Raw genomic sequence first — 57,671 nt, 5'->3', positions numbered from 1 at the left:
GTTAACTCAAGCGCAAACCTATCCGCATAATTTAGGCGAAGGCAAACTGTTCGGCACGCAGGAAAATGACATCTTTTATTGGTTGGGCCGGGCTTACGAAAACCTGCAGCAAATCGAAGAAGCAAAGGCATATTTTGAGCAGGCAGCCATCGGTTTGGAAGACCCGACAGCGGCCGTTTTTTATAACGATCAGCAGCCGGATAAGATCTTTTATCAGGGTTTAGCAAAAAAATGTCTGGGTGACAGTACATCGGCAGAGCGGATCTTCAAAAAACTGCTTAATTATGGTATCGGGCACATGGATGATAACGTAAAAATTGATTACTTTGCCGTCTCGCTGCCAAATTTGCTCATTTTTGAAGATGACTTGCAGGTAAGGAACCGCGTGCACTGCTACTTTTTACAGGGACTGGGATATCTCGGTTTACATGATTTTGAGCAGGCACAAAAAGCCTTTACCGAAGTTCTGAAACTTGATGCCGGGCACTTTGGGGCGAGGATCCATCAAAACATGATAAACCAAATTACCGAAGTAGCCGGTTAAACCAAAAATCACACGTGAGAACTACTCAAAGAAAAACTTTACCACTGGGCCTGCTTTTTGCAGGCTCAATGCTGTTGGCCGGAAGGGCGGCAGCGCAGGATGTAACTATCCCTGTTGAAACCCAGCACAACGCCATCGTGTTGCAAACTGATGCCGAAAAACACCTGAACATGGTGTACCTGGGTGCTAAGCTTGCCAACACAGCCGAGTATGCCCGCATCCAGAAAATGTACAAACAGGCTGATGATTCGGGCGTACAGAATGATGTTTATACGCCATCAGGATCGGCCAGCCTTGGCGAGCCTGCCATTACCGTTACGCACGCCGATGGCAATAAATCATTAAACCTGGCCTATGTAAGTCATACCGTAAGTAAGGTTGATGATGATATTTCGTTATTAGTGGTTACCCTGAAAGATCCCGTTTATGATTTTGAGGTAAAACTTTATTACAAAACCTATTTTAAAGAGGATGTGACCGAACAATGGTCGGTAATCAAACACAACGAAAAAGGGATAGTAACGCTTAATAAATATGCTTCGGCCAATTTAAACCTGAAGGGTAACACCACAGGTGGTTTCTGGTTAAAGCAATACCACGGCAATTGGGCTATGGAAGTACAGCCTGAAGAAGCCCGTTTAACCCATGGCATCAAAACTATCGACAGTAAACTGGGTACCCGCGCTAATTTGTACGAGCATTCGATGTTTGCCATATCGCTGGATAAACCTGCTACCGAGGATGAAGGCAAGGTGCTTTACGGCGCCATGGAATGGTCGGGCAATTTCAGGGTCGATTTTGAACTGGATGTAGCCAATAACCTGAAAATTATTGCAGGTATAAACAATGCTGCCTCCGAGTATCACTTAAAGCCGGGGGCTGAATTTACTACGCCTGCTTTTTTGTACACGTACTCTGATCATGGTAAAGGCGATGCCAGCCGCAAACTGCAAAGCTGGGCGCGTAAATACAAAATTGTTGATGGCGAAGGTTCAAGGTTAACACTGTTGAACAACTGGGAATCGACCTATTTCGATTTTAATGAGAGCAAGCTGGCCGGCTTGTTAAAAGATACCAAAAAATTGGGTGTCGACCTGTTTTTATTGGATGACGGCTGGTTTGGTAACAGTCACCCACGCAACGGCGACAATGCCGGTTTGGGCGATTGGCAGGAGAATAAACAAAAGCTGCCTAACGGTATCAGCTCATTAGTGAAAGAGGCGCAGGCCAACGGTGTAAAATTCGGCATCTGGATTGAGCCGGAAATGGTTAACCCGGCCAGCGATTTATACAAAGCGCATCCTGATTGGGTGATCAAACAACCAAACCGCCCTGAAAAATACTTCAGGAACCAGCTGGTACTTGATTTGGCTAATCCTAAAGTGCAGGATTTTGTATTTGGCGTGGTTGATAACCTGTTCACCAAAAACCCTGACCTGGCTTATATCAAATGGGATTGCAATGCGGTTATTTATAACGCTTACTCGGCTTATTTGAAAAAAGACCAGTCGCACATTTATGTTGATTATGTGAACGGCTTGTACAACGTATTGAAACGTGTACGTGCCAAATATCCTAAAGTGCCATTGATGCTTTGCTCAGGCGGCGGCGGCAGGGTTGATTACGGTGCGTTACAATACTTTACCGAGTACTGGCCAAGCGATAACACCGATCCGCTGGAGCGCGTGTTTATACAATGGGAATATTCATTCTTCTACCCGGCTATCACCAGTTCAAACCACGTTACTGATTGGGGCAAGCAACCCATCAAATACCGTGTGGATGTAGCGATGATGGGTAAAATGGGCTTTGATATCGTTATCGGTAAGCTAAGCGAAAACGATCTGAGTTTCTGCCAGTCGGCGCTGAAAAACTATGATGCTTTGAAAGATGTGATCTGGCATGGCGATCAGTACCGTTTGGCATCACCATGGGATAATGATGCGGCATCGATCATGTATGTAAGCGGCGATAAATCAAAAGCGGTAATGTTCAACTACCTGGTGAATAACCGTTACGGCTCGGGCACCAAAGTACCTGTACGCCTGAAAGGCCTCGACCCTAATAAGAAATATCGTGTAAAAGAGATCAATCTTTACCCGGGAACAGGTTCGGTATTGGGTAACGAAGATTTAACCTTTACCGGCGATTTCCTGATGAATGTAGGTATTAATCCAGCAAACAGCGCTTACCATACCAGTGTGGTATTGCAGCTGGAAGCGATCTGATAGCGGCGAACAATAAGAGTAAAAAAAGAAACGTCATTGCGAGGTACGAAGCAATCCCAAACTATACAGGGCGGACCTGCTTATAGGGGATTGCTTCGTACCTCGCAATGACGTTTTTATTGATGTTATTTCTGTTGGATTGTAATGTAGCTTACCATCGCTGCAGCAAGGCTTTGCCTGGTGCCCCTTTTTTGCTTGTCATGTTGAACTTGTTTCAACACCCCACTCGCTAAGCAATCACGCTGGACAAATCGGCGACATGTCCTGTGAGGTGCCGAAACGAGTTCGGCATGACGCAGGGGGCTTATATCCTTACCTTAACTTGTCTATCATATCAAAATGCTCAACCCTTGCTGAGGTCAACGGCAGCTTGCTGCAGGCAGAGTAAAAAATATAATCCTTATCTTCGGCAATACCGGGAAGTAGCTTGTTTATAACCCTACTGATCTGCATGTTCTCGCTTTTTACCGCATTGGTATCAGCAATATTTACTTTGGTTGTATAATAAATTACCGGAAACCAGCCGTGGCTGTTCTTTTGATTGCCGATCCTGAATACCCGCGGTTCCCCTGCAACACCATCAATTACTACCGGGAAACGGTATTGCTTTACTGTTGCCTCGGCGGCATCCTGGAATAATTTGCCTGCATCGGTATCGTGTTCGTATTGCCAGTAGTCGTTAGGGGCGGTACATTGTAAAGCAAGCTCAAGGGTTAAACGGGCATCGGCAAAATGTTGTTTATCGTATTTCTCTTTTCCCAGCTCGTAAAGCTCAGGAGCTGTTTTGCCGTTGATTTTATAAGTATTTACATTTAACGAGGTTAGCTTCCAGCCGTAGTCGTATTTGGCATACAGTGCGGTGATCATTTCCTGGTTGGGCAGGTTTTTATCCTTCGGCAAAAAAAGCGCCATGTACATTTCATGGGTTATGCCATTATAGATCATTTTATAGCTGTTAATGCCTGCCGACGGATTGCCTACGGTATCTGTACTACGATGTTTGTTTACGATATAATACTCATCATAAATATCATAATCGGTGGTTTTTGCGGCGTTGCCTACTAACTCTATTTGCCTGAGATTTGACTTGTCGTCCAGCATCTCCCGCGATTCCATGTTGCCGATGTCATCGGCGTTGCCGGTACGGAGGTCATGAAGCAGTTGTTCATTTAATTTGTGAAAATCGTCGCGTTTGCCGCCGGGGATCTGGTCGTTTCGCCATGCTCCCGGCTGTTTAATGCAGCTTTGCAATGATATGGCCAGTAAAGCAAAGGGGATGAGTTTAATTGTGTTTTGGTATAGGGGTTTCATATTACCCGTAATAATATGAAAAAGTAACGATACACAAAATGGCTAACGTACCCTTTTCATCGGGAATGTGATGGTCTTTTGCCTGCCTTTCCGTACACCTGATATTTCGGCCACTAACGAGTCTTTAGTGATTTGCGTATAGGTTATTTTTTGAGGGAAATCATGTTCTGGGTTTTCAAATACGAGGTGTTTATTATCTGATGAAGTAAGTGTAAAAGTTACCGCCTCTCCATCGTTTTGATTTTTTACTGTTGGGATGTAGTAAAGCTTGCGGGCATGCTGCTCCAGCCGGATTTGTTCGGATGATACAGTGTCTGTTCCTGATAACGAATAGCTCCTGCCAAGAAAGGTAGAATCGTTAAGCTTTTTCCAGGTTTCGAGATCCAGTGTTTTTGCCGATTGATTTTTCCAGCTGCCGATAAGCCATTTGGCTTGCGCGATAGGATTGTTTTTTTGCTGCGCATAAGAGGTATGCGCAAGCGTAATGCCGGCTACAATGAGTAACTGTAGTTTGAATTGACGAAACAGGATCATGACGGGTGCTAAGTGATTGAAGTTACGAATAAAAAAGACAAATCAAAGAGAACCGGCATGCAGGGTTCGGCTAAAGCCGGGTCTTAATTTATAACTATCCGTCACTTTTAAGTGACGGCAATGAAGTTGAATATATCAATTCCTGGCCCGATTTTAGTTTCACTGCCGTTGGCTTTAACCAAGGGTTGGTTAGCCTATTTTAAACGGCTTTAGCCTGAATCTATACCGAAACCCGGAAAACATCGGCGCATATGCATTTAGCTCGAATTAACTACCATCAACAAAAAAGGCTGACCATTTCCGATCAGCCTTTCACATAATTACCCCGTTTAATCTATTACCTTTAACATTCGTTTTCATCTGTACTGTGTGCAACAAAAAAACCACATATTGCACTTGCGCTTAGCGCTATTAATAACGTAATCATAGTGTTTAATTTTTAGGTGAATAATTAATTAATACTATAATTAGTACGGATAAAATCCTCAATAGTTTTATTAAATAGCTGTTTTTGGGTATTATAAAAGTACTTTTACAATTATTATTTCCTACTGGTTAAAAAATTAGGAGTTTATTATTATTATCGGCAAACTGGCAACAAAATTAAAATGGCCAATCCGTTAAATCCTGCTTATTACACGTTATTCCTCATCATCTTGTTACAAAACCATTCTTCAAAACACGCTATCTTTGGGGTACAGCTATAAATGCTGCACAAAAACATTATTTGCAAAGCCGGGCTATGACATACGGAAAAAACATTAGACTTATACGTTCATTACTAAGCCTGATGATCATGGTGATTTTCCTGGTGCTTGGCTATTGCCCGCTAAGAAATGTTTTATGTTCACTCGCCGGCAATTCGCCTCAAAATAACAAACAAAAAGCCCCCCGTGATATAAAAGCAGTTGTTGAGGATTGCAGCGCATACAACAGTGGCGATAAAATTATTCCTTACCAGGAAGTTACGGCAAAAACAGCAGTTCCTTTGCTTTTGGCTGTTGTTGTTGCGGTAGTATTTTTTACGGGTGCTGGAGTATCTGGAAAAGTTACTGTTTTATACCGCACCAGTGCCGGCCATAATTTAAGCCCTATCCCGCTTTACCTTGCAAACAGGGCATTGCTTATTTGAATATCCTTCCCTATAGAATGCTTATTTCACCCAAAGGCGTTTGTCGCCCGGTTTATTAAGCATCTCTCATCAGTCATTGAAAGTATTTGTATTTACATTTTTGGATAATTATTTGGTTGGTGCATGTTGGTGTCCCTGGTATTTGCTGCGGCATATATGTGCTGCTAACCTGAATGATTACCGGGTATCAATTTTTTTTAATCATGATCAACAACATTTTTTCTATAGCCGGCAAAAACTATCAGCAACCGGCCCCTTTGTTTTTGCGCCTGGCCATTGGCTTTGGCTTTATGGCCCACGGCTGGGCAAAATTGAGCAAAGGCCCCGAAGCTTTCGGAAACCTGCTGGCCCAAATCCATGTGCCATTTCCGCATATGATGGCGTGGGTCTCAACATTTACAGAACTGCTTGGCGGCCTGGCCGTCTTTGCAGGGATATTTGTTAGCATAAGCACTATCCCGCTTATTTGCATTATGCTTGTAGCCATGTTTGGCATTCAAATTCATTATGGCTTTAGTTCGGTAAAAACGATTGGCTTAACAGCCGGCCGTCCAGTTTTCGGTCCGCCAGGCTATGAGATCAATTTACTGTACATCGCCGGGCTTATAGCACTGCTCAATTCGGGCGGAGGCTTATTTTCAGTCGACTCGATACTGGCGACAAAACGCGGCACAACAAAATTGTAATATTTAATAAATGATAACAACTATTGATCATTACAGCGCTCTGGCGCAAATGATCAATAGTTTTAATAACACAAAGTGGATGTTGTTTTTCTTTATATTTTTATCATAAGCTTTATCGCTACTTTGGTACGGTCAACTTTTGGCTTCGGCGAATCGCTGGTAGCTGTACCATTATTAAGCATATTTATTCCTATCGGAGTGGCGGTCCCGCTTTCGGTACTTATCTCTGTTTTAGTTGCCCTTGTTGTCGTAATACAGGACCACAGCAAGATCCAGCTAAACAGTGCAAAATGGCTTATCCTTTTTGCTATACCGGGTATCCCCATCGGCTTACTGATATTGATATACGGTAACGAGTGGTGGGTGAAAATGGGGCTGGGCACTTTGATAATCCTGTATTCGTTATACGCTATGTTTGGTAAAAATACTTTCCGGCTGCACAACGATAACAAACTCTGGTTGTTTATCTGCGGCTTTCTCTCAGGCGTTTTAGGCGGTGCCTACGGTCTTAACGGTCCGCCATTAGTTATTTACGGCAATATGAGAAAATGGTCCCCCAAAGATTTCAGGGCGACGCTCCAGGGATATTTTTTGCCGGCAAGCTTAATTGGAGTAACAGGCTATATATTTAAGGGACTAATAACTGCCGAAGTATTGAAATATTTTATGGTGTCGCTCCCTGCAGTTTTTCCGGCGATTTTTTTAGGCAGGTACCTGAACCATAAACTCAACAACGCATCATTTTTCAGATATGTTTACGGGGGCTTACTGCTCATCGGGGCCTTTTTAATTGTGTTTTGCCTGCTTAACATAAAAACCTGATGTACAAGCGTCAACAAAAATCATATCTTTAAAACAATTAAATATACCTGAAACTTGTCTGCCTGTTATGGAACCTATTGCCCAAGCTCAAAATATCGATCAAATTATTGAACAGTTAGAAGCCATTATTGCCGATGCTATAAAAACCGACAGCCGGGCCGGGTATTTTGCGGCCCTGTACCATAAGGTTACCTGCAAGGTAAGGGAAGGCATCCAAAATGGTGAGTTTGAAAACCCTGCCCGCATGGAACAACTGGACGTGATCTTCGCCAACAGGTACATTATGGCTTATCATTGCTGGCAGCGAAAACAGCCCTGCTCAAACTGCTGGGAGTTGGCTTTCAGTATTTTTAATAAATCGTCGAGACTGGTACTGCAGCACCTGCTCATTGGCATGAACGCGCATATCAACCTTGATTTGGGTGTTGCCGTTGTTGAAGTAGCACGCAACCTTAACCAGCCGCTAACCGAAGTTCATAAAGATTTTAATTCCATCAACACTATACTTTCGGCGCTTACCTACGAGGTGATCAGCGAGCTGAACCAGATTTCGCCGCTGCTGTCGCTGGCAGGTTTGCACGCGCAAAACAACTCTATCCTGATCCAGTTTGCCCTTGGCAATGCCCGCGATGGTGCCTGGTGCTTTGCCGAAGACCTGTTTACCCGTACCGGGGATGCTTATCCTAAACAGATAGCCAGCAGGGATAATGACATCAATAAGCTGGGTTTAGGGATTGTTAACCCGGTTGGCATGCTACGCTTTACCGTATGGATCATCCACCTGTTTGAAAAACGAGACCCATCCAAAATAACGGAGATCCTGAGCACCTATAAAAAGACTTATTTAAAGGTGAATTAGCAACAGGATCAAAACGTTCGTTTGATATTGTAAGCTACCAGGTATTGCTGTGTATCTTTAATAACCACAGATTTGCCGGCCGGCAGTTCCATACCATTAAATTTAATAAGCTTGCCCTGCACAAGGGAAAGGATCGTGGGAATAGCTTCTGCAGCCATTGGCACCGACATAAGCGGATAATAGGTTTTTGCAAGCTTTGCTTTATCTTTTTCGGTAACAAGGTGTACCTGCCAAAAGTCTTCCTTGCCAAACCCGTATTCGCTGGCACAATTGTCAAGGTCATATACAAACTCACGGGCCTGCATTTCTGATGATTTAGCGGCCATCTATTTGTTATTTAAATTGGGGTGAATGATCGGAGAGGTGGTGGGAATGGGTTTCCTGGTAATGGGGGTATCCCCTGGCTTTTTTAGGCTCATATGCTTTTAATTAAAGAACGTGTTTAGTCAAAGCTAATCATTTATAAATGGGTAAACGATTATATTTATTGGACCGTTAATTGCCGATTCTCCATCTGACCATTTTCTTAGAAGCTGTTTAAAAATATATAAAAGCCGTCATTGCGAGGCACGAAGCAATCCCCAAGAGGCAGATCCGCTAAGCAAATCCGCCCTGTATAGTAGGGGATTGCTTCGTGCCTCGCAATGACGTGGGGATATAGTAGTTTCATTTAATCGTATTTAAACAGTTTCTTAGAATAAGCAATAAATACTTGACAGTTTATTTTATATTTATTCCTATTGAAACATTATCACACTTAATTATGAATAAAATTTACAGTTTATTATTCCTGTTCCTGTTAACTATTTTTGCTGCGTGTAAAAAAGGTGCCGACGATAGCAAGCCCGAAAACAAATATGCAGGTACCTGGCGTGCCGATATGGGCATTTACAACTCTTACAGCAACGGCGTATTTTTAGGGGCGGACACTACACGGCAAACTACTTACCTGTTGATCTTAAAAAACGATGGCACCGGGAGTACAACAGTTTCCGGGCATTTGCTTACTACCTTTAACTACGTTATAGTTAGCGATCAAATAAACTATACTCATTTTGTTTACTATGGAGGAAGCAATCCCGGCGGTGTTCCTGATAACGACTATTCAGAAAAAATCCTCTCGTTTACGGGTAACAAATTGGTTACCAGTTTGATGCAGGGAGAAGATATTAACAATATCTATTTTACTAAAGTTAATTAATATTTCACCTGTTAAAACTGCACCATTCTGCGGAGCACACGTCACACGCATGTGCTCTGCATGCTTAGTAAGCATATCAAGTTATACTATATCTAATCAAATTATAGTTTTCAGCAAGACAGTTACTGGCCATGTACAAGTATTAACCCGTGTCAACAATAACCAAAAGCCAGCCTCATCAAAAATCACTATCTTTGCCCCTTGATAGGATGAAACCATCGTCAATCTTGAAATCAAGGACAGCAAAGTGGAACAGCAAACAATAACAACCTGGGAAAAAGGCTACAACAATTACGGGCCCTGGCTTAAAGAGAAATATAAAGGCCACCGCGTGTTTAAAGTAATTGTCGACGGTGGTTTTACCTGTCCCAACCGGGATGGGTCGAAGGGTTACGGCGGTTGTACTTATTGTAATGTTGATTCCTTTACCCCGTCGGTTAGCCGCAACGCCCCTACCGTAAGGCAACAGGTTGAGGAAGGTATGGAACGCGCCCGCAAAGGTAATAAGGCCGATAAATTTATTATTTATTTTCAGCCCAATACCAATACTTACGCACCGGCTCATTACCTCAAAATGATGTATGACGAGGCCCTGAGCTATGGTACTGAAGATATTGTAGGCCTCTCGGTAGGTACCCGCCCCGATTGTATCGATGCCGAAAAGATTGCCCTGTTGGAAAGCTACACCGACCGTTTTGATGTTGACCTTGAAATGGGTATGGAAAGTATCTATAACGATACCCTGAACCAGATTAACCGCGGCTGCAGCCATGAAGAGCTCGTAAAAGCCCTTAGTTTGGTGGAAAATTCAAAGCTGGATATTTGTGTGCATACCATTTTCGGCTTCCCCTGGGAAACTAAAGAGATGATGCTGAAATATGCCGACGAGATCAACCGTTTTAAACAGATCAAGTTCGTAAAATTCCACCACCTGCATATTGTTGAAGGCTCGGTAATGGGCGTAAAATATAAACGCGAACCGTTCCACCTGTTTGGCATTGAAGAATATGCCGATTTTCTGTGTGAGTTACTGCCCCTTGTTCGCCCGGACATTGTGATCCAGCGTCTCTTCGGCCTCAGCGACCGTGAACTGCTCATCGCCCCCAACTGGGGTTTGAAAAAATCTGAGATCCAGTATTATATTGATCAACGGATTTTGAACAGGGGTGTGGTGCAGGGAAGTGGTCTGAACCTTGATTTGTAAAGTCTGAACCTTGATTTATAGGATTTAAGGATGGGCAGGATTTTTATGCCTGTCGATAGCCTTATCTTCAGGACCGATAAAATCCATTAATCCTGCAAATCCCGGTTCAGGTTTAACGAATAAGTAAATCGCTTCCTTCCTCACTGTACCTAAAAACTGCCTCTGCTACTTAATCAACTGTTCCTATTCAATACTTGGTATCCCTTTTGCAAACATTTACGTATAATAAATTGATCTGAAAGTTAAAATACGTTCGTTTTGTCACAAAGAGCACAATCCAATTATATTCCGGCGTTAACCGGTGTAAGGGCCATGGCGGCTTACCTGGTTTTCATATCGCATTTTGCCTATGTGTTTGATGAGAAATTTCCCCACTCTGTGCAACGTTTCTTAAATGAGTTCCATATCGGGGTTACCATTTTCTTTGTGCTTTCGGGCTTTTTGATAGCATTTCGCTATTTTGATAGTTTTAAATTAACAAAAGCCTGGTTTCTGCAATACCTTAAAAACCGGGTAGCGCGCATCTACCCCATGTACGCGCTACTTACCATCGGGGCGTTCATAGCTTATCATTTTACCCAAAACCAAACAGTAACGGCAGGACAAAACCCGGTAGTTATGTTTTTCATGAACATCGTTTTTGTTCGGGGTTTTTTTGATCAGTTTAAGTTTACCGGTATTGCCCAGGGCTGGTCGCTCACGGTTGAAGAATGCTTTTATTTTTCGGCGCCATTTATTTTCCTTATAGCCACCAAATACAAAAAGTTTTACATCCAGCCTATAGCAGTTACTGGCCTGGGGATTTTGCTGGTGCTCATATTTCGTCATGTAAACTGGTTCGGTTTCTTTGGCAACTTTACGTTCATGATGTTGTACACCTTTTTGGGCCGTTGCTTTGAGTTTTTTGCGGGTATCCAGCTGGCACTCATCGTACGCAAACAAAAACTGGATGGCACAAGCAAAAAGAAATTTACTTACCTGGGCTTTTCCATGATCTTTTTTTGCGTGTGGATCATGTCTGCCTTAACTATCCCGAAAGGATATGAGGCAGGTTTGCATAATCCCTGGGGCATTGTAACCAATAACTACTTGCTGGCCATATCCATAACCATTTTCTTTTATGGCCTGCTCACCGAAACTACCCTCCTTAAAAAGTTTTTAGCACATCCATTTATTGAGCTATTGGGCAAAAGCTCCTATATATTTTACCTTATCCACCTGGGCTATATGTACAACTTTATACACCAGGGGATGAACAGCCTTAACGACTTTGTTTTTGAGCTTTATGATAAGTGGGGGGTAGACTGGCATTCGCCGTTTGAGTATGATAGTTTAAACCTTTTGTACGCCTTTATCGTTTTAAATGTCGTTTCCATAACGTTGTTTAAATTGATAGAGGAGCCGCTTAATCATTATATCCGCAAGTCTGATTTCCTGATCAAAAACAAAGTACGCAATCCCGAAAATGAATCAGCTAAGATTAAAGTTTAATTATAACATGGTGAAAAACGCTAACAAACTACTGATCATAGCTTTTGCTTTATTGACCATGTGTGCCGCAAAACCGGTCATGGCCCAGGAAACTGAGAAAGAACCGGCCGAAGCTACCGACAAAAGCGGTGGTGACGATGAAGTATCAACAGCACTAACCATCAACAATAAGGATGGCATATTTGGTTCTGCCGCCTCATTCAGTTTTGAAATTAAAAACACGTACAATACCAACCAGGAGGGTACTATATCGTACAATATCACTACCGAAAATGGACAAATTGTTAAAACCCTGTCAAAGCCGGTAAACCTTGGCAAAAAAAGCACTTCCAGATATGATTTTGATGTGCCTAACCTAAAAACAGGCTTTTACAAGGTTAACATGATGATTAACGTAAGCGACTATGACGATACTACCCGTCGCGCTTTCGGGATCAGGCCGGAGGAAATCCGGTCGCAATATGCCAGGCCGGCCGATTTTGATCAATTTTGGCAAACCGCCAAAGATGAACTGGCCAGGGTAAAACCCAATTACAAAATCACCGAAGTACCATCTATGAACACCGAAAACCGCAAGGTTTACGAAATAGAAATGAAATCGCTTGATAACCTTACCATCCGTGGTTACATGACGGTACCCATCAGCAAAAATAAAAACAAGAAATTTTCGGTATTGCTTGGCTTGCCCGGTTACCAGGTAAAGTTATACCCGATAGTGGGCCTCGACCCCGACCTGGTGATCATTACCCTTAACACCCGCGGACAAGGCACCAGCCGCGATGTAATCCATACCGAGCGCGATGCCTTTATCTCCTATCATATTGAGGATAAAAACAAGTACGTAATGCGCGGTGTGATTATGGATTGTGTGCGCGCCGTTGATTTTATTTATGCGCAGCCCAATTTAAGGCATGATCAGATCCTGGCTACCGGCGGCAGCATGGGCGGTTATTTATCCCTGGCACTTGCAGGCCTCGATCATCGCGTAACCCTTTGCTCGGCACAAAACCCTATCATGAGCGATATCCGTAACCTGGTTGGTGCCGTTGAGTGGCCCATTAACGACATTAAAAAATATGTTTTAAGCAAGCCCGGCGTAACTTTTAACCAGGTGCTCAGCAATCTTGACTATTACGACACCAAAAACTTTGTAACAACCATAAAATGTCCAACTATTTTAGGCTTAGGTCTTTTGGATCCCTACGTGCCGCCAAACAATGGTTACGCGGTGTTTAACTCAATGCATGGTGATAAACATCTCATGGTATTTAAAAACCTTGGGCACGAGGTGAGCCAGGTATACAAGGATTATGAGGGCCGTTGGATGCGCGACAGCTTTGGTTTATTTTAAAACGATTAAAATCTACACACATGACCTTGAAAAATACTTTATCAAAATATTTACTTGCGGGGATAGTAATATTTGCCTTAGCCACAGGTAAAAGTTATGCCGGAGGTTTCCCGGTAAGGCCGGGCAGGATCTCGCTGTCGCCATCGGCAACTTACTTTTTTGCCAATAAAGCCTGGGATGCCGACAGCCATAAAGGCGCATTTACCAATAATGGCAAGTTCAGCTCATGGAGCTATTCCTTATATTCAGAAGTTGGCTTGAGCCGCAAGTTTACCCTGTCGGTACTGGCACCTTATGTAATGAATACCTTTAGTACAGATCTGGGCACCAGCAAAAGCTCTGGCTTCCAGGATTTGGAAGTCGGTATCAGGTATTACCTGGCCAATATCAATTATAAATATTACTTCAGTTTACAGGGTACAGCCATTGTACCTATGTATACCAATACAGCATTAGGTTACAATCAAAAAGGGGCCGAACTTAAACTGGCCTTTGCGGGCAGCGGGCATTTATTCGGCAAAAACTCATTCTTTATTTTGGAAAACGGTGTACGCGAATATTTTGGTTACGAAAGCGTTTTCCAGGACAGGTATAACGCCACATATGGCCTAACACTTGATAAAAAATTCCGCGAGCAGATCTCATTAAGTGTTGGCGGTTTTTATGCCACCAGTATCAATAAGGATTTTAACGTAAACCCCAGCGCCAGTAAAAACTTTGCCTTTAACCAGGTATCGTTAAGCTACGGCCACGCATTTGCCAAAAGCCTGTCGCTGTTTTTAACAGGTGGCACCTTTGTTACCGGGCGTAATACGGGTGCGGGCACCAGTTTTTCGGCATCGCTTAATTACCGGATAGATACGAAGTAAGCCCTCAAAACTATTTACAATGAAAGGTATTCATTGCCGTTGACTTTAGTCAACGGTAAAGCAAATACCATTGCGGGCTTCAGCCCAATTATTCAGGCGGCATTTCGGCTAAAGCTCCTGTTTTTCAGTCATTATTCCGTTGACTAAAGTCAACGGCAATGATTCTTACACGATGTATAAATAATTCTCTAAAACAGTTCCTCAGGCTTCCTGCACCTCTTTTTCAAACAAGTTTAATATTTCATCCCAATTGTTAACCCGCACATGCTGGTGTTCATGCTTGTTGTGATGTGCGTTAAACATGATCGCCTTACCGCTGCAATAGTCAAGGTTTTTACAATGGTCATCTATCATGTAATCGGTGTGGATGATGCTTTTATCGCCACACAGCACAACATTACGCCAGCTGATAAACGGGAAATATTCCTGGAGCCATTCCAGCTTTTCAAATAGCGATAATGGAAATTCGGTAGCTGCCGATACAATGTATACCTCATAATCTTCCATCAGCTTTTTAACGGCCTCAATAGCGCCTGGCATAACCGGTAGCGTACGGAAAAACCCGGGTAAGTTCAGGGAAGCTTTCGTTACAGCATCCAACGGAAAAGCCTCCGCGTGGGATAAGCCATCAATAGCTTCGAGGCTTGTAGTAATGCCATACAACTGTTCATAATATTTGATCAGTTGCGATTCAACATCGGCAATAACGCCGTCCATATCAATGGCGATAGTTTTCTTTGCTTGCGTTTTCATGCAACAAAATAAAGCAATATTGCAATATTTCGCAAATAAATTATAATTTTGCATTATATTGCAGACATGGTAAGAGAAGAAAGACTCCAGATCATATTGGATCACGTATCAAAAGACAATAAGGTTATGCTTACCGAACTGAGCGAAAAACTCAATGTTTCGGAAGATACTGTACGCCGCGACATTAAAGTACTGGCCGATCAGAAGCTGCTAACGGCAGTGAGGGGCGGCGCAATTGCCCACTCTCCCATTCCACATCATTACCGGGCAAGAGAAAAGCATGATGTTGCTTCAAAAAAGGTGATAGCCTCAAAAGTGTTGAGCTTTTTAAAAGACGGGCAGGTAGTACTTTTCGACGGCGGTACATCAACCCTGGCCGTAGCCCAAAGCTTGCCCGACGATTTGAGGATCACTGTAGTTACCAATAGCTTTCCGGTTGCCAGCGCGCTTGAAGACCACCCAATGGTTGAAGTGATATTTGCAGGCGGTCGCCTGTACAAATCATCCTTTACCACCATCGGCCACGAAACAATAAATGCGTTCAGGAACATCCGTGCCGATCTTTGCATTTTTGGGATCTGCAGTGTGCACCCCACCATCGGTATCACAACAAGGGATTATGAAGAGGCCGAGATCAAGAAAACGATGATCGAAGTATCGAAAGAAACCATTGCCTTATCCACCTTAGAAAAAATAAATAAAGCTGATTCTTATTACATAGGCCCGGTAACAGAACTGGGCACCATCATCACCGATGTATCTCCCGACAATGAACAACTTTCGGCATACAGAGAAGCAGGCATTAATATCTTTTAATATAACGCTGCCGCTGGCTTTCAGCCTATGGTTCGCATCATTTCAGCTTAATTTCCGTAAGCTGGAAGCTTATATCATACTACCACGGGTTACGCTGCGCTAAACCCGCGGCAGTCATTTATTTGTAAACCCCAAACAAATCTTCAATTGCTTTAACCCGGTAATCAAAAATCTGCTCCAACTTCCCTTTAATAAAAATAGCATTAGCAAACCGGCCTATCACCCCATAAGGAATGGCATAATGCAGTAGATCGGTCATGTGAACGCCTCCCTCTATCTCTTTAAAGTGGTGCTGGTGGTGCCACAAAGCGTATGGCCCGAAACGCTGCTCATCAACGAAATACTTTTTATTATCAACGTGGGTGATCTCCGTCATCCAGTTCATTTTGATACCCGGTAAAGGGGATATTTTATAGGTGATGATCATCCCGGCGTACATTTTGGTGTCCGCGGTATAATCGGAAGTTACCACAAAACGCATATCATCCGGGGTGATTTTTGCCAGGTTTAATGGCGACGAGAAAAAATCCCAGGCCTGTTCAATACTGATGGAAATGGATTGCTCTCTTTTTAAAACGTATGTTTTCACAATGGGGTAACAAGGTTGAATGACAAGTGTTTTAACATTGAATTATACCGTAGCCCGACGATAAAAAAGAAGCCACCGCCCGGCTGGAGCCGAGCGGCGGCGAAATGATCGCAGCGCAGCCAGGGTGAGTAAAAACCTACCGTTCTTCCTTCCCTATCGGTAAATCTCTTCTTGACCATTCGCTCCATGAACCAACGTAAAGTTTGGGGCCGCTGATACCAGCGTAATCCATGCCCAGCAGGGTGTGGCAGGCTGTAACACCCGATCCGCAGTGAACTATCACTTCGCTGTGCGCTACATCGCCAATTGCTGCATCGTAAGCCTTGCGCAACTCATCGGCAGGTAAATACTTACCATCGGTACCGAGGTTGTTGATATAAGGCAGGTTTAAGGCACCGGGGATATGGCCGGCTATCAAATCTAAAGGCTCTGTTTGGCCCAGGTAGCGTGGTGTTTCGCGTACATCAATTACCAGTTTTGAAGGGTCTTGCGCGGCTTCACCTGCTTCATCTATTTTAACCGTACCTGCATACTCATGTGTTACCGGGTACGGGTCAACCGCGGTTGGCGTATAGGCTTCGGTGCTCAACTCTACTCCGGCATCTTTAGCAGCTTGTAAGCCCCCATTCAGTACCTGCACATTTTCATGACCGATTGCCCGCAGCATCCACCATAAACGCGATGCGCTGAACGCGCCCGATTTATCGTCATAAACCACTACGTGACTATCGGGTGTAATGCCCCAGTTACCTAACAGCACGGCAAACTCCTGTATATTGGGCAGCGGGTGCCTGCCGCCAAAGGCGGGGTCATCGGGTTTAGTGGTAAGGTGCTGGTCAAGGTCGGCGTAGATGGCGTGGTTTAAATGGCCTGCCAGGTAACGCTGGTAAGAGTCCTGCCCTCCGCGGGCATCAATAAGAATAGTATCCTGTGCGGCTAAAGCCGGGTCGTTGGTTTCAATAAGTGGCGACATAGGTATATCTGATATATTTTAATATCAAATATAGATACACGCTTTGGGTTTCGGCAAATTTACTGCACTATTTTGTTGGCGCAGTATGAACTTGCAAAAGCCTCGGGCTTGGCCTTAAACACAAAGCCCATGCTCAGGATGTAACCCATAGCCTCATGCAGGGCCGCGTTACTTTTAAACATAGGGTTGGTGTTAATGTCGGCATGTACTTCAAGCTCCACATCATATAGGTCGAGCAAATCGCAAAGCTTGTAAGCAATGTCGATAGATTTCTGCACTTCGCTCAGCATCCTTTCTTTGATGCTCATTTTTTGCGAAGTACGCTCCTGGTGTATGAACATAAAAGCGCCGCGTTTTTCGCGCAGAAACACGATCACCGTTGCAAAATCCGTTACGGATCCTTTAACTTGTGAGTCGGTGCCGATACATACTTTGAGCTTGTTACCGAGGAGGGCTTCGCGTTCAATTGCCTTTTCAACCTCTTCCATAATGGGCGATTGGATTACTTCGCCGCTGAATTTTCTCCAGGTCATAAAAATTATTTTAGGTAAATTTTAGGCGACCTCTTTTATGGGTCTATAAAAATAAGCGATAACGTTTCATATTAACGTAAATAACATGTGATTTATTTGTTAACATTTAACTGATTATTAACAGATTAATTGCATTTCGGATATCGGATTTGGGATTTTGGATTTGGACAGGAAGGATTCTTTCACTGGTCGAAGTTTAGCGGCAGCGTAACTTCGTCCCAAAACAGGACAAGCATTCTGCTTGCGGGACAGAAAAGTAAAAAACTGGCGTAGACATCAGGGTCTCTCGCAGAGGACCCTGATGGGACGGGAACTAATATAATCTTCGAAATGAGAATACAGTTAAGCTGAAAGCTTAACTCATTTTAGGACGAAGTTACGCTGCCGCTAAACTTCGACCAGGAGAGGGCTGTTGGTGACAACACCAACAGCGGCATTCACGAGAGGGAATGAAATGACAAATAAAAAAATCCGAAATCAAAACTCCGAAATCCGAAATTAGGACAGCGCAGCCTTAATCCTGTTCTCGGCTTCCAGTACAAGGTCGCCAATCGGGGTTTTGCCGGGTTCAATGGGTTCAAGCACGGTCCAGCTCATGGATATAAAAGTATCAAGCGGATAAAAGCCATATCGTACAACTTTCCAGGTGTTTTTTATGGCGATAGGCACCAGCAGGGCATCGGGGCATTTTTTTAAAAGCATAGCAACGCCTCCCGGCTGAAAAGATCGTACCACGCCGTCTTTGGAGCGCGTGCCTTCCGGGAAAATCACTGCCGACCAGTTATTGGCTTTCATACGTTCACCCAAACTTATCATTTCGGTCATGGACTGGCGGGAGTCTTTCCTGTCGATATTAGCACCGCCGCCGTGTTTCAGGTTATAACTAATAGAGGGGATGCCTTTGGTAAGCTCTATTTTAGAAACAAACTTGGCATGATACTTACGCAGGTAATAAATAAGCGGGGGGATATCGAGCAGGCTTTGATGATTGGCCACAAATATAATCGGCCTGCCCACAGGCAAATTCTGCTTATTGATGAAAGTCACCGTGTCGCCAAGGATATAAAAAGTGCGGAACAGGCATAAGTTCAGCATATCAACCGAACGTTTGTGTGCGGCATAGCCAAAAAAACGAAAACAGATCCATTGGATGGGCTGAAAAATAACCAGGGCTAAAAAAAATGCAATTATGGCAATAGGCGACAGGATATATCCTAATAACTTTTTCATCAGTAGGCGAAGTTATATTTTTTTCGGCAAAGCGGTAATTTACAAACGGTTTTCTGTTAGTAACAACTGTACTTTAAGCACTGCGGTAACAGTCATGGCATCGGTGATTTCACCATTACAAACCATGCGGTACATTTCGGCAAAAGGCACTTTTTTGACAATCAGCTGTTCGGTTTCTTCAGGCTCGGCTTCAAACTGTTCAAGGCCGCGGGCCAGGTACAATATGCTCAGCTCATCGCTTACCGAATTACTGAGGTGCAGGCGCTGGATCTCTGTCCACCGTGAAGCTTTTAACCCGGTTTCTTCCAGTAGTTCGCGTTTGGCCGATTCAAGCGGGTCTGTTCCCTCGGGGCCGCCGCCTTCCGGCATTTCCCAACTGTACTGATTTAACGGAAAACGGTATTGCCCTACAAGGTAAGTATTCAGCTCATCATCTAAGGGTAAAACACCGATGGCCATGTTTTTAAAGTGGATCTTGCCATAAATCCCCGGGTTACCGGAGGGATTAATGACCTGGTACTCGGTGAGGTTGATCCAGGGGTTATCGTAGATATTTTTTTGGGATGTTATTTTCCAGGGATTATCTTCAGGGTGATGCATGGCCTAAAAATAGATATCTTTTTATAAAAAATGTCATTTCGATTGAGCAGGGCGGTTTGAGTTGGCCGAGCGAAAGAGCAATCATCTGCATCAGGCTCTGCACTATACCTGTAAAAGCATGGCGAAGGTTTTTCCTCACCTCCGGCATGCGAATATCCCTTTAGGTTCGTTCGGAAATGATGTTTTTTCAATTAATGACACAATTAAAAGATATGCACACACGGTAGCTTTTAATGGCGTAATTGTAAGTTATTGATCATTAAATGTATTTTTTGATCGATTTTATAACATGGGCGTTCCCGTTAGCTAACGGGCCGGGCTTTCCGTTACAAGTCCTCGCCTTTCCGGCCCGCAATCCCAACCCGCGCTGTGGGCTTTACACTGCAATCCTGAGGACACACTTTTTTATGCAGGGACTAATTGCATATTAAACTGTAGTGCCAATTTTTCAAGTTGCTTCCTTTTCTGTTCTTTTAAATGGTTTTGATAGGCCTCTATTCCTTTTTCTACAAACTCACTGCCATTAGTCATTACCCTATAATAATAGCACGCTATCTTTCGCGCTATTGCCTTTATGGCGATAGGACTTCCCCGCCTTGCACGTATTCTCCGACCAAATGCCCCAAGAGCGAGGTGTTTGCTGTTCAATAGACCCTGGGCCAGATTTCTGAATATCAGCCCTGCATTATTTTGACGCTTCATCCGTACCCGTTTATGCATCTTTCCCGAACTCGATTTCATCGGTGCCAGTTTCAACCAGCCACTAAAGTGCTTTTCTGTTGGCCAGGGACTCATATCTGTTCCCACCTCGCTTACGATCTGGAGAAAACTGTAATCGGTTATTCCTGCTATGCCTATCGGGTCTTTGCCTCCTGTCAATTTCAGCAAAGGCTTATGCAGGTTATCTATTTCAGGTTTATGGTAACGAATCGGTTTGCGTTTTACAGCTGTTTCAATATCGTCTTTATCTTTTGACATATCTTTTAACTGACGCTCTATCTCTGCATCGCATTCTTTTATTAAACTATTGTAATAGCAACAGGTGCCATAAGCCTGACGCAAGGCGAACAGATGCTCCTCGCTATAATGCCCCTCCAGTGATTTAATCACCAGATCTCTTTTCTTTTCCAGTATCCGCTCATGACATAATTCTGCCAGCGTAATGGCATCTCTTTCGCCTCCAAGTATGGCTGTTATCATGCGTATTCCGCTCGCTCCGCTGATATCGTTAATCACTTCTGTAAAACGGATATTCATTTGGGTTAGAGCTTTCTGCATCAAGTGAACCTGTGTGGCGGCGGCACGGATATGATCTTGCCGCAAACGGAGGTAACTTCTAACTTTACGCATTTCAATTTCCGGTATAAAACTTTTCCGTAAAAGGCCATAGCCATGCAATTGACGAAGCCACTGACAGTCTTTCACATCGCTTTTTCGACCTGGGACATTTTTTACATCACGCCCATTTACAAGGTAAACTTCTACACCCGCTTCCTCCAAAACTGTGTATAGTGTTATCCAGTAAACACCCGTGGATTCCATCGCTACTGTATTGATACCTAAAGAAAGCAAGTAATCACGGATCGCGTTACAGTCTGCCGTAAAAGTGGGGAAGATACGGATCTGATCTTCGCCTGCATCTACAAAGAAATTTCTGCTGCCAATATCTATCCCTGCCGCATTGGGATGGACGATCTCAAGTGTTTTTGACATAAGCCTAATGGTTAAATTAAATAAGCTTTAAGGCCTGCTGCTTATAAAATTCGATAGCATCCTGCACGGGAATACCGCTCTATAGAACGGCATCACCAATAAACCTTTCAATAAGCAACTGGAACAAGATTCCCTATCAGGTAATTAACACTAATTTGTAGCACTGTTACTTCCTGTAAAGCCTTATCCAAATTTAAGGCATGTCCCTTTATAAACCAACCGGAAACCCGGCCAAACTTCCCTAACGCGGCCCTACGCACACAATTGCTGAAATATATTTTATATGTTATCACATTTTTTTCAGGAGCCCTGGTGGTTACCTGCAAAGAAGGGAATCCCACTTTCTTATTCTTTCGGATAGCCATGAAAATTACTCGGCTATATACTCCAGTTTCACCTGCACGTTCAGGTCTTCATGCATTCGGGCAAACTGGCGCGGGTTGCGGGTAAAGTCAGGATCAGTGTCCATATAAATGTTGGTGATCTTAACCATTTCGGGATGTTTATCAGTACCTATATTATAGGTAAGCCCCTCGCCGCTTTCTAAACTTTGTTTTAGCTCAAGGTATTGCTTACCGGTTACAATGATCATTTTTTCGGCAGTCATGGATACTATTTAAAAATGGTAAACTACTCAAAACCGTGCTGGCTTGCCCTGTAACCATACCGGCGATACAAAATTATCGCTTACCGGGTTCTGCGACGGTTTATTATATTTACCTCAAATATAACTCATATATATCCGCATAAATGATCAGTATTAAAAAATTATTGCCTTTTGCTTTATTATTGGGCAGTACCGCAGCATTGGCCCAGCAAAGCTTACCCATAGCTGTAAACCTGCAAAAAACCTATACCAAAGGAACACGCACCACAACCGGGGCACCCGGCAAAAATTACTGGCAAAACACTGCCGACTATAAGATCAAAGTAAATTTCGACCCTAAAACCCGCCTGTTAAGTGGTACAGTTGGTATTGATTATGTTAACAACAGCCCCGATACGTTAAAACGGGTACAGTTTAAACTTTACCCCAACTTATATAAAAAAGGTTCGGTACGCCAAATGCAGGTTTCGGCCAGTGATCTTACCGATGGGGTGCAGATCAAAATCCTTAGCATCGATAATAAAACCCCCGACAGCGCTAAAACCCGCCGCATCAACGGCACAAACATGACACAGCGGGTTCCCCCTATCGCGCCAAAGCAAAAAGTACATTTTGATATCAGCTATGCTTATACCTTAAACAAGGGCTCGCATATCCGCACCGGCCAAATTGATAGCGGTGCATTCTTCATTGCCTATTTCTTCCCGCGCGTGGCAGTTTATGATGATATTGACGGATGGAACGATTATCCATACGTTGGCGCACAGGAGTTTTATAACGATTTCTGTCATTTCAGCGCGGAGATCACCATACCCGGCGACTATAAAGTTTGGGCAACAGGCGATCTGAAAAACGCCGCCGAGGTTTACGACAGCCGCATAGTTAAACGTATTGCCGATGCCGGCGCAAGCGATAAAGTAACAGATATTATTACCGAAGATGATATTAAAGCGGGTAACATCACCAAAAACAACCCAACCAACACCTGGAAGTTTGAGGCCGACAGCGTTACCGATTTTGTTTTTGCTGCCAGCAATCATTATTTATGGAAAGCATCAAGCCTGGTAGTTGATCCTAAAACCGGCAGGCGTACCCGCGTTGATGCGGTGTTTAACGAAAAGCACAAAGATTATTATGCAGTGGTTGATTACGCCCGTAAAACAGTGGAAGTGATGAGCTACAAATTCCCGAAATGGCCATATCCATACCAGCATGAAACTGTTTTTGACGGGTTGGACCAGATGGAGTACCCGATGATGGTGAATGACAATCCGCTGGAAGATAAGGCCGATGCCATTGAGCTTACCGATCACGAGATCTTCCATACCATGTTCCCGTTTTACATGGGCATTAACGAAACCAAATACGGCTGGATGGACGAGGGCTGGGCAACCATAGGCGAATGGCTGGTTAGCCCGGAGATTGATCCTTCTATAGTTGACCCATATGGTGTTGCTGCTGTTGAACAGAGCGCGGGTCATGAGGTTGATGTACCGGTAATGACACTTACACCAATGCTCACAGGCCCGGCCGGTTTTACCGACAGCTATCCCAAACCGGGCCTGGGCTATTTATATGTAAAAGATTTGCTGGGCGATGAGCTGTTTACCAAAGCCCTGCATTACTATATTGCACAATGGCACGGCAAACATCCTATGCCTTACGATTTCTTTAATTGCATGAATACCGGCTCGGGCATGAACCTAAACTGGTTTTGGAAAGCCTGGTTCTTTGATAATGGCGTAACCGACCTGGCCATCAGCAAAGTGACCAATGCCGGGCAAAACTACAGCGCCATTATAAACAGGGTTGGCAGCAAACCAATCCCGGTAAATTTAACTGTTTATTATACCGATGGCACTACCCAACTGGTACATAAAAGCATAGCTGTTTGGGCAACCGGTAACAAAACGGCCACAGTTAATTTCAGCGCCAAAAAAGCAGTTAAAAAATTAGTATTGGGCACCACCTATGATCCCGACAGCAATAAAAAGGATAATGTGTGGGTGAGTAATTAAAAGCGAAAAGCTGAATGCAGAAAGCCCAAAGCTAATATGTGATAACTTTTAAAAAAGCGTTATTGTAAGATACGAAGCAATCCCCAATAAGCAGAGCAGCTATGCAGATTCGCTTTGTAAAGTCGGGGATTGCTTCGTGCCTCCAATGACGATCTTCTCTTGGTTTATTTCTGTTGATATTCCTTTAGCAGTTCAACCACATCAATGCCGTTAATTTTCATACCGCTCAGGTTACAGTTGGTGATACTAACATCGCTTAAGTTACAATCGCTTAGCGTGCTGCCTTGCAGGTCGCAGTTTTCAAATTTAAGGGGGCGTTGTTTGGCGGCAGGGTCGTAGGCGGGGTGGCCTTCGGGCGGCATACCTATGTTGTGGATGTAAGCCCCGCCAAGCTGCGCTCCTTCAATTTCAAGATCGCTCAGGTTAGCATCGGTAATTTTAAGCCCGGTGATGCATACATCCTTAAAACTTGCATTATTCATCATCGTTTGCTCAAAGGTTGAACCATTAAGCATAGACATTTTCACGTCGAGTATTTTTTTAGTTTCGGTTATAGTGATGATATCGGCGTTATTTGCTGAAGGGTTTTCCATGGTTTTACTTTTTGGTTTGATCAAAGATCCTGAAAATGAACAGCAAAGCAAAGGTTATCTACGCGACAAATAACGGGGGCATTTGCGACAATCCATCGTAAACCTTTCTGTATAAGATTTAGGCTAAAACAAAGCTGTGCCTTGTGGAAAAAGTGCTGAGTGTCAAAATTGCTTGCGGTACCGGGGTAATTATGTGAAAAGGCTGACCAGAAAATGGCCGGCCTTTTTTGTTAGGTTGTTAATTTGATAATATTTTTAAACGTTGGTGCACATGTGCCGCGTGTATTTTGAATGTTATTTGCCAGGAAAGGTATGACTGTGACAAGATATGACCTAATAGTCACACAATGTTTTCCAAAGTATTGCTGATAAACTCGCCTTTTTGTTCGGCTATCTGATTGCCCCAGGCCGTGATCGCTTCCAAAGCAGGAACCAGCGTTTTGCCGAAATCAGTGAGGCTGTAAACCACTTTAACCGGTGGTTTTTTACCATATACCTTTCGTACAATAAGGCCGTCTTTTTCCAGTTGCTTGAGCTGTAAGCTCAGGGTCATCTCCGTTACCGTTTGCATTTCCCTCAGGAGCTCGCTGTATCTTTTCGGTTCGGTTTTCAGGTGGTACAGGATCACCGCTTTCCATTTTCCGCCAATCAGGTCCATGGCCAGGCTCACCGTACAAGGATACGTTTTGCCATTAAGTTTCACATGGTCTCCGATACATTCTATTTTCATAACACGATTTTCTTAAGGCTATCAAAAAGGATAGTTATTGCAAATGTATATATCTATAAATAGTTTTGCAACTATAATAATTATAGTTTAAAATTTATAGAAAATGATGGCTGAAAATAATAAACCGCTTATTACCATTACCGGCGTTTTGGGTAAACAAGGCTATAGTGCCGCCCGGACACTGTTAGCAAGCAGACGGTACCGGGTGCGCGGTATTACCCGTCGTACCGGCTCGCCGGGGTTGAGCACTTTGCTTGAGCAGGGATTGGAACTCGTTAACTTACCGCTTGACCTGGGTTTTCAGAAAGATTACGTGGAAGCGTTCCGTGGTTCGGACGGCGTTTTTATGATGACACCGGGCATTGACCCGCACCAAACGCACGAGGAGGAACTGGGTAAACAGTTGGCTAACGCAGCAGTTGAAGCCGGCGTTAAACATATTATTTTTAGTAGTTTGGAAAATGTAGATCAAATTACAGGAGGGAGAAAGTTTGCCCCTCATTTCACCGATAAGGCAAACATTGAAGCTTATATCCGCACGTTGCCTGTCACCAGTTCGTTCATTTACATGGCATTTTTCTACACCAATTTGATGGAGTTCTATACGCCCCGTATGGAGGGCGGCACGCTGGTGTTCCCGATTTATTTACCCAGACACTTCAGGGCTCCGTTTGTGGACCCGCTGACAGCCACAGGTCCGGCGGTTTTAGAAATTTTTTCAGATCCTGGTTATTATGCGGGCAAGTCCCTGCCGGTGATCGGTGACATTATTTCACCCCAGGAAATGGTAGATACATTTGTACGTGTTACGGGTAAGAAAGCAGTTTACGGCGCTGCTTTTGCCCGGGAGGACTTTTTGCATCACCTGCCCGAATTTGGGTCAAACAAACTGCTGGTAGATGAGACCATGGGAATGGCGGAGTATGCTGTTGAGTATGGCTATTTCGGCAAAGACCGGGACCTGCAATGGAGCCGCAGGGTCGATCCGAATGCCCTTAACTGGGAGCAGTTTCTGTTAAATACCGGCTGGCAGGGTCAAAAAGTTGTTTATTGAGTAAGGGAGGATATATGGTTGAGAAAAGGGGGGTGATAAGATGTGACGTAATGCAGAGCATGCGGTTCACACGCGACGCGTGCGCCAGCTATAGGCCAGCGATGGGCTAACAGAAGGTTTTTACATAGGCTGGTGCACGCGTGCCGCGTGTACCAGCCTATGTTGTTTTATAAAAACTCAATATTAATTAAACCTTTACCTAGCGCTGGTGCACGCGTGTCGCGTGTATCCTGAATGGAAAGGTATAGAGCTTAGTGAGGTATGATGTGTTGCTAAGTATGAAGGACATACCGATGAGGAATTGTGTGTCACTTAGCATAGCATGCGGGGCACACGCGACACGCGTGCGCCAGCGATTGCTAAGTATCATCAAATTGTATCGTCCTAAAATAAGTTTACAGTGTATCGTCCTAAAATAAGTTTACAGTTTAATTGATTAATCCTGCTATAGGTTTACATTATTGATTAGTCCTAAAATAGGTTTACAGATTGACATTTTTTGAATTATAATAACTTTTCCAATTTCGCTGTACAGATAGGTTATTTTGATGTACGATCTCAGGTGTAAGCATATTGCAACTCATGTGAGGCCTTAGCTTATTATAAGTGTTTACAGACTTAGCTAAAAGTTCCATAACCTGGTTTTTATCATTAAGTATATGATGTTCCAGGTACTCCTGTTTCATTATTCCATTTATCCGTTCCGCTACTGCGTTCTCTAAAGGGTCTCCGTTTTCGGTCATGCTGATGATTATTTCATTGTCCTGTAATAGCTTTACATAATCATAGCTACAGTACTGAACACCTCTGTCTGAATGATGTATTAAGCCAGTCAAAGGCTGGTCACTTTCTTTAATGGCCATTTGTAAAGCACTAAGTGTGTGAACTGCATCCAGTGTATCAGCGGCATGATAGCCGACGATCTTTTTACTATAGGCATCCGTTATAAAACTGATATAAACGAATCCCTTCTTTGTCCTGTAGTAAGTGATATCTGACACCCATATTTCGTTCACTTTAGTCGGAATAATTTCTCTTATGCAATTAGGATATTTTCTTAGCCAATGAAAAGATTGAGTAGTATGTATGCGCCGCCTTTTCTTTCTAACTAACAAGTAGTGAGCAGCAAGCAGATCAAAAAGCGCATCCCTGCCCATTTTTATCCGGTGCTCAAGCAAAAAAGGCTGCAGCAAAACATAGAGTTTTTTACCGCCAATAATCGGATGTATGGCCCTTATTGCCCGGACCTCATTTAATAATATTTCCTGCTCAAAGCTTATCGCTTCTGTCTCCCAAAAATGCTGGTAATAGGCCTGCCGGGTAACTCCAAGTAAACAACAGCACTTCACCAGGCTCATCCCAGGGTAGCTGTCTTTAATCTCACGGATTACTTGGTATCGGACTTTTTTCGGATATTGATCTTAAGATCTCTTTCGGCCACTTCTATCATTTTACGATAAAGCTCCTTCTCCAGCAATGCATCTTCAAGTTGCTTTTTTAATAACTTAATTGATGCGCTGTTTTCGGCCGGGACATCCTGATCTTTCTTGGTTGGCATATCATTCGAAGATACATAAATTGTTTTCTTCATCTCCAATCCGAATGATTTGAGCCAAAACGCAATACGGCTATTGCCTAATTTGTATTTCCTTTCAATCGTTGTTCGGCTTTCCTGACCTTCTAAATATTCTTGACAAACTTTACGCTTAAACTCCTCGCTGTACTGGCTTTGCCATTTGCTGCCATACACTTTTGAATATCTTTCCATTTTTGTTTACTGTTGTGTAAACCTATTTTAGGACAAGACAGTGTCTCTATCTCCGCTACCGCAAGCGCAATGTCATTAAGTTAAGTTGGTTTTAGATTGCATCTTTTTGATTTTTAGTTACTTTAGGTCTGATCCTGGCTCTGTATTTACCGGCATGTCTTGGGAACGTTCGATTATTTCTCACCGGGATAGTATGTTTAATAAACAAAGCTTCTAATTCCTGAAATACAGATTCTAAAGGGGCTTGTTTACAAAGCAATTCTAATATCCTGTTTTTTAAGAACCCATAAGAGAGGTTTGTATTTACCTTGTAATCGTATTTTTTGGCTTCATTTTGTATAGACAATTCCGGTTCCAGATCATTTACAATAACCGATTGAAGATTGCTGATAAAAATGGCACAATAAAAATCCTGCAATATGCTCGCTTGTGAGTAACCTGTGAAGTGTTCGACCTTAAGTTTGTTCTTTAATTCATCATAAAAGGTCTCAACTCCCCATCGCATGAAATATAGCTTTTTAAACAGTTTAGCAGGGTATTTAGTACTATCCAACAAAGTTGTTATCAGTACCTCTACTTCTCCGCTCGGAAGGTCAACCCTTAATAAACGCACTTTTAACGGAGTATTTTTATCATAATCCTTATCTTTTAGTGAATGACTTTCTGAGGGATATATTTCCGTAACTACAGATTTCTTACCGCCGGCTACAAAGGTAGTAGCGAACGAAAAATTCGCTACTGTTACCCGTATCAAACAATCAGCCCCCAATTTAACATGCTCATGTATAAAATCGTAAGAAGGGTATCCTCTGTCATATATGATCAGGTCTTTCTTTTTCCATTTTTGGTTATGCCTTAGCGCGAGTTCCCTTTCCCCTTTATTCAAACCATCTAAAGCTGCATCTAAGACTAAGCCATTTAAAACATCGTATAAAACAGATGCTCTTGCTTGTACAACTTCCACTGTGGACTGATTTTTCATTACGCCATAGCACTTTTTTAATTCGGCAGTATAAGGTAAAGTAAGTTTGGTGCTATCAACAACCAGTATCCTAATACCATTTAAATAGTTTGCCGTCTCGTTGTCTGTCGTGTAAAAGTTCTCAATAATCACATTTGAAAGGTGACTGAAAACGGCTGGATCGATCTTTTTCCGGTTCTGAATAAAAGCGCTTGAGGTAAAAGAGCGGGCATTGCCAAAAGAAAAATGCTCATTCAAATAACGTACGAAGCCATCTATTTCAATGGCAAGGCTTCTTCTTAATAAATTGAACATAAATAGCAAAGTTGAACTAAAAGGCTGCTTTCTGTTCCTGGTAAAGTCTTGTTCATTCATCTTAAACTTCAGAGCAAGCTCCTTGCTGAAAATTGTCTCCCTCAATTTTTCTATGATTAAAAATGAGGTTTTTTTTGCACTTTAACTAATTGATTATGAATTAAATATAGGAAAAATAATCAATTAAATAAAGATAAATAACTGATTATTAGTAACTTATTCGCTAACTTAATGACATTGCGCTTGCGGTAGCAAACGACGCAAAAAAATCTCTATCCCCCCGCAACCCCCAACACCCTGTTCACTGCCGATAAACTCATTTCCAACCGCCCGGCAATCTGCCTTTGGCTTAAGCCCTGTTTATGAAGCGAAAGCACATCTGCCGCCCGGCGCTGGCGTTCCATCTGGCTGTAGCGGCGCAGGTGTTTAACTTCGTTATCGGTATGGGAAAATACAAATTGTAAAAAGCCGTTTTGCCTTTCCAACTTGCCGAGGCATACGTTATGGCTGCCGTACATTTCGGCGGTGCTGCGTTGTTTTACCTGTTTAAGGTAACGGTAGCCGGGCAGGGTTTGGCTTTCGGCCATGGCGAAGGCGCTGTCGCAAAAGTTGATGAGCATTTTGCTGCCTTGCAGGTCGTTGCGGGTAATGGGCAGGGCAGGGTTGCGCTTGGGTGTATGGGCCAGCACCAGGATACTGAGGCCATGCCGGGTTTTAAGCAGTTTAAGCTGTTTCATGAGCGAGAGCGCCTGGCTGCTGCGCTCGGTGCCGTTGCGCAGGCAGGTAATATTATCAATAATAAGCACTTTCGCATCGGTACGCTTAATAGCGCGACTAAGCCCGTAAGTAATAAACTCATCAAAAGTTTTAAAATCCTGCGGCAGACCGGTCATCTGATCAAATTCGCCGCGGTAAAAATTTTCGTGAAAGGCATGGGTGGCGTTGCCGTCGGTATAGCGCTGTTCAAATTGTTTGCCGCTCAGTTCAAAATCAATGTACAGCACCGGGTTGGGTTCGGCATCCATTTTAAAAGGTGTAATGGCCTGTCCGCGGGCAATGCTGTCGCCCAGTTGTACAGCCAGCAGGCTTTTGCCCATGTTGGTATCGGCAAACAGGATGCATAGCTCCCCCTCAAGCCAAAACTCGCCAAACAGCATCCGGGGTGTTTGGCGCTCACGCTCCATCTCCATCCATGTATTGGCCTGATGAATAATAAACAGGTCGGGAGGGATAGCATCGGGGTCATAAACCCTGGGACGGATCCCTCTTTTAGCGTCCCTGCGCGCCGCGTCGCGCACATCGGTGCGGATTATTTCCACAACCAGCGGCCTTCCATTTTTTTGAATCATAGTGTTATGTTATTGATAAATTAATGCTTAGTCCTTTAGCCCAAAGTCATCAGTTCCAGTATAGCGGCATAATTGTTCGGAAGAGATAAAAAAGCGAGGGATTGTGCGATTCTCTCACTTGGGCTACAGTGTGTACACATCTTTTAAATAAAAGAAAATGTCATTTCGATTGAGCAGGGGCAGGCTAAGAAGTGGGGCGAAAGAGAAATCTTCTACATCAGGCTCTACAATGATACTTATAAAAGCAGGACGTAGAAGATTTCTCCTCACCTCCTCTGCGCGCGAATTCTTCCACCAGGTTCGTCGAAATGACATTTTTTCTATCAATGATAAAAGAAAAAAGATGTGTCCACGCGATGCTCCCAGGGAAGGGAATTAAAAATCTTCCGAACACTTACGGTATAGCAGGAGAAAATCCCGGCTTATGGCCTCCGGCTTAATACTATCGGCTTATGACTTAACCAACCCCACCCGGGGATATTTCATATGCCCTCTCCGAAGGAGAGGGTTGGGTAAGGCTCAAATTTAGCTGTAGGCTTTTGTAATATTGGTGACGCTGTTTTGTCAGTATCCCCGCGGTAAAATTGAGGGCCCAAATAAAAATCGCCAAAAAACAGCAAAAAATATGTGAAAAATATAAGGGAAAAAATGCGGTTAAGCCACAAATTTAATAAGCGGTAAAATTCACCGGAAGAATGTTTAATTGCTGATAATCAAATATTTAATACTGTTTCATCGGAAATGTTAAGCTATTGATTTTTAACGTGTTTCAGAAAATACCTGTTTCGCGTTTCGGCTCTCAAAAAACGGGACACCCGGGTTTTTTTAAAAAAAGGAGGGGTCAGGAAATTTCACTTTTTTTTCGGGAATCAAAAAATTGGGACACCTCATTTGTTACAATTCCGGGGTGCAGGCTAAACACTACTTTAACCTGCAGTACCACACTTATAATAAGGCAAACCATCCATGCTGCAAACCATTTAAGCGATAGCCGGGTATTTATAACGGCCTTAAAAAAGAATATGGTCATTACCAGCAGGGCTAAAACTGTGGCATAGGTAAACTGCTCCCAACTGCTCACAGGTATATACCTGAACACATAAACAGAAAACATGGCGCAGCTGCCCGCGAGGCTGGCAAAGCTCATCCGCCTGATGAAGACCCATTTGTTAGTTTCGAGCAGTATGATGGCTGCTATAACCATCACCACCCATTTAGTACAGGCAACAACATTGGATAGCAATATGGCCCCGGGGGTAACCATATAGCCAAACTTTTGTTCAATGAACCATGCGGTTATCATAACCGATGCGGCAAAGTTAATGATGGCGGTTATGGCATTTCGGGTGTTAGCAGGCATTTAATCAGGCTCGGGGATTTTGGGTTATAAATGTATGTATTTATAATTTAATTAAGAAGGCGGGTGCTAACTAACTCATGCTGTAATAACAGCATCGGCCCGCTCAATCGCCGCGGGTTGGCTTTGTTCTTTTTCTTGACAAAAAGAACCAAAAGTCAAGTCAGCAGAAAGGTTTCTTTGCCGCACAAGGCCTTTGCCCTGCAAACCGGCCAGAACCACGGCTGCAATTATTTTGCCCCGCTTCGCCGCTCTTTCCCTTGCTTCTGCAAAAACTTGCTATGCCCTTTCCGGCGCTCAAGGCCACCATTGTTCTGCCCGTTTTCACCCGAAACTCATCTGCTGACGGAGAAGAATAATTTTCGCCTTAAACAACAATAGCGACAGGTAAGCCCGCCGCTATTGCATATATTATATAGGTGTAGCTAATTACAACCCGAAGGCTGCTTTAACCTGATCAACGTAATCAAGTTTTTCCCAGGTAAACAGCTCAACCTGGCGCTCAAGCCTGCTGCCGTCGTGGCCAACAAAAGTTTTGGTAACCGTTTCGTTAGGCCTGCCGAAGTGTCCGTAAGCTGCGGTTTCACTGTAAATAGGGTTGCGCAGTTTAAAGCGGGTTTCAATGGCGTATGGGGTCATGTTAAAAATGCCTTCTACTTTTTTGGCGATGTCGCCGTCGTGCAGGTCAATCTTGGCGGTGCCGTAAGTATTTACATATATGCCCATTGGCTGTGCAACGCCTATAGCGTATGATACCTGTACAAGCACTTCATCGCACAAGCCGGCAGCAACCAGGTTTTTAGCGATGTGGCGGGTAGCGTAAGCAGCAGAACGGTCAACCTTTGAAGGGTCTTTGCCAGAGAAGGCACCACCGCCGTGCGCGCCTTTACCGCCGTAGGTATCCACAATAATTTTACGGCCGGTTAGGCCTGTATCGCCATGCGGCCCGCCGATAACAAATTTACCGGTTGGGTTAATGTGGTACTTAATATCGTCGTTAAAGAAGTGGGCGTATTTAGGGTATTTAGCCTTAACGCGGGGGATCAGGATGCTGATGATATCGGCGCTGATCTTGGTTAGCATGGCTGGCTCATCGTCAAAATCGTCGTGCTGGGTTGAGATAACGATAGCGTCGATACGCTGCGGTTTGTTATCGTCGCTGTACTCCAAAGTAACCTGCGATTTTGCATCCGGGCGAAGGTATTTAATCTCATTATTTTCGCGGCGGATGGCTGCAAGCTCAATTAATAAAGCGTGGGCTATATCAAGGGCAAGCGGCATGTAGTTGTCAGTTTCGACGGTAGCATAGCCAAACATCATGCCCTGGTCGCCGGCGCCCTGCTCTTCTTTGGCGGTGCGGTCAACCCCCTGGTTAATATCGGGCGATTGTTCGTGGATGGCCGATAGCACGCCGCATGAACTGCCGTCGAACATATATTCGCCTTTGGTATACCCGATCTTGTTGATCACCTCGCGGGCGATCTTCTGTACATCGAGATAGGCTTTTGATTTTACTTCGCCGGCTAAAAAAACCTGGCCTGTGGTCACCAGCGTTTCGCAGGCAACTTTCGATTCGGCATCAAATGCTAAAAAATGATCAATCAGCGCGTCCGAGATCTGATCGGCCACTTTATCCGGGTGACCTTCTGATACTGACTCTGAAGTAAATAAATATGACATAAAATTTAAATAAGTAAAGTAAAAATCGACTGGGAGGGTTTTAAGACGGATCTGGCAGTAAAAAGAAGCATGGTTTTAGCACTTTTTTACGTGGTTGCAATCCGGCCCCATCGTAAAAGGAGCATTAAATCAGTCCACATTCGGGCGGTAAAAATAAAACAAATTTCACAAAGCCGAAAATACATTTACTTTTGACGATTGAAATAATATATATAGTTGAAACGGAAAGCGTTATTTATAATAAACCCAATTTCGGGCGGGAAGAAGAAGGACGGGGTGCCTGAACTGATTAAAGATACCGTTGATGCCGGTGTAATGGAGCCGGTTATAGCTTTTAGCGATGGCATAGCCCATGCGCGGGTAATAGCGGCCGAGGCTGTCGGCAAATTTGATACCGTGGTGGCCGTTGGCGGCGATGGCACGGTTAATGAAGTGGCTTCGGCTATTGTGGATACGGATACATCGCTTGGCATAGTGCCTTTTGGCTCGGGTAACGGGCTTTCGAGGTTTTTGGGGATCCCTATGGATACAAAGAGTGCCATTCAAAATCTTGCTTCCGGCCGTACCGAAATTATTGATTCGGCCAGGGTTAACGGGCAGCCGTTTTTTAATATGGCGGGTATGGGGTTTGACGCCCACATCAGCGAGATTTTTTCGCACGGTAAAAAGCGTGGTTTTATCAGTTATATAAAATCGTCGATAAAAGAGGTGGTTGGCTACCAGCCGCAAAACTATCACCTTGATATCGACGGAAAAAAATATGATTATAAAGCATTTATGCTCAGTATAGCCAACTCTTCACAATATGGCAATAACGTACATATATCGCCCAAGGCAAGCCTGCAGGATGGTTTGCTGGATGTTTGTGTGATAAAGCCTTTTCCGCTGTGGAGGTTTCCGGAGATGAGTATGCGCATGTTAATTAAAGCAACCGAAAGTTCAAAATATGTCGAAATTATCCGTGGTAAGCAAATCCTGATAAAAAGGGAGCATACCGGCCCCATCCATCTGGATGGCGAGCCCCAGGTGGCGGGTACCGGCATAGATATTAATATATTGCCAAATTCATTAAAAGTTATAGTTGGCCCGTCATTTAAAAATTGATCAATATGGCTAAGAAAAATTTTACAGGTGTAGTTTACTCAACCGACCCTGATTTTCAATACCAGGAAAACGGTGGGGGAGGGGCGGAAACCTTGCCGCCACAGCAGCAAAATCTTAAGATATATCTTGATCGTAAAGGAGGCAGCAAACTGGTTACCCGCATTGCCGGGTTTATTGGCGCCGGTGCCGACCTGGAAGCCTTGGGGAAAAAACTAAAATCAAAATGCGGGGTTGGGGGCTCAGTTAAAGATGGCGAAATCCTGATCCAGGGCGATTTCAGGGATAAAATACTGGTATTATTGCAAACCGACGGATATAAAGCTAAAAAAGCCGGCGGATAATCTGAAAATAAACAATTATAAACCGTAGTTTAACAGAATTATTTGAAAGATGCACTTTTAAACAAAATGTACAACTATGTGTTACAAAGCTTGCATCATAGTTAAAAGGTGCAGGCATCTTTTATAAACTTTAAAAAAAACGGGCCATTTTTAGCTTGGTAACACAAATTTTATATGTTATCACTTGCTATTTTTAAAAAAAATGGTTTTCATTGCATATAATTGTGTTGGTAACACACAATAAAATTGTAATGTTGCGTTTATATTCACCAACAATACACAGAATGATATTCTGTATTAAAAAATTGTAAAGAATAACATAAATGGTTTTTTTAATTCAATAAAATTCTATTTTTGTTATTCCCAACAAACAGCGCATTTTAACTAACTTATAAAATAAACAAAAACAAAAACTAAAAATTCAAAAGTAATGGCAAACGCACCAACAAAACCAACTACTCCTGTTAAGAAAGAAAGCTCAAGTGCATCTGGCATGTTTGCTTCTTTAACCATTCCAATCTGTCTTATTGTTACAACTTGTATCTTTATATTCATTTTAGGCGACCCAAGCCACTTTAAAGGTGGTGATGTTAATGCTTACCCAACAGACATATTCGGCACAGTTCACAGTGGTGGTGTTATCGTACCGGTGATCATGGGTTTCTTATTAATGGTTATCGTTTTCTCTATCGAGCGTTTTATCGTTATCAGCAAAGCTTCAGGTACTGGTAGTGTTGACAGTTTCGTAAGGAAAATTCAATCTCTTTTAAATGCCGGTAACATTGCAGGTGCTTCTGCAGAGTGCGACAAACAAAAAGGTTCTGTTGCTAACGTTATCAAATCAGCATTGAAAAAATATGGCGAAATGGAAGCTGAGCCAAACCTTGACGTTGATCAAAAAACTTTAGCTATCCAAAAAGATATCGAAGAAGCGACTGCTTTGGAAATGCCAATGCTTGAGCAAAACTTAACTATCATCGCTACCTTGGTATCTATCGGTACATTGACAGGTCTGTTAGGTACGGTTGTGGGTATGATCAAAGCGTTCTCTTCATTAGCAACTGCCGGTGTACCTAACCAGGTTGAACTATCTGCTCACATTTCTGAAGCCTTGATCAACACTGCATTCGGTATCAGTACTTCAGCTATTTCAATTGTTATGTACAACGTATTTACATCAAAAATTGATAAGTTGACTTACGCTATTGACGAAACCGGATTTAGCATCGTACAAACATTTGCTTCATCTCACAAAAACAAATAAGAATATATTAGTGCTATGCCTCATGCACAATAAGTTAGGGGCAAGATAGTTAATACCGATCACTATATATTTTTAAGAAATTTAACATGGCAAGGATAAAAGTTCCAAGAAAGAGCACCGCAATTGACATGACCGCTATGTGCGACGTGGCGTTTCTGTTGCTTACTTTCTTCATCATGACCGCAAAAGTAAAAACCGAAGATCCGGTACCTATTGATATACCAAAGTCTTCAATCCAGCAGCCAGTGCCTGAGTCTGATTTTGCTACAGTATCTGTAGGTGGTCAAAAAGCTTTCTTCGGTGTTGAAGGTGTTGATATCCGTAAGGAAATGTTGAACCAGATGGGTTCGATATATCATATGACCTTTACTCCTGAAGAGCAAACCCGGTTTTCTTCTATCAATTCATTTGGCGTGCCAATGAACCAGTTGAAACAGTTTATTGCATTATCTGCTGACCAGCAAAAAAAGTACGCCCAACCAGGTATCCCGAGAGATTCTGTATCAGGCGAACTTAAAAACTGGATATATCAGGCCCGTATAGCTACCAAAGCCTTACATAACAAGGAGCTTCGTTTGGCTATTAAAGGTGATAGCAAAGAAGAATATCCGGTTATAAAGGATGTTATCGGTATTTTGCAAAAGCAAAAAGTTAACAAGTTTAGTTTAATTACGGATTTGGGCAGCACCAGTGGTGCTACAGCTAAAAAATAAAAGACCATGGCAGAATTAGATACCTCCGGGGGAGGCAAACACAAAGGCGGTAAGGTTCGCAGTAAAAAGCAATCGACCCGTGTAGATTTAACCGCGATGGTTGACCTGGCTTTCTTGTTGATCACCTTCTTCATCATGACCACTACACTCGCTAAACCAAAAGCGATGGACCTGGTTATGCCTGATAAGGATGAGAAAACAAAAGACCAGATGGATGTTGCCGCTTCACGTTCGATGACCATTTTATTGGGAAGCGATGATAAGTTGGAGTGGTACATCGGCGAGCCGGGAAAATCGGCACCAACAATTGACAACTACGGTCCGAATGGATTGCGTAAAACGTTAATTGAAAAAAGTAAAGAAGTACAGCAGAAAACGGGCAAGTATATGTTTGTTGTGGTAAAACCAAGCGATAAATCAAAATATAAAAATATGGTGAGCACGCTTGATGAAATTAACATTGCTAATATTCAAGCATATGGCATTGTTGATATATCACCGGTTGAAGTCGAACTGTTGAAGAAAGACGGCTTGTACAACGATAATAAATAGTATTAAATAACGTTATTAATTTCCATTAAAGCCTTAACAGATGTTAGGATCAAAATTAGACATACTAAAGCAGGAATGGATCGACGTTGTTTTTAGTAATCGTAATAAAGCCTATGGCGCTTACGAGCTAAGAAAAGAAAATTCAAAAAACACCAGCAAGTCGTTGATTATTGCTATTGTGGTTTTTGTATTTATAGTTTCTTTGCCAACTATCATCAACAAGATCAAAGGTCTTATTCCAGAGAAAGACCAAAAAGTGAAGATAACAGACGTGGTTCTGTTACCTCCGCCACCGGTTGACCAAACCAAGAAACCACCTCCGCCGCCACCTGAACCACCAAAACCAAAGGTTGACCAGGTGCGTTTCCCTCCTCCGGTTGTAAAACCAGATAACGAGGTTAAGGAGAAAGATCCGCCAACAGTAAAAGAGCTTGCTGTTGCCGACCCAGGTCAAAAAGACCAAAAAGGTGATCCTAACGCTGAAATCAGAATTGATGAGCCGGTAGGTAACTCAGACGTGAAACAGGTTGTAGAAGCCGATCCTAACCAGATCTTTACTTCGGTTGAGCAAGTTCCTGAATTTGCCGGCGGTTTAGAGAAATTTGGTCAGTATTTGAGCAAAAACATCAGGTATCCGGCTGTAGCCCGTGAAAACAATACGCAGGGGCGTGTAATTTGTACATTCGTTGTGGAAAAAGATGGTTCTTTAACCGATATTAAGGTTGTAAGAGGCATCGGCAGCGGTTGTGACGAAGAAGCAGTTCGTGTATTGAAAAACTCACCGAAATGGAAACCGGGTATACAAAACGGTCGTCCGGTTCGTGTACAATACAGTGTTCCAATCAGCTTTACTTTAGCATCTGAAGAATAAGTAATGCCATTTAATTACAATAAAGAGCAAAAATCGCCCAAAAGGCGGTTTTTGCTTATTTTAGGAACTGCTGCATTTATATGCTTTGTGGTTTTAGGTCTTATGATCATGTTTTGGGATGCGCTCCCGCTGCAGCTGCAACATTATCAACGTTTACTTTTCGGTGCGTTTATTATCGGTTACGCGGTTTTAAGGTTTTCAAGATTGTTTAAGAAGGATCAGTATGAAGATTAATTTACGGGTTGCACATGTATTGGTTTTAGTTGTTTTAATAGCCGGTTTACAGGCTTGCAAGCAGAAACAAGTAAAATCTGTACCAACCGACAGCTTCAACGCCGGACGAGCAACTTTTGTGGCCGATGAATCTTTTTCGCCTATAGTAGCACAGGAAGAGTATGTTTACAGAAGCCGGTACCCCAACGCCGACCCGGTATTTATTTATAAAACAGAAAACCAGGCTGTAAATATGTTGTTAAATGACAGTGTTAGGCTTGCGGTACTATCGCGCCCGCTTGATACTGCGGAGCGTAATATAATAACCCGTCGTACGTTGAGTGTTGAGGTTGTTCCTTTTGCAGTTGATGCAATTACATTAATTGTTAATAAGGAATCAAATGATACTACTATTACTGTTGCTCAATTAAAAAAGGAGCTTAAGGGCGAGGGGAACGGAAACAAAACTATAGTTTTTGATAACCCGAATTCAAGTTTGGTAAGATATTTGAAGGATTTCTCTGGTAATAAGGAGTTTAAACAGAAAAACATATACGCGCTTAAATCGAATATTGAGGTTATTAAATATGTAAGCGAACATCCCGATGCATTAGGCATTATAGGTTTTAGCTGGATTAATAACCCTGAAAAAGAGTATGCGGGTTATGTTGAAAAGGTGAATGTTGTAGGGGTTAAAGATGAAGGAAACAAGCAGTATCCTAATGAATATTTTAAACCTTCACAAGAATCACTTGTCTTAAAACAGTATCCCTTGAGCAGGAGTTTATATTTGATCAATTGTTCAAGTAAGAATGGTTTAGCAGCTGGGTTTGTTACGTTCTTAGCCAGTGATGTGGGGCAGCGGATAATATTGAAATCGGGTTTATTGCCTGATTCAATTCCCCCGAGAGAGATAATTTTAAAAAAGTAAACTATAACTAAATAAAGATGAAAATGATCAGTAAAATAGCTAAGGCTTCATTAGGACTGGTATTTTTAGGTTCATCATCAGTTTTTGCGCAAAGTCTTGCCGACGCCAAAAAAGCTATTGACGCCGAACAATATCAGAAAGCAGAGTCGATGCTCAAAACGCTTACTACAACTCAGCCAACTAAAGACGAAAACTTTTTTTACCTGGGCTGGGTGTACATTAAACAGGACTATTCTGATTCGGCGAAAGTCGTTTTCAATAAGGGGATTGCTGCAAATCCGAAATCTGCGTTAAATTATGCCGGTTTGGGTGCTGTTGCCCGTTTGGATAAAGATAATGCCGGTGCTACAACTAACTTTAACCAGGCTGTATCTTTGGCTGCGAAGGATACAAAACCTTATACTTATGTAGGTTTGTCATACCTTTTGCCTACCACTTCAGATAAAAAAGTAGCACCTGCCGATGCTGATGCAGCTATTGCTGTGCTTACCAAAGGAAAAGCTATTAACGCGAAAGACGTTGATCTGCTTATCGCTTTAGGTGATGCTTACCGCTCGGTATTAAAAAGCAACGAAGCTTATTCAAACTATTCTGATGCTGCTACGCTTGATCCTAAAAACCCTGCTGCTAAAGTTGCAACCGGTGTTTTATACAAGTTTGCTAATAACTTTGATGGTTCTGAACAACAGTTTAAAGATGCATTGGCTATCAACGCCAATTATGGCCCCGCTTACCGCGAATGGGCTGAAACCGATCTGCGCTGGTCATTAACTGACCCCAAAATGGCTTCAGCTAAAATTAAGGAGGCTGTTGATCATTACAAACAATACCTGAGCTTAACTGATCAGTCGGTAGAATCTCAAATGCGTTATGCTGACTTCCTGATCCTTGCAGGTGATTACAAAACCTTACAGCAGGTAGCAACCGACCTGTCAAAATCAGCAAGTACCAATACAAGGGTTTATCGCTACCTGGCTTATGCCGCTTACGAAAACAAAGACTACCAAAACGGTTTAACTGCAATTAATACCTGGTTCCAGAAAGCTGATCCAAAACGTATTATTCCCCGCGATTATCTATACCAGGGACGCTTGCAGATGGCCGCAGGTCAGGATTCAGTAGGTATTAACACCCTGAAAAAAGCTTTGGAGCTTGACAGCACTCAAACTGATGTTTACGGCGAAATTGCCAAAGCCTTATATCACCAGAAAAAATATGAGCAGGCAGGTGACGCATATCGCCAGGTTACTTTAAAAGCCGGCCGTAACGTAAAGCTTACTGATTATTTTTACGAAGGTATCAGCTATTATTTTGGTTATGACGAAAAGAAACCAAATGCCGATTCATTACTTGTAAGGGCCGATTCAGCATTTAGCTATGTAAATCAGAAAAGCCCAACCACAGCCGATGGTTACCTGTACCGTGCTTATGTTAACGATATGAAAGAAAAAGATCGTAATAACATTGCCGGTTATGCTAAGCCATTCTACGAAAAATACATTGAGTTGGTAGTTGCTAAAGGTGCCCCAGACGAAAAAGCTAAAAAGAGCCTTGCCAACGCTTATGCTTACTTAGGTACTTATTATGAGTACAAAGAAAAAGATGATGCTAAAGCAACTGAAAACTTTACTAAAGCGAGAGAGAATGATCCTACCAACAAACAGGCGGTAGCTTTCTTTCAACGCAAAGGCGGAGCCGGTAAAAGCAAATAATTAAACTTGAAAAGTATAAGAGGCCTCTTGCAAAAGAGGCCTTTTTTGTTAACCTAATTTGAAAAATTGACTTGGAACGATAATTTGTTATCAAGATTAGTACTGAATTGCAGAAATGATTAACAACCTTATAAATCACACTTTTTTATTATTAAGGCATTAGTATATTTGCAGCATGGAAGCACAAAGTTTACCGGTTAATTATTTACCCATCATATTTCAAATGGTGGTTGCTTTAGGGTTTGTGGTAACAACAATGTTTGTAACGCACAAAATAGGGCCTAAAAGAAAAACAAAAGATAAGCTGACCCCTTTTGAGTCGGGTATTGAGGTGGTGGGTAACGCCCGTACACCAATCTCCATTAAATATTTCCTGGTAGCTATCCTGTTTGTGCTGTTTGATGTGGAAGTGATTTTTATGTATCCATGGGCTGTAAATTTTAAGGCTTTGGGCATTACCGGTCTTATTGAAATGTTTATTTTCATGGCTACACTTTTGCTGGGTTTTATCTACGTAATAAAAAAGGGCGCTTTAGACTGGGATTAAGTTTAGAACGATTCTAAATATAACCCCTGTACGCCTATAGTGTACATTTTACATCGTTATTATTGTAAATTTGCTCTCATTATCCACATTTAGTGGGTGATGGTTTTTCTATCAATTTAGTTCAATGAGTGATATTCAATTAGTTGATGCCCCTGCCGGAGTTGAAGGCGCCGGGTTTTTTGCTACCTCGCTTGATAAAGTAATAGGCATAGCACGCTCAAATTCATTATGGCCTTTACCATTTGCTACTTCATGCTGCGGTATTGAGTTTATGGCCACTATGGCATCTCACTATGATCTTTCGCGTTTTGGTGCCGAGCGTTTGAGCTTTTCGCCGCGCCAGGCCGATTTGTTAATGGTTATGGGTACCATAGCCAAGAAAATGGCCCCTGTGCTGCGCCAGGTATACCTGCAAATGGCCGAACCCCGTTGGGTAATGGCTGTTGGCGCCTGCGCTTCAAGCGGTGGTATATTTGATACTTACTCCGTTTTGCAAGGTATTGACGAAGTTATCCCGGTTGACGTTTACGTACCGGGCTGCCCGCCAAGGCCGGAGGCAATTATTGATGGTTTTATGAATATTCAGGAACTGGTAAAAACGGAATCTCTGCGCCGCAGGAATGAGCCAAAATACCAGGAGTTATTAGCTAAATACGGAATCCAATAATGGCTAAGATACCTAACGAAGAGCTTATCAAAGCAATAAGCGATAAATTTGATACCCAGGTAACCGTTGTTGGTGAGCCGTATGAACTGCTGACTGTTGAAACCGGCCGTGAAACAATCATCGATCTGCTTACATTCCTGAAAACAGATCCGGCTCTTAAGTTCATTTTTCTGACAGATATTACGGGGATTCACTACCCTGAACAAGAAAAGCCAATAGGCGTTATTTATCACCTGCACAGCCTCACTACCAATACCCGCATCAGGATCAAAGTATTTTTGGCCGATGCTGATGTGCACATCCCAACCGCTACTGTGCTTTGGGATGGTGCAAACTGGATGGAGCGCGAAACTTATGACCTTTTTGGGGTACTATTTGACGGTCACCCGGATTTGCGCAGGATTTTGAACGTAGATGATATGACCGCTTTCCCAATGCGTAAGGAATTTCCGCTGGAAGACCCTAACCGTGTTGACAAGAAGGATTTCTATTTCGGAAGATAATTGGAATATAGAATCAAGAAATTGAGATATAAGAATCAAGAAATTAGGAAATAAGAAGCGGGAACAAGTTTTTATCTTGATTCTTGCCTTCTTGATTCCTGACTCTAATAACAATACTGATGCAAAATCATCCTGTATATACAGATAACGATCCGCAAAACGAACTGTCAACCCTAAACCTGGGCCCAACGCACCCTGCCACCCATGGTGTGTTTCAAAATGTGCTCCAGCTGGATGGTGAGCGTATCGTTAGTGGTGTATCAACCATTGGTTATATACACCGCGCATTTGAAAAAATTGCCGAACACAGGCCGTTTTACCAGATCACCCCACTTACCGACCGTTTAAACTACTGTTCATCGCCTATCAACAATATGGGCTGGCACATGACGGTTGAAAAGCTTTTAAATATCCAGATTCCTAAGCGTGTTGATTACCTGCGTGTAATTGTAATGGAGCTTGCGCGTATAAGCGATCATATTATTTGTAATGGTGTATTGGGTGTGGATACCGGCGCATTTACAGGCTTCCTGTACATGATGGAGCACCGCGAGGCTATTTATGAAATATACGAGGAAGTTTGCGGATCGCGCCTTACAACCAACATTGGCCGTATAGGTGGTTTTGAACGTAACTTCAATAGCCGTGCCTTTGATAAGCTGCGCGCGTTTTTAAAAAATTTCCCTAAAACCCTTAAAGAGTTTGAAAGCCTGTTTAACCGCAACAGGATCTTCGTTGACCGTACCAGGGATGTAGCGGCCGTTAGCGCCGAAACTGCTTTGAGCTACAGCTGGACAGGCCCTCTTTTACGCGCTGCCGGTGTTGATTATGACGTTAGGGCCATGAACCCATATTCATCATACGAAGACTTTGAATTTGAAGTTCCGGTAGGTGATAATGGTGACGTTTACAATCGCTTTTTGGTTCGTAACGAAGAAATGTGGCAAAGCTTAAGGATCATTGAGCAGGCATTAGCCAAGCTTGATAAAGAGCCAAGCGATATTTTTCATGCCGATGTACCTGAATTTTACCTGCCTCCAAAAGAGGAAGTATATAATAATATGGAAGCTTTGATCTATCACTTTAAAATTGTGATGGGCGAAATTCCAACCCCAACCACCGAGGTTTATCATTCGGTTGAAGGTGCTAACGGCGAGCTGGGCTTTTACCTGGTTAATGATGGTGGCCGTTCGCCGTACCGTTTGCATTTCCGCAGGCCAAGCTTCATCAATTACCAGATGTATGCGCCAATGAGCCGTGGTATGTTATTATCAGATGCTATTATTAACATGAGTAGTTTAAACGTTATAGCCGGAGAGTTAGATGCTTAGAGTTGACGAAGCTCAGGAACCGGTTGAATTTTCGCCGGCACTGATCAGCAAATTTGATGAGATAGTTAGCCGTTATCCGCAGGGAAAACAAAAATCGGGCTTATTGCCGATCCTTCACCTGGTACAGGCCGAATTTGGCTGGGTGAGCGCACCTGCAATGGATAAGGTTGCCGAATACTTGAGCATCCTGCCTATCGAGGTATATGAGGTTGCCACATTTTATACCATGTACTTTTTACGCCCGCAGGGCAAATACGTACTGGAAGTTTGCCGTACAAGCGGTTGCTGCCTGGTAGGTGCCGAAAAGATCATGGATCATATTGAGGAAACACTTGGCGTAAAAGAAGGAGAAGTTACTCCCGATGGCTTATTTAGCTGGCGCGGTGTTGAGTGCCTTGCTGCCTGTGGCTATGGCCCGGTATTACAGATAGGCCCCGAATATACATTTTATGAAAACCTGACCAATGAGTCGGTAGATAAACTGATCAGTGATTTAAAAGCGAAAGCTAAGAATTAAGCTATGGGACGGAAATTACTTTTAGAACATATAAACGTACCCGGCATCAATACATTTGATGTTTACCGCTCAAAAGGTGGCTATGCTTCTGTCGAGAAAGCATTAAAAACCATGTCGCCCGAAGCGATTGTTGAGGAGGTTAAAAAATCAGGCCTGCGCGGCCGTGGTGGTGCAGGCTTTCCTACAGGTATGAAGTGGAGCTTTCTGGCTAAACCCGAAGGCGTAGCACGTTACCTGGTTTGCAATGGCGATGAATCAGAGCCGGGAACCTTTAAAGACCGTTATTTGATGACTTACATCCCTCACTTACTGATTGAGGGCATGATAGTAGCAAGCTTTGCGCTTGGTGCTAATACATCATACATCTACCTGCGCGGCGAAATGATGCCGCAGGTAAGGATCCTGGAAAGGGCTATCGCCGAAGCAAAAGCAAAAGGTTTCTTAGGAAAAAACATCTTAGGTACAGGTTACGATCTTGAGCTTTACGTTCAACCAGGCGGTGGTGCCTACATCTGCGGTGAAGAAACCGCGTTGTTGGAATCATTGGAAGGTAAACGTGGTAACCCGCGTATTAAACCACCGTTTCCAGCTATAGCCGGTTTATATGGCTGTCCTACGGTAGTCAACAACGTTGAATCAATTGCTGCTGTTGTGCCGATCATTAACGAAGGCGGCGACGAGTATGCTAAAATAGGTATCGGTCGTAGTACAGGTACCAAATTGATATCTGCAGGCGGTAACTTGAAAAAGCCGGGCGTTTACGAAATTGAACTCGGTGTACCTGTTGAAGAATTTATTTATTCGGATGAGTATTGCGGTGGTATCGCCAATGGAAAACGCTTAAAAGCTGTTGTTGCAGGTGGTTCATCGGTGCCAATTTTACCGGCTAACCTGATCCTGAAGACTATCAATAACGAAGCCCGTTTGATGAGCTATGAATCATTATCAGATGGTGGTTTCGTAAGTGGTACTATGTTGGGTTCGGGCGGTTTCATCGCTTATGATGAAGATGCCTGTATCGTACGTAATACCTGGAACTTCGCCCGTTTTTACCATCATGAAAGCTGCGGACAATGTTCGCCTTGCCGTGAAGGTACCGGCTGGATGGAAAAAGTATTGCACCGCCTGGAGTACGGCCATGGCAAAATGAGCGACATGGACCTGCTGGTTGATGTATCTAAGAAAATAGAAGGAAATACCATTTGTCCGCTGGGTGACGCGGCAGCATGGCCGGTGGCCAGCGCTATCCGCCATTTCAGGGATGAGTTTGAGTGGCATGTAACAAATGCAAGCGAAGCAACTTCAAGAAACTATGGTTTGGCACATTATGCTGATCCGCTGAAAGTTGTGGAGACTGCGTAAATAGTAAAACGTCATTGCGAGGTACGAAGCAATCCCTAACTGTACAGGGCGTACCTGCAAATCGGGGATTGCTTCGTACCTCGCAATGACGGAAGTTTTTGAGCTTTAGTTTGAGAACAGAGATTTTAGAAATTAACAAACGACGTTATTATTAAATGTCAATGAAAGTAACAATAGACGGAATAACCGTTGATGTAGAACCCGGAACAAGCATCCTGAATGCCGCAAGGCAGATAGGGGGCGACATTGTTCCGCCTGCTATGTGCTATTACTCCAAACTGGCTGGTAGCGGCGGTAAATGCCGTACCTGTTTGGTTAAGGTTACCAAAGGATCAGAAAAAGATCCGCGCCCTATGCCTAAGCTGGTAGCTTCATGCCGTACCGGTGTTATGGATGGGATGGAGGTACAAAATATCACTTCGCCTGAGGTTATTGAAGCACGTAAAGGCGTGGTAGAAATGCTGCTGATCAATCACCCGCTTGATTGCCCTGTGTGCGATCAGGCCGGCGAATGCCACTTGCAGGACCTTGGCTTTGAGCATGGCGCCGCAAAAACCCGCTATGAATTTGACCGCCGCACATTTGAGAAGATCGATATAGGTGATAAGATCCAGCTGCACATGACCCGTTGCATCCTTTGCTACCGTTGCGTGTTCACTGCCGATCAGATCACCAATACCCGTTTACACGGGATCCTGAACAGGGGCGATCATTCTGAAATCTCCACTTACATCAGCAAAGCTGTTGATAACGATTTTTCGGGTAACATGATTGACGTTTGCCCGGTAGGCGCATTAACTGATAAAACCTTCCGCTTTAAAAACCGTGTATGGTTCACCAAGCCGGTTGAAGCACACCGCGATTGCGATAAATGCTGCGGTAAAGTAACACTTTGGTATAAAGGCGAAGATGTGATCAGGGTAACCGGTCGTAAGGATGTTTATGGTGAGGTTGAGGAGTTTATCTGCAATACCTGCCGTTTCGACAAAAAGAAAACTGCCGACTGGGTTATTGAAGGCCCGCGTAAAGTATCGCATCAATCGGTGATCAGCGCTAACCATTACGAGTTTACACCGCTGCCGGTTGTTAAAACCAACCCGGTATTGATGGAAGCCAATAAAGAACAATTTGAAAGGGAGACCCGCTTATAATGGAAACTACCGATTTAATATTCAGGATCGTACTGATCGTTGTGATTTTCGCTATCAGCCTGGTTGTAGCTATGTATTCAACCTATGCCGAACGTAAAGTTGCTGCATTTTTCCAGGATAGGATTGGCCCTAACCGTGCAGGTCCCTGGGGTATTTTACAGCCCCTTGCCGATGGTGGCAAGATGTTTTTGAAAGAAGAGATCATCCCAACCAATGCAACCGGCTTCCTGTTCATTGTGGGGCCTTCACTGGCAATTTTAACTGCTTGTATCGGTTCGGCTGTTATTCCATGGGGATCGGCTATTCAAATAGGCGGCCGTACTTTTGATTTGCAGGTTACCGATATCAACGTAGGTGTATTGTACATTTTTGGTGTGGTATCGCTGGGCGTTTACGGTATCATGATTGGTGGCTGGGCATCAAACAATAAATATTCATTATTAGGTGCTATCCGCGCGGCTTCGCAAAACATCAGCTACGAAATTTCGATGGGTTTATCCATCATTGCTTTGCTGATGCTTACAGGTACGCTAAGCCTTAAAGAAATTGCCGAGCAGCAACACGGTTTTGCCTGGAACGTTTGGAGGCAACCACTTGGTTTTATATTGTTCCTGGTTTGTGCCTTTGCCGAAACCAACCGCTCTCCATTCGATTTACCCGAGTGCGAAACCGAACTTGTAGGCGGTTATCACACCGAGTACTCATCAATGAAATTAGGTTTTTACCTGTTTGCCGAGTATATCAACATGTTCATCTCATCGGCAGTAATGGCTACCCTGTACTGGGGCGGTTATAACTATCCATTCATGGATAATTTTGCTGCGTGGGCTGGACCAAACGCAGCAACCATATTAGGTGTTGTTATATTATTTGGTAAGATCTTCTTCTCTATCTTCTTCTTCATGTGGGTACGCTGGACAATCCCGCGTTTCCGTTATGACCAGTTGATGGACCTGGGCTGGAAAATATTAATACCATTGGCTATTGCCAATATAGTGCTTACCGGTGTGGGCAGCACATTACTTACACACTTTGGATATTAATCAAATGGAATCATTAAGCAATAAACGAAAAGTACTGGAAGTTAAGCCACTCAATTTTTTGGAGCGTGCTTACCTGCCGGCCATTGTGGGCGGTTTGTCCACTACAATGAAACACTTTTTCAAAAAGCCGGTAACCATCAGCTATCCTGAAGAAAAGCGTGAATTTTCAGAGAATTTCCGTGGCATGCATTCGCTTAAACGTGATGAGGATGGCAGGGAACGTTGCACCGCCTGCGGCCTTTGCGCGTTATCATGCCCGGCAGAAGCTATTACCATGACAGCTGCCGAACGCCAGAAAGGCGAGGAGCACCTGTATCGTGAAGAGAAATACGCTGCTGTTTATGAAATCAATATGCTGCGCTGCATTTTTTGCGGTTTGTGCGAAGAGGCCTGCCCTAAAGAAGCTATTTATCTTGACGGTGATATTGTACCTGCCGACTACTTAAGGAAGGATTTTATTTACGGTAAAGACAAATTAGTAGAAGCACCCTTAAATCAATAAAGAAGTTTTATACCTTTGCCCTGCCTAAAAGGGTAAAGGTATTTTGTAAATAAAAACATGAGTACATTTTACTTCATCGCATTTTTGTCCATATTCTTTTCGATATTGGTAATCTCGGCCAAAAATCCGGTACATAGTATCCTTTATCTGATCCTTACTTTTTTTACTTTCACCATCCACTACATTTTGCTTAACGCTCAATTTTTGGCGATTGTAAACTTCATTGTGTACATGGGCGCTATATTGGTATTATTCCTGTATACGCTGATGCTCATCAACCTTAATAAGGAGTCGGAGCCTGTAAAGCCTTTCATGGTTAAAATAGCGGGTGTTTTTGGCGGCGGGATCTTAGCTGTTGCTGTTGCATCGTCGTTAAAACTTATTGGCGCATCAAACCCGGTATTATTACAAAACCCTGATCTGGGCCTTGTAAAAAACTTAGGTAAAGTATTGTTCAACGAATTTTTATTGCCATTTGAAGTGTCATCTGTATTGCTTTTATCAGCAATGGTAGGCGCGGTATTATTGGCCACTAAAGAAAAAGAACCTAAAGCAGCATAATGGAAAGTTTAACAAATACTATGCACGCCGTGCCGCTTAATCATTACATATTATTAAGCACTATCATTTTTGCTATAGGCGTAATGGGCGTATTAATCCGCCGTAATGCTATCGTGATCTTTATGTCGGTTGAGTTGATGCTTAACTCGGTTAACCTGTTGCTTACCGCGTTTTCGGTATACAGGGGTGATGCTACCGGGCAGGTATTCGTATTTTTTATCATGGCGCTGGCCGCTGCCGAAGTTGCAGTAGGTTTGGCTATCATCGTGATGATCTACCGTAACACCAACTCAATTGATATCAACGTACTGAACAGGTTGAAGTGGTAGCCCCACCCAACCCTCCCCTGAAGGGAGGGCCTAAAATCTTTCTGTGAACAGAGATTTTAGGGAATTTATACAACAGGTAAAAAGCGTTAAAGCAAATATTCAATATCTTTCATTAGAGGGATTTTTTATAAAACAATTAAAAATAAAAGTCTCCCCTGCCGGGGGAGATTTAGAGGGGGCTTATGAATCAATATATCTGGCTTATTCCAATACTACCGTTAGCCGGTTTTGTTATAAACGGACTTGGCCGTAATTCATTATCAAAAAGTGTAATTGGCTTTATTGGCAGTTTGCTTGTACTGGTATCATTTGGTTTAAGCATTGCAGCTTTTTTCCAGGTAAAATCAACAGGAGTTCCTATTAATGTTAACTACTTTACCTGGTTTGCGGTTGGCGCATTAAAATTTCCTTTCGCATTTCTCATCGATCAGTTAAGTGCTATTATGCTGCTGATCATAACGGGTGTTGGTTTCCTGATCCACCTGTATTCTATTGGTTATATGCATGACGACGAAGGTTTCGGAAAGTTTTTCGCTTATCTCAACCTGTTCGTTTTCTTCATGCTTTTGCTGGTTTTAGGCTCAAACTATCTCATCATGTTTATTGGATGGGAGGGTGTAGGTTTATGCTCATACCTGCTTATCGGTTTCTGGTTTACCAATCCCGATTATGCAGATGCCGCCAAGAAAGCGTTTGTGATGAACCGTATCGGCGACCTTGGCTTTTTATTAGGGATCTTCACTATAATTTATGTTTTCGGCAGTATCCAGTTTGCAGAGATCTTCCCGAAGGCAGCTACTATGAAATCAGGCGCCGGTCCGCTGTTTATAATAACGATATTACTGTTTATTGGTGCCTGCGGTAAATCTGCACAATTACCTTTATTTACCTGGTTGCCTGATGCGATGGCCGGCCCAACCCCGGTTTCGGCTTTGATCCACGCTGCTACCATGGTTACAGCAGGTATCTATATGATTGCCCGTTCAAACATATTTTATACTTTATCGCCAGATACGATGGAGATCATAGCTTATGTTGGTTTGGCAACGGCGCTTATTGCAGCACTCATCGCGTTAACACAAACAGATATTAAAAAAGTATTGGCCTATTCAACGGTATCTCAATTAGGGTATATGTTTTTAGGCCTGGGTGTAGGTGCTTATACCGGTGCTTTCTTCCACGTATTAACACACGCTTTCTTTAAAGCTTTGTTATTCCTCGGTGCAGGGTCTGTGATCCACGCCATGAGCGGCGAGCAGGATATGCGCAAAATGGGCGGATTGAAAGGAAAGATCAAAACTACTTTCACCACCATGATGATTGGTACCGTTGCCATTGCGGGTATTCCTCCTTTGGCGGGTTTCTTTTCAAAAGATGAAATATTGGCACATGCTTACGCGCATAGCCCTGTATTTTGGGCTATAGGTGTATTAACCGCTATGTTAACTTCGTTCTATATGTTCAGGATGATGTACCTTACTTTTTACGGGAAATTCCGTGGTACCCATGAACAGGAGCATCATTTACATGAATCGCCTCCAACAATGACAATTCCACTTATCGTATTGGCTATCCTTTCAATTGTAGGCGGTTTTATAGGTGTGCCGGAAGTATTGCATGGACATCATGAATTGGCACATTTCCTGGAGCCTGTTTTCCATAAATCAAACGAGATTTTGGGCGAGCATCATTTGTCCGAATCACTTGAGTATGCATTGATGGGTACCTCGGTAGCATTGGCTTTTGCTGCTATGGCTTATGCCTATATGAAATACGCCAAAAACGGCAGCGTACCGGTTGCTGATACTGAAGAACGCCCTGCGTTGACCAGCCTATCATACCATAAGTTTTACCTGGATGAGCTTTATGACCTGATAGTTCGTAAACCGCTCGACTGGCTTTCAGACTTCTTCTATAATATCATAGAGCGTTTGGGTATAGATGGTCTGGTGAATGGAATTGGCAGGGGTACAATTGAAACCAGTAAAGGCCTGCGCCTGCTGCAAACCGGTAACGTAGGGTTCTACATATTTGTAATGGTACTGGGAATTATCGCGGTATTACTGTATAGCGTATTTGGATTAACTAAAATATAAACGATAAGCGTTTAGCAACATAAAAATGACCGTTAGTATATTACTTTTTTTGCCAATAGTTGCCGCCGTTATAGTTGCCCTGCTTAAAAATGGGATAGCTAAACACGCAGCATTATTTTTCTCTGTTGCCCAACTGGTAATAGCGCTTATATTTTTAAGCAAATTTGTTCCGGATGCATCAACCCAGTTTGTTATCGATGTGCCATGGATCAGCAGTTTTGGAATTTACTTTAGTGCAGGTATCGACGGGATCAGCATGGTGCTGGTTTTATTGACCTCGGTGCTTGTACCTTTAATTATTTTAACAACCTATCAGCATCAATACAAAAATGAAGGCGCTTTTTATGGCCTCATTTTATTTATGCAGGCCGGTATGTTGGTTGTGTTCACCGCTCTCGACGGATTTTTGTTTTACGTTGGATGGGAAGCGGCATTGATCCCTATCTACTTTATATGCGCCCTTTGGGGAGGCGAAAACCGCATCCGCATTACCATTAAATTTTTCATCTACACTTTTGCCGGTTCGCTGTTTATGCTGGTAGGCATTATCTACCTGTACCTGCAATCGCCTGATAAAACTTTTGACATCCACAATTTCTACAAAATGACTTTGGATGTTAAACATCAAAACTGGATCTTCTGGGCGTTTTTCCTGGCGTTTGCCATCAAGATGCCTTTGTTCCCTTTCCATACCTGGCAGCCGGATACTTATACCGAAGCCCCGTCTGGCGGTACCATGATGTTATCGGGCATCATGCTTAAAATGGGTATTTACGGTGCCATCCGCTGGATGATCCCTAATGCCCCGCTTGGCTTTTATCATTTCCAGGCTTTGGCTATGATCCTTGGGGTTATAGGCGTGGTATATGCTTCCATCATCGCCTTTAAGCAAAAAGACGGAAAACGCCTGGTGGCTTATTCGTCAATAGCGCACGTTGGCCTGATTGCTGCAGGTATTTTTGCCTGGAATATTGCCGGTGTTCAGGGAGCCATGATCCAGATGCTTAACCACGGTATCAACGTTGTTGGTATGTTCTTTATCTGGGACATCATCAGCCGCAGGCTAAATACCCGCGAGATAAGCCAGCTTGGCGGTATCGCGAAGGTAGCCCCCAAATTTGCAATAGGTTTCCTGATTATATTATTAGGTACTGTAGGCTTACCGCTTACCAATGGTTTTATTGGGGAGTTCCTGTTGCTAAAAGGTGTATTTGATTTTAGCGTACAGCACTATGTAAACCTGGTGTTGGCATCTGTGGCCGGCTTAACCATTATATTTGGTGCGGTTTACATGCTGCGCCTTTACAAAAATGTAATGCAGGGCGAAACCAATCCGCTTACGGCTACCTTTGCTGATGTTAGCGGTACTGAAAAGCTAACGTTGTGCATCATTTGTGCCCTGGTTATTGTATTAGGTATTTATCCTCAGCCTATTCTGCATATTTCTGAGGCTGCGGTGACGCAACTGGTAAATCAGATAGGTTCAAAGTTTACAATGTAGGTTTAAGATTTTAAAGAAAAGAATGAATACTATAATCATCATATCTGTTTTACCTATAGTGCTGCTGTATTTAGGGTTATATAAAGCGCAAAAGGCTTTGCTGCCCGTTACCGTTATAGGGTTACTGGCTGCTTTAGGTTTTGCAATTTGCCAATGGACTTCAAAAGATACGGCCGAGCCGCTTTATACCGGCATGCTGCTGTTCAACAATTTCTCTGTTGTATTTTCAAGCGTTACCATTATATCTACCATACTGATCCTGCTGTTGTCGAAAGGTTACTTTGAGCGGATCAGCAGGCATACCGCCGAGTATTATGCCATCATTTTGTTTTCGCTTACAGGCATAATTGTGATGGTATCATTCAATAACCTGGTGATGCTGTTTATCGGCATCGAGATCATGTCTGTTAGCCTGTACATTTTGGCAGGTATTAAAAAGAGCGATTTTGCATCGAACGAGGCTGCTTTAAAATACTTTTTAATGGGTGCCTTTTCAACCGGCTTCCTGCTGTTTGGCATGGCGCTGTTATATGGGTCATATGGTTCATTCAATATGGATGCTATCAGGGAGTATGTAATTAATCATCCGCATATCGACCCTATGTTTTATACAGGCATAGCCCTTATCATAGTTGGCTTATGCTTTAAAGTAGGTGCAGCCCCCTTCCATTTCTGGACGCCCGACGTATACGAAGGCGCGCCTACGCTCATCACGGCTTTCATGTCTACAGTAGTTAAAACGGCGGGTTTCGCAGCTTTCCTGCGTTTGTTCTCTGCCTGTTTCCAGCCATTATCCGACTTCTGGACACCAATAATACTTGTAATTACTATTATCACCTTATTTATAGGCAATATCACCGCGTTGTATCAGCAAAGCTTTAAACGTATGTTGGCATTTTCAAGCATCTCGCACGCGGGCTACCTGTTATTTGCTATTGTGTCTTTAGGGGCTGCTTCAGATAACTCGGTGTTTGTGTATGCTACGGCCTATTCTATAGCTTCAATTATCGCATTTGGCAGTTTAATATTGGTACAGCAACAAAACGGAAGCGACAACTTTGAAAGCTTTAACGGTTTGGGTAAAAAGAACCCTTTCCTGGCATTGGTATTAACAGTAGCTATGCTTTCATTGGCGGGGATCCCGCTTACTGCAGGCTTCATCGGTAAATTCTTCATGTTTTCGGGAGCGGTAAGCCGTTATCATATCGGTTTAGTTATTATAGCAGTGATTAACGCTATCATTAGTATCTTTTACTATTTCAGGGTTATTATCGCTATGTACTTCCGTACCGACGAACGTGCTGAGCTTACAGTGCCGGTTTATTACAAAGTAGTATTTGCACTTTCGGCCCTCGCTACAATCCTCATAGGCGTTTATCCCGATCTTATAGCCCGTTTCATATAATCAGTATTGATAACTGCAAATTGATATAATATTTGTAGTTTTACAGATATAGTGAATGGAAAGTTTCTGGGAATACCTTCAAAATTTAACTGACGCTCAATCCATAATAAGCAGGGGTGGTTTTTATCTCTTGCTTATTGTTGTTTTCGCAGAAACCGGTTTATTCTTTGGTTTCTTTTTGCCCGGCGATTACCTGCTGTTTATGGCGGGTTTATTGTGCGCGGCGGGTAAAGTTGATGTTTCTATAGCCACGCTGGTATTATCATTAATAGGTGCCGGGGTGTTAGGTAATTTTACCGGGTATTGGTTTGGTTACCGAACGGGGCCGGTATTATTCAATAAAAACGACTCACTCTTTTTTAAGCGGCGGTACGTGGTACTGGCCAGTGAGTTTTACAACAAGCATGGGGGGATGGCACTTATTTTAGGGAGATTTTTCCCTATTGTTAGAACATTTGCTCCTATATTTGCAGGAGTTGTTAAGGTTGATATTAAAAGATTTTCAATTTATAACCTTATTGGCAGCGTGGCCTGGGTATGTGCATTTACTTTGGGCGGTTTTTTTTTAGGGCGAAGGTTCCCCCAATTGCAGGATTATCTGCAATATATTGTACTGGGATTGATTGTAATTACAACAATTCCGCTGGTTATTGCTTACGTTAAGAAGAAACTTCGTGAGAAAAACGAAAAAACAGATTAGTTAATAATTTATATACTATAACAAATAATAAATGAGTACTCAACATCCATGGCACCAAGTTTCACCGGGTGACAATATTCCTGAAGTAGTAAATGCTATCATTGAGATCCCTAAAGGTTCAAAGGCAAAATATGAAATTGATAAGGAATCGGGTTTGTTAAAACTCGATCGTGTATTGTTCTCGTCTGTAATGTACCCGGCTAACTACGGCTTTATCCCTCAAACCTATTGCGATGATAAAGACCCTTTGGATATCCTTGTACTTTGCTCAATCGATGTTTTTCCAATGTCGATCATAGAGGCTAAAGTAGTGGGTGTAATGCACATGGTTGATAATGGCGAGCAGGATGATAAGATCATAGCTGTAGCTAAAAATGACATGTCGGTAAATTACATCAACGATTTAAATGAGCTGCCTCCGCATGCCATGACCGAAATTGTTCGCTTTTTTAAAGATTACAAAAAATTGGAAGGCAAAAACGTAACCATCGAACATTTGTTAGGTGTACGTTATGCACATAAAGTGATAAACGAGAGTTTGGAGCTGTACAAGTCTACGTTCCCTGTGTATCAATCATAAATAAATGGACCCCGCACATTACGAGATTAGTTTATTTTACATTTTCGCTACCATATTTTTGGTTTTACTCAATGGCTTTTTCGTAGCCGCAGAGTTTGCCATGGTGAGGGTTCGGGGTTCGCAAATTGAAATAAGGGCCAAAGGCGGCAGCGGCGTTGCCAAAGTTGCCCGGGGCATACTGCATAATTTAGATGGTTACCTGGCTGCTACGCAGCTGGGTATTACCATTGCTTCGCTGGCCCTTGGTGTAGTGGGCGAGGAGGTTGCTACCAACCTCGTAATCCGCGCTTTTCTGAGCGTGGGTATAACCCTTTCTCCCGGTTATATTACGGCCAGCCATATCCTGGCTTTCAGCTTTATTACCATTATGCATATTGTTTTTGGTGAGCTTGCGCCTAAATCGTTAGCTATCCAAAAATCGGTACGTACGGTGATGGCTGTTTCATTGCCGCTCAGGTTCTTCTTTGTGGTTTTCAGGCCATTTATATGGGTGCTTAATAATTTTGCAAATTTCATTTTAAAATTGTTAGGTATAAGTACTGTTGAAGGCAGCGAAACCCATCACAGCTCGGAAGAACTGCAATACCTGTTGGAGCAGGGTAAAGAGACCGGCGCACTCGACTCAAATGAGCACGAACTGATCCAAAACGTGTTTGACTTTAACGAACGGGTGGTGAAAAACATTATGGTGCCGCGTACCAAGATCTCGGGTGTGGATATTGCTTCAACAAAAGAAGAGCTGCTGGATATGATCATCAACGAAGGTTATTCGCGGATGCCCGTTTACGACGATGTGATAGATAAGATCATCGGCATTGTGCATGCCAAGGATATTTTGCCATTGCTGGCCCGCAATGAGGAGATTGTACTGAAAGATATTATCCGCAAACCGTATTTCATCCCCGAGACCAAAAAGATCAATGATCTGATGGCCGAACTGCAGCAAAAACGCATCCAGATAGCTATTGTACTTGATGAGTTTGGCGGCACGGCCGGTATGGTTACGTTGGAGGATATCGTAGAAGAGCTTGTTGGCGAGATCCAGGATGAGTATGATGAAGAAAAGCCTATAGTTGAAAAGGTGAATGAGCGTGAGTTTATAGTTAATGCACTTGCCTCTATTTACGATGTGAACGAGCATCTGCCCCATGATTTACCTGAAGATGGCGACTTTGATACCGTATCCGGCTGGCTTGGAGATATCTTCGGAAAGATCCCCGATGTAGGTGAGCAGAAGGAATCTAACGGATATAATATTACCGTACTGAAAAAGTCCGACCAGAATATCGAATCAGTTAAACTCG

Annotated in this window: 59 protein-coding genes (2 of these 59 cut by a window edge); 40 read left to right on the top strand and 19 right to left on the bottom strand. The window is 43.1% G+C overall.

The features are described 5' to 3' along the window. Both SNE26_RS17215 and SNE26_RS17210 read left to right on the top strand, forming a co-directional pair. Nucleotides 1–544: the end of a DUF5107 domain-containing protein gene (locus tag SNE26_RS17215; protein ID WP_321555155.1), read on the top strand. It extends 2,795 nt beyond the left edge of the window; only the last 544 of its 3,339 coding nucleotides appear in the window; its start codon lies beyond the left edge, outside the window; it ends in the stop codon at nt 542–544. A gap of 14 nt (nt 545–558) precedes the next feature. Further along, a complete protein-coding gene (locus SNE26_RS17210; RefSeq protein ID WP_321555154.1) occupies nt 559–2,772 on the top strand; it encodes an alpha-galactosidase in 2,214 nt (737 codons plus the stop codon). A gap of 312 nt (nt 2,773–3,084) precedes the next feature. Here SNE26_RS17210 and SNE26_RS17205 read toward each other — a convergent pair whose 3' ends face one another. Both SNE26_RS17205 and SNE26_RS17200 read right to left on the bottom strand, forming a co-directional pair. Further along, entirely contained in the window at nt 3,085–4,083 is a 999-nt protein-coding gene (locus SNE26_RS17205) for a hypothetical protein (protein WP_321555153.1), read from the bottom strand. A 42-nt stretch (nt 4,084–4,125) separates the two neighbouring features. After that, on the bottom strand, nt 4,126–4,617 hold the full coding sequence (locus SNE26_RS17200; RefSeq protein ID WP_321555152.1) for a DUF6265 family protein: 492 nt from the start codon (nt 4,615–4,617) through the stop codon (nt 4,126–4,128). 790 nt (nt 4,618–5,407) lie between these two features. Between SNE26_RS17200 and SNE26_RS17195 the strand changes: the two genes are divergently transcribed. The 4 genes from SNE26_RS17195 to SNE26_RS17180 all read left to right on the top strand — a co-directional run bounded on the left by SNE26_RS17195 (nt 5,408) and on the right by SNE26_RS17180 (nt 8,116). Then, complete coding sequence (locus SNE26_RS17195; RefSeq protein WP_321555151.1) at nt 5,408–5,749, top strand: hypothetical protein; 342 nt, start codon at nt 5,408–5,410, stop codon at nt 5,747–5,749. Between the two features lie 203 nt (nt 5,750–5,952). Further along, nucleotides 5,953–6,435: a DoxX family protein gene (locus tag SNE26_RS17190; RefSeq protein WP_321555150.1), complete on the top strand. Its 483-nt coding sequence runs from the start codon at nt 5,953–5,955 to the stop codon at nt 6,433–6,435. Between the two features lie 75 nt (nt 6,436–6,510). Then, nucleotides 6,511–7,257, top strand: coding sequence for a sulfite exporter TauE/SafE family protein (locus SNE26_RS17185; protein WP_321555149.1), 747 nt, complete (start codon nt 6,511–6,513; stop codon nt 7,255–7,257). Nucleotides 7,258–7,324: 67 nt separating this feature from the next. Then, nucleotides 7,325–8,116 (top strand): DUF5995 family protein, encoded by a 792-nt coding sequence (locus tag SNE26_RS17180; protein WP_321555148.1) that lies wholly within the window; start codon nt 7,325–7,327, stop codon nt 8,114–8,116. Nucleotides 8,117–8,124: 8 nt separating this feature from the next. On the opposite strand, the gene SNE26_RS17175 is transcribed toward SNE26_RS17180, so the two are convergent. Beyond that, on the bottom strand, nt 8,125–8,442 hold the full coding sequence (locus tag SNE26_RS17175; RefSeq protein ID WP_321555147.1) for a hypothetical protein: 318 nt from the start codon (nt 8,440–8,442) through the stop codon (nt 8,125–8,127). Between the two features lie 437 nt (nt 8,443–8,879). Here SNE26_RS17175 and SNE26_RS17170 point away from each other — a divergent pair, with 437 nt between their 5' ends. The 5 genes from SNE26_RS17170 (at nt 8,880) to SNE26_RS17150 (ending at nt 14,232) form a co-directional block, all read left to right on the top strand. Beyond that, the gene (locus SNE26_RS17170; protein ID WP_321555146.1) at nt 8,880–9,317 is read left to right on the top strand and encodes a hypothetical protein; all 438 of its coding nucleotides are present in this window, start codon (nt 8,880–8,882) and stop codon (nt 9,315–9,317) included. Nucleotides 9,318–9,564: 247 nt separating this feature from the next. After that, complete coding sequence (locus tag SNE26_RS17165) at nt 9,565–10,521, top strand: TIGR01212 family radical SAM protein (RefSeq protein WP_321555145.1); 957 nt, start codon at nt 9,565–9,567, stop codon at nt 10,519–10,521. A gap of 258 nt (nt 10,522–10,779) precedes the next feature. Further along, nucleotides 10,780–12,012, top strand: coding sequence for an acyltransferase (locus tag SNE26_RS17160; RefSeq protein WP_321555144.1), 1,233 nt, complete (start codon nt 10,780–10,782; stop codon nt 12,010–12,012). Continuing rightward, on the top strand, nt 11,987–13,363 hold the full coding sequence (locus tag SNE26_RS17155; protein WP_321555143.1) for an acetylxylan esterase: 1,377 nt from the start codon (nt 11,987–11,989) through the stop codon (nt 13,361–13,363). The genes SNE26_RS17160 and SNE26_RS17155 overlap by 26 nt, the downstream gene beginning before the upstream one ends. Nucleotides 13,364–13,383: 20 nt before the next feature. Further along, nucleotides 13,384–14,232 carry a hypothetical protein gene (locus SNE26_RS17150; protein WP_321555142.1) on the top strand — a complete coding sequence of 283 codons (849 nt, stop codon included), beginning with the start codon at nt 13,384–13,386 and terminating at the stop codon, nt 14,230–14,232. 201 nt (nt 14,233–14,433) lie between these two features. Here SNE26_RS17150 and SNE26_RS17145 read toward each other — a convergent pair whose 3' ends face one another. After that, entirely contained in the window at nt 14,434–14,985 is a 552-nt protein-coding gene (locus tag SNE26_RS17145; protein WP_321555141.1) for a 5'(3')-deoxyribonucleotidase, read from the bottom strand. Nucleotides 14,986–15,051: 66 nt separating this feature from the next. Here SNE26_RS17145 and SNE26_RS17140 point away from each other — a divergent pair, with 66 nt between their 5' ends. Further along, complete coding sequence (locus SNE26_RS17140; protein ID WP_321555140.1) at nt 15,052–15,801, top strand: DeoR/GlpR family DNA-binding transcription regulator; 750 nt, start codon at nt 15,052–15,054, stop codon at nt 15,799–15,801. Nucleotides 15,802–15,919: 118 nt separating this feature from the next. On the opposite strand, the gene SNE26_RS17135 is transcribed toward SNE26_RS17140, so the two are convergent. The 7 genes from SNE26_RS17135 to SNE26_RS17105 all read right to left on the bottom strand — a co-directional run bounded on the left by SNE26_RS17135 (nt 15,920) and on the right by SNE26_RS17105 (nt 22,046). Further along, a complete protein-coding gene (locus SNE26_RS17135) occupies nt 15,920–16,390 on the bottom strand; it encodes an SRPBCC family protein (protein ID WP_321555139.1) in 471 nt (156 codons plus the stop codon). A 136-nt stretch (nt 16,391–16,526) separates the two neighbouring features. Further along, nucleotides 16,527–17,363, bottom strand: coding sequence for a sulfurtransferase (locus SNE26_RS17130; protein WP_321555138.1), 837 nt, complete (start codon nt 17,361–17,363; stop codon nt 16,527–16,529). Nucleotides 17,364–17,422: 59 nt separating this feature from the next. Further along, nucleotides 17,423–17,896, bottom strand: a complete 474-nt coding sequence (locus SNE26_RS17125) for a ribonuclease H-like YkuK family protein (protein ID WP_090533971.1) — start codon at nt 17,894–17,896, stop codon at nt 17,423–17,425. A gap of 498 nt (nt 17,897–18,394) precedes the next feature. Continuing rightward, complete coding sequence (locus SNE26_RS17120; RefSeq protein WP_321555137.1) at nt 18,395–19,126, bottom strand: lysophospholipid acyltransferase family protein; 732 nt, start codon at nt 19,124–19,126, stop codon at nt 18,395–18,397. Nucleotides 19,127–19,165: 39 nt separating this feature from the next. After that, nucleotides 19,166–19,726: an NUDIX hydrolase gene (locus SNE26_RS17115; protein ID WP_321555136.1), complete on the bottom strand. Its 561-nt coding sequence runs from the start codon at nt 19,724–19,726 to the stop codon at nt 19,166–19,168. A 405-nt stretch (nt 19,727–20,131) separates the two neighbouring features. Then, nucleotides 20,132–21,439, bottom strand: coding sequence for an IS110 family transposase (locus SNE26_RS17110; protein WP_321555135.1), 1,308 nt, complete (start codon nt 21,437–21,439; stop codon nt 20,132–20,134). A 370-nt stretch (nt 21,440–21,809) separates the two neighbouring features. Next, entirely contained in the window at nt 21,810–22,046 is a 237-nt protein-coding gene (locus SNE26_RS17105) for a hypothetical protein (protein WP_321555134.1), read from the bottom strand. Nucleotides 22,047–22,189: 143 nt separating this feature from the next. Between SNE26_RS17105 and SNE26_RS17100 the strand changes: the two genes are divergently transcribed. Further along, a complete protein-coding gene (locus SNE26_RS17100) occupies nt 22,190–24,064 on the top strand; it encodes a M1 family metallopeptidase (protein ID WP_321555133.1) in 1,875 nt (624 codons plus the stop codon). Between the two features lie 164 nt (nt 24,065–24,228). Here SNE26_RS17100 and SNE26_RS17095 read toward each other — a convergent pair whose 3' ends face one another. Both SNE26_RS17095 and SNE26_RS17090 read right to left on the bottom strand, forming a co-directional pair. Continuing rightward, nucleotides 24,229–24,657 carry a pentapeptide repeat-containing protein gene (locus tag SNE26_RS17095; RefSeq protein WP_321555132.1) on the bottom strand — a complete coding sequence of 143 codons (429 nt, stop codon included), beginning with the start codon at nt 24,655–24,657 and terminating at the stop codon, nt 24,229–24,231. Nucleotides 24,658–24,997: 340 nt separating this feature from the next. Then, nucleotides 24,998–25,387 (bottom strand): helix-turn-helix domain-containing protein, encoded by a 390-nt coding sequence (locus SNE26_RS17090; protein WP_321555131.1) that lies wholly within the window; start codon nt 25,385–25,387, stop codon nt 24,998–25,000. A 103-nt stretch (nt 25,388–25,490) separates the two neighbouring features. Here SNE26_RS17090 and SNE26_RS17085 point away from each other — a divergent pair, with 103 nt between their 5' ends. Continuing rightward, nucleotides 25,491–26,441, top strand: coding sequence for an NmrA/HSCARG family protein (locus SNE26_RS17085; protein WP_321555130.1), 951 nt, complete (start codon nt 25,491–25,493; stop codon nt 26,439–26,441). A gap of 482 nt (nt 26,442–26,923) precedes the next feature. On the opposite strand, the gene SNE26_RS17080 is transcribed toward SNE26_RS17085, so the two are convergent. From SNE26_RS17080 to metK, 6 genes are all read right to left on the bottom strand, one after another. After that, nucleotides 26,924–27,799, bottom strand: coding sequence for an IS3 family transposase (locus SNE26_RS17080; RefSeq protein WP_321554928.1), 876 nt, complete (start codon nt 27,797–27,799; stop codon nt 26,924–26,926). 29 nt (nt 27,800–27,828) lie between these two features. Then, nucleotides 27,829–28,209 carry a hypothetical protein gene (locus SNE26_RS17075; protein WP_321554927.1) on the bottom strand — a complete coding sequence of 127 codons (381 nt, stop codon included), beginning with the start codon at nt 28,207–28,209 and terminating at the stop codon, nt 27,829–27,831. 91 nt (nt 28,210–28,300) lie between these two features. After that, complete coding sequence (locus SNE26_RS17070; RefSeq protein ID WP_321555129.1) at nt 28,301–29,590, bottom strand: IS4 family transposase; 1,290 nt, start codon at nt 29,588–29,590, stop codon at nt 28,301–28,303. Between the two features lie 167 nt (nt 29,591–29,757). Beyond that, nucleotides 29,758–30,834, bottom strand: coding sequence for an AAA family ATPase (locus SNE26_RS17065; protein WP_321555128.1), 1,077 nt, complete (start codon nt 30,832–30,834; stop codon nt 29,758–29,760). A gap of 841 nt (nt 30,835–31,675) precedes the next feature. Continuing rightward, nucleotides 31,676–32,194, bottom strand: a complete 519-nt coding sequence (locus SNE26_RS17060) for a hypothetical protein (RefSeq protein WP_321555127.1) — start codon at nt 32,192–32,194, stop codon at nt 31,676–31,678. Between the two features lie 426 nt (nt 32,195–32,620). Then, nucleotides 32,621–33,871, bottom strand: coding sequence for a methionine adenosyltransferase (gene metK, locus SNE26_RS17055; protein ID WP_321555126.1), 1,251 nt, complete (start codon nt 33,869–33,871; stop codon nt 32,621–32,623). Nucleotides 33,872–34,087: 216 nt separating this feature from the next. On the opposite strand from metK, the gene SNE26_RS17050 reads away from it, so the two are divergent. The 26 genes from SNE26_RS17050 to SNE26_RS16925 form a co-directional block, all read left to right on the top strand. Next, nucleotides 34,088–34,975: a diacylglycerol kinase family protein gene (locus SNE26_RS17050; protein ID WP_321555125.1), complete on the top strand. Its 888-nt coding sequence runs from the start codon at nt 34,088–34,090 to the stop codon at nt 34,973–34,975. Nucleotides 34,976–34,980: 5 nt separating this feature from the next. After that, nucleotides 34,981–35,316 carry a translation initiation factor gene (locus SNE26_RS17045; protein WP_321555124.1) on the top strand — a complete coding sequence of 112 codons (336 nt, stop codon included), beginning with the start codon at nt 34,981–34,983 and terminating at the stop codon, nt 35,314–35,316. A 430-nt stretch (nt 35,317–35,746) separates the two neighbouring features. Continuing rightward, complete coding sequence (locus SNE26_RS17040; protein ID WP_090533930.1) at nt 35,747–36,580, top strand: MotA/TolQ/ExbB proton channel family protein; 834 nt, start codon at nt 35,747–35,749, stop codon at nt 36,578–36,580. Between the two features lie 86 nt (nt 36,581–36,666). Then, nucleotides 36,667–37,293, top strand: coding sequence for a biopolymer transporter ExbD (locus tag SNE26_RS17035; RefSeq protein ID WP_321555123.1), 627 nt, complete (start codon nt 36,667–36,669; stop codon nt 37,291–37,293). 6 nt (nt 37,294–37,299) lie between these two features. Next, nucleotides 37,300–37,845, top strand: a complete 546-nt coding sequence (locus tag SNE26_RS17030) for a biopolymer transporter ExbD (RefSeq protein WP_321555122.1) — start codon at nt 37,300–37,302, stop codon at nt 37,843–37,845. A 40-nt stretch (nt 37,846–37,885) separates the two neighbouring features. Further along, nucleotides 37,886–38,716: a TonB family protein gene (locus SNE26_RS17025; RefSeq protein WP_321555121.1), complete on the top strand. Its 831-nt coding sequence runs from the start codon at nt 37,886–37,888 to the stop codon at nt 38,714–38,716. A gap of 3 nt (nt 38,717–38,719) precedes the next feature. Next, nucleotides 38,720–38,950, top strand: a complete 231-nt coding sequence (locus tag SNE26_RS17020; RefSeq protein ID WP_321555120.1) for a hypothetical protein — start codon at nt 38,720–38,722, stop codon at nt 38,948–38,950. After that, nucleotides 38,940–39,860 (top strand): substrate-binding domain-containing protein, encoded by a 921-nt coding sequence (locus SNE26_RS17015; RefSeq protein WP_321555119.1) that lies wholly within the window; start codon nt 38,940–38,942, stop codon nt 39,858–39,860. The genes SNE26_RS17020 and SNE26_RS17015 overlap by 11 nt, the downstream gene beginning before the upstream one ends. 23 nt (nt 39,861–39,883) lie before the next feature. Next, a complete protein-coding gene (locus SNE26_RS17010; RefSeq protein ID WP_321555118.1) occupies nt 39,884–41,572 on the top strand; it encodes a hypothetical protein in 1,689 nt (562 codons plus the stop codon). A 175-nt stretch (nt 41,573–41,747) separates the two neighbouring features. Then, complete coding sequence (locus SNE26_RS17005) at nt 41,748–42,119, top strand: NADH-quinone oxidoreductase subunit A (RefSeq protein ID WP_321555117.1); 372 nt, start codon at nt 41,748–41,750, stop codon at nt 42,117–42,119. 124 nt (nt 42,120–42,243) lie between these two features. Beyond that, the gene (locus tag SNE26_RS17000; RefSeq protein WP_091175781.1) at nt 42,244–42,786 is read left to right on the top strand and encodes an NADH-quinone oxidoreductase subunit B; all 543 of its coding nucleotides are present in this window, start codon (nt 42,244–42,246) and stop codon (nt 42,784–42,786) included. After that, nucleotides 42,786–43,289, top strand: coding sequence for an NADH-quinone oxidoreductase subunit C (locus SNE26_RS16995; protein WP_321555116.1), 504 nt, complete (start codon nt 42,786–42,788; stop codon nt 43,287–43,289). Before SNE26_RS17000 ends, SNE26_RS16995 begins: the two co-directional genes overlap by 1 nt. Nucleotides 43,290–43,408: 119 nt before the next feature. Then, nucleotides 43,409–44,620, top strand: a complete 1,212-nt coding sequence (locus SNE26_RS16990; protein ID WP_321555115.1) for an NADH-quinone oxidoreductase subunit D — start codon at nt 43,409–43,411, stop codon at nt 44,618–44,620. After that, nucleotides 44,613–45,137 (top strand): NAD(P)H-dependent oxidoreductase subunit E, encoded by a 525-nt coding sequence (locus tag SNE26_RS16985; RefSeq protein WP_321555114.1) that lies wholly within the window; start codon nt 44,613–44,615, stop codon nt 45,135–45,137. The genes SNE26_RS16990 and SNE26_RS16985 overlap by 8 nt, the downstream gene beginning before the upstream one ends. A 3-nt stretch (nt 45,138–45,140) precedes the next feature. Further along, entirely contained in the window at nt 45,141–46,499 is a 1,359-nt protein-coding gene (gene nuoF / locus SNE26_RS16980) for an NADH-quinone oxidoreductase subunit NuoF (RefSeq protein WP_321555113.1), read from the top strand. Between the two features lie 161 nt (nt 46,500–46,660). Further along, nucleotides 46,661–47,650, top strand: coding sequence for a 2Fe-2S iron-sulfur cluster-binding protein (locus SNE26_RS16975; RefSeq protein ID WP_373695580.1), 990 nt, complete (start codon nt 46,661–46,663; stop codon nt 47,648–47,650). After that, nucleotides 47,650–48,693 (top strand): NADH-quinone oxidoreductase subunit NuoH, encoded by a 1,044-nt coding sequence (gene nuoH, locus SNE26_RS16970; RefSeq protein WP_321555111.1) that lies wholly within the window; start codon nt 47,650–47,652, stop codon nt 48,691–48,693. The genes SNE26_RS16975 and nuoH overlap by 1 nt, the downstream gene beginning before the upstream one ends. 4 nt (nt 48,694–48,697) lie before the next feature. After that, entirely contained in the window at nt 48,698–49,195 is a 498-nt protein-coding gene (locus tag SNE26_RS16965) for an NADH-quinone oxidoreductase subunit I (protein ID WP_090533905.1), read from the top strand. Between the two features lie 57 nt (nt 49,196–49,252). Beyond that, on the top strand, nt 49,253–49,756 hold the full coding sequence (locus tag SNE26_RS16960) for an NADH-quinone oxidoreductase subunit J (protein WP_321555110.1): 504 nt from the start codon (nt 49,253–49,255) through the stop codon (nt 49,754–49,756). After that, entirely contained in the window at nt 49,756–50,085 is a 330-nt protein-coding gene (nuoK, locus tag SNE26_RS16955; protein ID WP_090533902.1) for an NADH-quinone oxidoreductase subunit NuoK, read from the top strand. The genes SNE26_RS16960 and nuoK overlap by 1 nt, the downstream gene beginning before the upstream one ends. A 182-nt stretch (nt 50,086–50,267) precedes the next feature. Continuing rightward, the gene (gene nuoL, locus SNE26_RS16950; protein WP_321555109.1) at nt 50,268–52,181 is read left to right on the top strand and encodes an NADH-quinone oxidoreductase subunit L; all 1,914 of its coding nucleotides are present in this window, start codon (nt 50,268–50,270) and stop codon (nt 52,179–52,181) included. Nucleotides 52,182–52,206: 25 nt separating this feature from the next. Further along, nucleotides 52,207–53,682, top strand: a complete 1,476-nt coding sequence (locus SNE26_RS16945) for an NADH-quinone oxidoreductase subunit M (RefSeq protein ID WP_321555108.1) — start codon at nt 52,207–52,209, stop codon at nt 53,680–53,682. A 22-nt stretch (nt 53,683–53,704) separates the two neighbouring features. Next, nucleotides 53,705–55,087, top strand: coding sequence for an NADH-quinone oxidoreductase subunit N (locus SNE26_RS16940; protein WP_321555107.1), 1,383 nt, complete (start codon nt 53,705–53,707; stop codon nt 55,085–55,087). A 55-nt stretch (nt 55,088–55,142) separates the two neighbouring features. Continuing rightward, entirely contained in the window at nt 55,143–55,787 is a 645-nt protein-coding gene (locus tag SNE26_RS16935) for a VTT domain-containing protein (RefSeq protein ID WP_321555106.1), read from the top strand. 31 nt (nt 55,788–55,818) lie between these two features. After that, the gene (locus tag SNE26_RS16930) at nt 55,819–56,367 is read left to right on the top strand and encodes an inorganic diphosphatase (protein ID WP_112575925.1); all 549 of its coding nucleotides are present in this window, start codon (nt 55,819–55,821) and stop codon (nt 56,365–56,367) included. Between the two features lie 4 nt (nt 56,368–56,371). Next, nucleotides 56,372–57,671 carry the 5' portion of a hemolysin family protein gene (locus SNE26_RS16925; protein ID WP_090533890.1) on the top strand. It continues 41 nt past the right edge of the window, so 1,300 of the gene's 1,341 nt are visible here — the first part of the coding sequence; the start codon lies at nt 56,372–56,374; its stop codon lies off the right edge, out of view.

It is taken from the genome of Mucilaginibacter sp. cycad4, from assembly GCF_034263275.1.
Taxonomy (GTDB): Bacteria; Bacteroidota; Bacteroidia; order Sphingobacteriales; family Sphingobacteriaceae; genus Mucilaginibacter.
This window is presented reverse-complemented; position numbering and strand designations above follow the sequence as displayed.

What these genes read in the sequence shown, in the direction of transcription:
- SNE26_RS16945 (WP_321555108.1), top strand. Translation starts at nt 52,207, where the DNA reads ATGACCGTTAGTATATTACTTTTTTTGCCAATAGTTGCCGCCGTTATA.
- SNE26_RS17180 (WP_321555148.1), top strand. Translation starts at nt 7,325, where the DNA reads ATGGAACCTATTGCCCAAGCTCAAAATATCGATCAAATTATTGAACAG.
- SNE26_RS17095 (WP_321555132.1), bottom strand. Translation starts at nt 24,657, where the DNA reads ATGGAAAACCCTTCAGCAAATAACGCCGATATCATCACTATAACCGAA.
- SNE26_RS17075 (WP_321554927.1), bottom strand. Translation starts at nt 28,209, where the DNA reads ATGGAAAGATATTCAAAAGTGTATGGCAGCAAATGGCAAAGCCAGTAC.
- SNE26_RS17005 (WP_321555117.1), top strand. Translation starts at nt 41,748, where the DNA reads ATGGAAGCACAAAGTTTACCGGTTAATTATTTACCCATCATATTTCAA.
- SNE26_RS17140 (WP_321555140.1), top strand. Translation starts at nt 15,052, where the DNA reads ATGGTAAGAGAAGAAAGACTCCAGATCATATTGGATCACGTATCAAAA.
- SNE26_RS17150 (WP_321555142.1), top strand. Translation starts at nt 13,384, where the DNA reads ATGACCTTGAAAAATACTTTATCAAAATATTTACTTGCGGGGATAGTA.
- SNE26_RS17190 (WP_321555150.1), top strand. Translation starts at nt 5,953, where the DNA reads ATGATCAACAACATTTTTTCTATAGCCGGCAAAAACTATCAGCAACCG.
- SNE26_RS17175 (WP_321555147.1), bottom strand. Translation starts at nt 8,442, where the DNA reads ATGGCCGCTAAATCATCAGAAATGCAGGCCCGTGAGTTTGTATATGAC.
- SNE26_RS17110 (WP_321555135.1), bottom strand. Translation starts at nt 21,439, where the DNA reads ATGTCAAAAACACTTGAGATCGTCCATCCCAATGCGGCAGGGATAGAT.
- SNE26_RS17040 (WP_090533930.1), top strand. Translation starts at nt 35,747, where the DNA reads ATGGCAAACGCACCAACAAAACCAACTACTCCTGTTAAGAAAGAAAGC.
- SNE26_RS17030 (WP_321555122.1), top strand. Translation starts at nt 37,300, where the DNA reads ATGGCAGAATTAGATACCTCCGGGGGAGGCAAACACAAAGGCGGTAAG.
- SNE26_RS17000 (WP_091175781.1), top strand. Translation starts at nt 42,244, where the DNA reads ATGAGTGATATTCAATTAGTTGATGCCCCTGCCGGAGTTGAAGGCGCC.
- SNE26_RS17145 (WP_321555141.1), bottom strand. Translation starts at nt 14,985, where the DNA reads ATGAAAACGCAAGCAAAGAAAACTATCGCCATTGATATGGACGGCGTT.
- SNE26_RS16930 (WP_112575925.1), top strand. Translation starts at nt 55,819, where the DNA reads ATGAGTACTCAACATCCATGGCACCAAGTTTCACCGGGTGACAATATT.
- SNE26_RS17200 (WP_321555152.1), bottom strand. Translation starts at nt 4,617, where the DNA reads ATGATCCTGTTTCGTCAATTCAAACTACAGTTACTCATTGTAGCCGGC.
- SNE26_RS17120 (WP_321555137.1), bottom strand. Translation starts at nt 19,126, where the DNA reads ATGAAAAAGTTATTAGGATATATCCTGTCGCCTATTGCCATAATTGCA.
- SNE26_RS17100 (WP_321555133.1), top strand. Translation starts at nt 22,190, where the DNA reads ATGATCAGTATTAAAAAATTATTGCCTTTTGCTTTATTATTGGGCAGT.
- SNE26_RS16935 (WP_321555106.1), top strand. Translation starts at nt 55,143, where the DNA reads ATGGAAAGTTTCTGGGAATACCTTCAAAATTTAACTGACGCTCAATCC.
- SNE26_RS17010 (WP_321555118.1), top strand. Translation starts at nt 39,884, where the DNA reads ATGATCAGTAAAATAGCTAAGGCTTCATTAGGACTGGTATTTTTAGGT.
- SNE26_RS16995 (WP_321555116.1), top strand. Translation starts at nt 42,786, where the DNA reads ATGGCTAAGATACCTAACGAAGAGCTTATCAAAGCAATAAGCGATAAA.
- SNE26_RS17125 (WP_090533971.1), bottom strand. Translation starts at nt 17,896, where the DNA reads ATGACCTGGAGAAAATTCAGCGGCGAAGTAATCCAATCGCCCATTATG.
- nuoF (WP_321555113.1), top strand. Translation starts at nt 45,141, where the DNA reads ATGGGACGGAAATTACTTTTAGAACATATAAACGTACCCGGCATCAAT.
- SNE26_RS17015 (WP_321555119.1), top strand. Translation starts at nt 38,940, where the DNA reads ATGAAGATTAATTTACGGGTTGCACATGTATTGGTTTTAGTTGTTTTA.
- SNE26_RS16940 (WP_321555107.1), top strand. Translation starts at nt 53,705, where the DNA reads ATGAATACTATAATCATCATATCTGTTTTACCTATAGTGCTGCTGTAT.
- SNE26_RS17090 (WP_321555131.1), bottom strand. Translation starts at nt 25,387, where the DNA reads ATGAAAATAGAATGTATCGGAGACCATGTGAAACTTAATGGCAAAACG.
- SNE26_RS17025 (WP_321555121.1), top strand. Translation starts at nt 37,886, where the DNA reads ATGTTAGGATCAAAATTAGACATACTAAAGCAGGAATGGATCGACGTT.
- nuoL (WP_321555109.1), top strand. Translation starts at nt 50,268, where the DNA reads ATGAATCAATATATCTGGCTTATTCCAATACTACCGTTAGCCGGTTTT.
- SNE26_RS17195 (WP_321555151.1), top strand. Translation starts at nt 5,408, where the DNA reads ATGATCATGGTGATTTTCCTGGTGCTTGGCTATTGCCCGCTAAGAAAT.
- SNE26_RS17205 (WP_321555153.1), bottom strand. Translation starts at nt 4,083, where the DNA reads ATGAAACCCCTATACCAAAACACAATTAAACTCATCCCCTTTGCTTTA.
- SNE26_RS16965 (WP_090533905.1), top strand. Translation starts at nt 48,698, where the DNA reads ATGGAATCATTAAGCAATAAACGAAAAGTACTGGAAGTTAAGCCACTC.
- SNE26_RS16960 (WP_321555110.1), top strand. Translation starts at nt 49,253, where the DNA reads ATGAGTACATTTTACTTCATCGCATTTTTGTCCATATTCTTTTCGATA.
- SNE26_RS17155 (WP_321555143.1), top strand. Translation starts at nt 11,987, where the DNA reads ATGAATCAGCTAAGATTAAAGTTTAATTATAACATGGTGAAAAACGCT.
- SNE26_RS17130 (WP_321555138.1), bottom strand. Translation starts at nt 17,363, where the DNA reads ATGTCGCCACTTATTGAAACCAACGACCCGGCTTTAGCCGCACAGGAT.
- SNE26_RS17115 (WP_321555136.1), bottom strand. Translation starts at nt 19,726, where the DNA reads ATGCATCACCCTGAAGATAATCCCTGGAAAATAACATCCCAAAAAAAT.
- SNE26_RS16975 (WP_373695580.1), top strand. Translation starts at nt 46,661, where the DNA reads ATGAAAGTAACAATAGACGGAATAACCGTTGATGTAGAACCCGGAACA.
- nuoK (WP_090533902.1), top strand. Translation starts at nt 49,756, where the DNA reads ATGGAAAGTTTAACAAATACTATGCACGCCGTGCCGCTTAATCATTAC.
- SNE26_RS17035 (WP_321555123.1), top strand. Translation starts at nt 36,667, where the DNA reads ATGGCAAGGATAAAAGTTCCAAGAAAGAGCACCGCAATTGACATGACC.
- SNE26_RS17065 (WP_321555128.1), bottom strand. Translation starts at nt 30,834, where the DNA reads ATGATTCAAAAAAATGGAAGGCCGCTGGTTGTGGAAATAATCCGCACC.
- nuoH (WP_321555111.1), top strand. Translation starts at nt 47,650, where the DNA reads ATGGAAACTACCGATTTAATATTCAGGATCGTACTGATCGTTGTGATT.
- SNE26_RS16985 (WP_321555114.1), top strand. Translation starts at nt 44,613, where the DNA reads ATGCTTAGAGTTGACGAAGCTCAGGAACCGGTTGAATTTTCGCCGGCA.
- SNE26_RS16990 (WP_321555115.1), top strand. Translation starts at nt 43,409, where the DNA reads ATGCAAAATCATCCTGTATATACAGATAACGATCCGCAAAACGAACTG.
- SNE26_RS17060 (WP_321555127.1), bottom strand. Translation starts at nt 32,194, where the DNA reads ATGCCTGCTAACACCCGAAATGCCATAACCGCCATCATTAACTTTGCC.
- SNE26_RS17020 (WP_321555120.1), top strand. Translation starts at nt 38,720, where the DNA reads ATGCCATTTAATTACAATAAAGAGCAAAAATCGCCCAAAAGGCGGTTT.
- SNE26_RS17085 (WP_321555130.1), top strand. Translation starts at nt 25,491, where the DNA reads ATGATGGCTGAAAATAATAAACCGCTTATTACCATTACCGGCGTTTTG.
- SNE26_RS17080 (WP_321554928.1), bottom strand. Translation starts at nt 27,799, where the DNA reads ATGAGCCTGGTGAAGTGCTGTTGTTTACTTGGAGTTACCCGGCAGGCC.
- metK (WP_321555126.1), bottom strand. Translation starts at nt 33,871, where the DNA reads ATGTCATATTTATTTACTTCAGAGTCAGTATCAGAAGGTCACCCGGAT.
- SNE26_RS17170 (WP_321555146.1), top strand. Translation starts at nt 8,880, where the DNA reads ATGAATAAAATTTACAGTTTATTATTCCTGTTCCTGTTAACTATTTTT.
- SNE26_RS17045 (WP_321555124.1), top strand. Translation starts at nt 34,981, where the DNA reads ATGGCTAAGAAAAATTTTACAGGTGTAGTTTACTCAACCGACCCTGAT.
- SNE26_RS17105 (WP_321555134.1), bottom strand. Translation starts at nt 22,046, where the DNA reads ATGACTGCCGAAAAAATGATCATTGTAACCGGTAAGCAATACCTTGAG.